A 52738-nucleotide genomic window follows, 5' to 3' on the forward strand; every position below is an offset into this window, starting at 1 on the left:
CCAGACCCAGGCTGACAACTGTGGCGACGCTGACGCCGGCCCACGCCACCGCGACGAAGTAGAGCGCCTGGTAGAGGCCGAGGCCGACGCCGGTGAGCAGCAGCGGTACGGGTGCCGCCCGCAGCGCGGACCGCAGCGTGCCGAGCCGGCCGGCGGTGCACGCCAGCAGTACGAGAGCGGCGATCGCGACGCGATGGAAGCCGATGCTCACCGGGCTGAGCCCGGTGCCGTCGCGCAAAAGTTGCACCGCCACGCCGGTGGTGCCCCACAGCACGCCGGTGACGGTGATCTGGATCAGGCCGGTGCGGGCCGGACCGGCGGCCGTGGCCGGGGCGGCCGGCGGCACGGTACGGGAGAGGGACACGGAGGCCGACCGTACCGGAGGATCGTGGTGGGATCTGGCGGTTTTTCAGCCGGCCGGCACGACCGTGGGCGTGCGGTCAGGCCGGGCGGGCGCCGACCGCGTCGCGGATCTCTGCGCCCTCGGCGCCCTCGACCGCGCGGGCGCAGTGTCCGCAGCAGAAGAAGCGGCCGTTGACCTCGACGCCATGCCCGACGATCTTGATTTGGCAGTGCTCGCAGATCGGTGCCATCCGGTGGATCGCGCACTCGAACGAGTCGAAGGTGTGCACGTCGCCGCTGACGGTGTGCACCTCGAACGCCATCCAGTAGTCGTTGCCGCAGACCTCGCACGTGGCCATCGCCAACCCCCCTCATCACGACATTTCGCCCAGAATGCCGCAACCTCGGATGGGCGCGGACGGAAATGCCGCTCTCCGGCGGCCGGGGCGGCGTGTCGGCTCCGGCGTGTTGTCCGTTGTTTCAGGTGAACCGCCGCAACCCCCGGAGGGTCACAGTGATCAAGCGCAACAAGCTCTTCGGCAACCAGACCCGGGTGACCTTCTGCCTGCCCCGGGATTCCCCGCCCGGCCCGGTGAGCGTCGTCGGCTCCTTCAACGGCTGGGAGCCGGGTCGACACGAGTTGGTGACCCGCCGCGACGGCATGCGGACCGTCACCGTGAAACTCCCGCCGGGGGAGTACGTCTTCCGTTACCTCGCCGCCGGCGGCGTCTGGCTGGACGACGAGTCGGCCGACCAGGTCGACGACCGGGGCAGCCTGCTCCGGATCTGACAGGGAAACTCGCCACCATCGATGGATTTATTGATGGGAGTCTTTACTGTTAACAAAGTTTAAATTATGTTGAGGGGCACCTACCGGACCCTGGAGAAGGAGCCGCCCCGATGCGTCGAAGAATCACCATCCCGCTGGTGGCGGCCGGTGCCGTCGCCGCCACCCTCACCGTCGCCGCTCCCGCGCAGGCGCACGGCTACGTCTCCGCCCCGCCCAGCCGGCAGGCGCTCTGCGCGCAGGGCCGGGTGCCCGACTGCGGGCAGATCAAGTACGAGCCGCAGAGCGTCGAAGGGCCCAAGGGCCTGCGCAGCTGCAACGCCGGCATCGCCCAGTTCGCCGTCCTCAACGACGACAACCGGGGCTGGCCGGCCACCTCGGTCGGCAGCTCGCTGACCTTCACCTGGGTCAACACCGCCCGCCACGCCACCAGCAACTGGGAGTACTGGATCGGCAACACCCGGGTCGGCGTGGTCAACGGCAACGGCCAGCAACCGGGCGCGACGGTCTCACACACCGTCAACCTGGGCGGCTTCTCCGGTCGGCAGAAGATCCTCGCGGTGTGGAACATCTCCGACACCGCGAACGCCTTCTACTCCTGCATCGACGTGCAGATCGGCGGCGGTGGCGGGCCGGCCCCCACCCCCACCCCGAGCGCCTCACCCACCCCACGGCCCACCCCGACCGCCACGCCGAGCACGACGCCCGCCCCGGGCGGCAGTTGGACGACCGGCCGGGCGTACCAGGTCGGTGACCAGGTCACCTACGGCGGACGGACGTACCGCTGCCGGCAGGCGCACACGGCGATCCCCGGCTGGGAGCCGCCGAACGTACCGGCGCTCTGGCAACAGGTCTGACCCCACGGGTGCGGCCACCGGCCGCACTCGTGCCGCCGTCCCCGCGTGAACGGAGCACCCCGGCATGCCCCGTCGTACCCGTCTGGTGTCCCTTGTCGCCGCGCTGCTGCTCACCGGCGCCTGCGGCGGGTCGCCCACGTCGAGCCCGCCGGCCGTGCCGCAACCGGCCCCCGCGTCCCCGGTCGGGGCGGCGTCGCCCGGACCCGGGGGCGCGGGGTCCGCGGTCGCCGGGGACGCGATGAGCGGGATCGACGTGGTCTTCCTGACCACGATGGTCGCGCACAGCGAACGCACCCTGCAGATCGTCGCGCTGGCTCGCGACCGGGTGCGCGACGACGCGCTGCGCACCCTGGCCGCCGCCATCGAGGCGACCGAGGCCGACGAGCTGTCCGCGATGCGCGGCTGGTTACCCACGACCGGGCCGGGTGCCAGCGCGGGCGCACACAAGCACGAAGGGCACGGCGACGACGCCGCGCTCGACCGACTGCGGACCGCGCCGGACGCGGACGTCGACCGGGCACTGCGCGAGGTGCTCGCCGACCACCAGCGTGCGGCGGCCGACCTGGCCCGAGCCCAGGTCGGCGTCGGCCGCAACGAGCAGGTCCGCGACCTGGCCCGGCGGATCGAGCAGTCCCGGACCGCCGAGGTCGAGCTGCTCCGGGGTACGCGGTGAGCGCTCGCCGCCGTGCCCGGACAGCTCAGGTCAGCGGGGTTCCAGCCGGACCGAGATCGAGTTGACGCAGTGCCTGGTGTCCTTCGGGGTGAAGCCCTCACCGTGGAAGACGTGCCCGAGGTGACTGTCGCAGCGGGCGCAGCGGATCTCGGTGCGCGCCATGCCGAGACTGCGGTCCTCGATTTCCTTCACCCGGCCCGGGATGGCGTCGTCGAAGCTCGGCCACCCGCAGTGCGAGTCGAACTTCGTGTCGCTGGAGAAGAGCTCCAACCCGCAGGCGCGGCAGTGGTAGACCCCCTGGGTCTTCGTGTCCACGTACTCGCCGACCCACGGGCGTTCGGTGCCGGCCTCCCGCAGGACGTGGAACTCCTCGGGGGTCAACCGGACCCGCCACTCGTCGTCGGTGCGGGGCAGCTCGTTGTCGTCAAGACTCACCCGTCAACGGTACGTCGAACGTCGGGGGCGTGGCATAAGGTCGCGAGATGGCGGGCACCAAGGCAGCGGTCACCGAGGTCGAGGTGGCCGGGCACACCGTACGGCTGAGCAGTCCGGACCGGGTGATCTTCCCCCAGCGGGGCTTCACCAAGGCGGACGTCTTCCACTACTACGTCGCGGTCGGCGACGGGATCATGCGCGCCCTGCGGGAGCGTCCCACCACGCTGCAACGCTTCCCCGAGGGCGTCGAGGGCGAGGCGTTCTTCCAGAAGCGGGTGCCCACCCGAGGGGTGCCGCCCTGGGTGACGACCGCGCAGATCACCTTCCCCAGCGGTCGCAGTGCGGCGGAGCTGTGCCCGGCCGATCTGGCGCACGTGGCCTGGGCGGCGCAGATGGGCACCATCGTCTTCCACCCGTGGCCGGTGCGCGCCGCCGACGTCGACCGACCCGACGAGCTGCGCATCGACCTGGATCCGCAGCCCGGCACCGACTTCGCCGACGCGGCGCGGGCCGCCGGGGAGGTCCGCGCGCTCCTCGACGAGCTGGGCGTGACCGGTTGGCCGAAGACCTCCGGTGGCCGGGGTGTGCACGTCTACCTGCGCATCCAGCCCCGTTGGACGTTCACCGAGGTGCGCCGGGCCACCATCGCGCTCGCCCGGGAGGTGGAGCGACGCCACCCCGACCTGGTCACCACCGCCTGGTGGAAGGAGGAGCGCGGCCGGCGGGTCTTCGTCGACTTCAATCAGATGGCCCGGGACCGGACGATCGCCTGCGCGTACTCCCTGCGGGCCAACGCGCGGGCCACCGTCTCCACCCCGGTCACCTGGGACGAGCTGCCCGACGTCGACCCGGACGACTTCGACCTGCGTACCGTCCCGGCCCGGCTCGCCGAGCGCGGCGATCCGCACGCCGGCATCGACGACGCTCCGTGGGACATCACGCCCCTGCTGGAGTGGGCCGACCGGGACGCCGCCGCCGGCCAGGGCGACCTGCCGTACCCGCCGGACCACCCGAAGATGCCCGGCGAGCCCAAGCGCGTGCAGCCCAGCCGCGCCAAGCGCGCGCCCGACGACGAGAGCGCCTGAGCGGCCTCGCCTCAGGCGGGTGAGCGGGCGGTCCAGCCTCGGTGGTCAATCTGCGCGGTCGAGCGGTTCCTCCGGTGTTCGTCCGGGTGGTGTGATCACCTCCGGGAGAAGCTGGTGGTAGTCCTGGTAGTCGTCGGTCACTGTGAGTGCTTGCCACCTCGCCTGCCAATCTTCACCTGGTTGGACGAAATCATCCTCGGTAAGCCGAGTTGCGCGGAGCCTCGCTGCCCGCGCAGCGGCTTGTTCGCGAGTCATGCCGAAGCTGTCGACAGCCAGCCGGGCGACGGCATCCGGTCGAGCGCTGGCTGGTAGGTCCTGGACTCGCTGACCTGTATCAAGGGCGATGGTGATGAGCAAGGCGAGGTGTTCGACCGCCAGCTCCGTTGGGAAACCGTGTTCTGATGCCAGGTCGATCAGGAAGACTGCTAGTGGCATGTCGGCACGGGGCCGAGGGCTGGGCCATCCGCGGTGCCTGGCGCGGCCGGAGTTGTCGTACACCTGTTCTAGAGTTTGGGTGTGATCGATGAGTTGGCGCGGGCGGAGAGTGCGGTGGCGATCTGCACCGACGCGGCCGCCTGGCCCCTCGCCGAGCATGAGCTGATCGCTGCTCTCGACGCCGCGCACCGCGTCGAGCAACGTCTCGCCGCTGTCAAGCTGGCATTGGTGCGCGAGTTGGACGGTCGCGGCACCGCACTGACGCAGGGCGCCTCCAGCACGGTGGTCTGGCTGCGCGAGCGACTGCGGTTGACAGTTCCCGCCGCGCACCGGCTGGTCGACCTCGCGGCCTGCGTCGACGCGGCCCCGACAGCGGTGCGGGGTGCTCTGGCGACCGGCGCGGTAACCGTGGAGCAGGCCCGGGTCATCGCCGACGCCGTCAGCACCGTGCAGACGGCCGCCGGGCCGGAGGTCGCCGACAAGGCCGTGGGTGTGCTTGTCGAGTGGGCCGGGCAGTTCGACCCCACCCTGCTGCGCAAGCTCAGCACCCGCATCCTCGACCACGTCGCCCCCCGACATCGCCGACGCCGCCGCCCGCGCCGCACTGGACGCCGAGGCCGCCCGGGCAACCCGAGACCGGCACGTCACCGTCTCCGAGCAGGCCGGCGGACGGCTACGGCTCAGCGGCACCCTCGACGCGGAGACCGCCGCGCTCGTGCGCGCCGCCATCGACCCGCTCAGCGCACCCAGCGGGCCCGACGACACGCGTAGCGCCGGCCAGCGCCGGCACGACGCCCTCGCCGAGGTGTGCCGGCTGGCGCTGCGCACCGGTGAGCTGCCGGAGAACGGCGGCGACCCCGCCCAGCTCGTCGTCACCACCAGCTTCGACGAACTGACGCGGCAGTTGCACGCCGGTGCGCTCGACGTCGGCCTGCGCCTCACTCCCGAGACGGTGCGTCGGCTCGCCTGCGACGCCGCCATCCTGCCGGCCGTGCTGGGCGGTGCCGGTCAGGTCCTCGACGTGGGCCGGCAACGGCGCCTCGTCAGCGGTCCGCTGCGGCGGGCGCTGGTGCTGCGCGACGGTGGCTGCGCCTTTCCCGGGTGCGACCGGCCACCCCGGTGGTGCGCCGCCCACCACATTCGACACTGGGCCGATGGCGGCCCGACCAGCCTGGACAACGCGGTGCTGCTCTGCGGCCACCACCATCGGCACCTGCACCAGAGCGAGTGGACGGTCCGGCTGGGCGGCGACGGCAAACCGGAGTTCGTACCGCCGGCCCGGCTCGACCCCGACCAGCTCCCGCGCCGCAACCACTATCACCGGCGGACGTAGCCCAACCGCGGATGGCGGGGGTTCGGGTCAGCCGGGGGCGAGGAGGCAGAACTCGTTGCCTTCCGGGTCGGCGAGGACGGTCCACGGGACCTCGTTCGGGCCCAGGTCGACGGCGGTGGCGCCGAGGGCCCGCAGTCTGGCCGCCTCGGCCGCCAGGTCGTCGCCCGGGTATGGGCGGACGTCGAGATGGACGCGGTTCCACCCGGTCTTCACATCTGGTGTGCGGACGAACCGCAGATATGGGCCGACGCCCTTGGCGGAGCGCAACACCGCGCTGTGGTCGGTCACCTCGTGCAGGGTCCAGTCCATCGCCCTGTCCCAGAAGCTGGCCATGGCTCGCGGGTCCGCGCAGTCGACCACCACCGCGGCGATCGGCCCGGTGTCCCGGTAGAGCGGCCGGGGGTCCAGCACGCAGAACTCGTTGCCCTCCGGGTCGGCCATGACCGTCCATGGCACGTCGCCCTGGCCGACGTCGGCGAGTGTCGCGCCGAGGTCCCGCAGGCGCGTGACCACCTGCGCCTGATGGGCCGCCGAGGTGGTGGCGAGGTCGACGTGCACGCGGTTCTTCACCGTCTTGGGTTCCGTGGAGACGACGAGGTCGACGCAGACGGCGACGGGATCGGGGTAGACGAAGCCCTCGGGTTCGAGGTTGGTCACGCCCGGTCCCTCGCTGGAGATCCCCCAGCCGAGCGCCTCCGCCCAGAAACCGCCGAGTGCGGCGTCGTCCCCAGCCTTCATGTTGATCTGTACGAGCCGCGTTGCCATGGCGACGATGCTAGGGCCTGCCAGCCGACGGCGTCGGCCGTGATGTCGGCGGGGTGGTGGTGTCGGCGGGGCGGTGGTGTCGGCCGTGGCGGTTAGCCTGCCGGCATGGTGAGCCCAGAGCTGGATGAGTTGATCGTCGCGGACGCCGCCGCCCTGCGCGCGTGGTTGTCGGCCAACCACGCCACGTCGCCCGGTGTCTGGCTCGCCCTGACCAGGAAGGGCGGCACGGTCACGACCCTGACCTGGCAGCAGGCGGTCGACGAGGCGCTGTGCTTCGGCTGGATCGACGGGCAGGCCCGTAAGCGGGATCAGGAGAGCTCCTGGATCCGGTTCACGCCGCGCCGGTCCCGCAGTTCCTGGTCACAACGCAACGTCGCCAATGTGGCCCGGCTGGAGGAGCAGGGGCTGATGCAGCCCTCGGGTCGCGCCGCCGTGGAGGCCGCGAAGGCCGACGGGCGCTGGTCGGCCGCCTACGCCCCGCCGTCGGAAGCTGAGGTGCCGGACGACCTCCTCGCCGCCATCGCCGCCGACCCCGCCGCGCAGGCCATGTTCGACGTCCTCACCAAGGCCAACCGGTTCGCTCTCATCCACCGCCTCAACGCCGTCAAACGGGCGCAGACCCGCGAGCGGAAGATCGCGGAGTTCGTCGCCATGCTGGCTCGCCACGAGACGATCTACCCCCAGAAGGCGCGACCGGTCCCCGGGCCGACGCCTCCGCAAGCGGACGTCGAGGCTCGACAAACCGATTGACTTTCGATAGGTAACGAGCGAAACTCGATGCATGGTTACAGAGCATCGAGCGGTAGCCGCTCTCAGAGTTTTTCTCGGCGTGCTGTTCGTGGTCCTGATCGGGTTCCAGACGTTCTCGCTGCCCGGGCAGTTCGCGCACCTGGCCCAGGAGTCGCCGGAGCACGCCTACCTCCGGTGGCCTCTCACCGCCATCACGGTGTTCTGGGTGCTGTGCGTCCAGGTGGTCATCGTGTCGACGTGGAAGTTGCTGAGCCTGGTCAAGAACGACCGCATCTTCACCGAAGCGTCCCTGAGGTGGGTCGACCTGATCGTGTGGACGATCGGTGCCGCGTGGGTGGTGCTCGTGGGTGTCTTCCTCTACGTCGGCTTCAACGCGGACGACCCGGGCGGCCCGATCCTGCTGTTTCTGTTGACGATGGGTGTCACGGTGCTCGGGCTCCTCATGGTGGTGATGCGCGCGCTGCTGCGGCAGGCGACCACGCTGCGGACCGACATGGAGGCGGTGATCTGATGCCCATCGTCGTCCGCATCGACGTCGAGTTGGCCAAACGCAAGATGAGTGTCGGCGAGTTCGCCGAGCGGGTCGGGCTCACGCCGGCGAACGTGGCGGTGCTCAAGAACGGCCGGGCCAAGGCCGTCCGCTTCAGCACGCTGGAAGCGATGTGCCGGGTCCTCGACTGCCAGCCCGGAGATCTGCTCGAGTGGGTCGAGGAGGAAACCCCATGAGGTACGTCCTGACCGTCGGCGTCATCCTCGCGATCGCCATCGGCGTCGCCGGCATCGTGCTCGGGGAGGCCGACGACTCGCCTGGTCTCCAGCTCCTGGGCGTCGTGCTCGTCATCGGAGCGGTGGCGTTCGGCATCCGCAACGTCCGGGGCGGCAGCTAGCCGTCCGAGGCGCGGGCCGGCGGCCGTCCGGGGCGCCAGGCGAGTCTGAGCCGACTCCTCTCGTAATAACGATCAAGTAACGGGCGCGAACCTTTCCCGGTGGGTGGCCTGTCTTGATGGTCGTCGGCCCGTCAGGGCCAGGGGAGGCGTCGGATGAAGCTGGTGTGGAGGCGCGCTCGGGAGGCGCGAGGGTTGCTGGTCGCCGCGGTGATCGCGGCCCTGGTCGCCGTCGCGTTGGTCACCGGGCTGTCCGACTACAACCGTCGGGCCGTGGATGCCGGGCAGCGGGCGCTGGTGGCCGCCTCGCCGGCCGAGGAACGTGGTCTCCTCGTCAGCGGGTCGAGCGGGCGCGACGCGGCCGAGTTCGCCACCCACGACCGGGCGGTCCGCGCCGAGTTCACCGACGGGCTCGCCGGCGTGCCGGTCAGCGTCTTCGTCGCCCGGTACGGCACCGGGCGGGAGCTGACCGGCTCGCTCGGATCCGTGCCCCGCACCGACGACGAGCCCGTCTTCGCCAACCTGGCCACCCTCGACGACCTCGCCGGACACGCGGAGCTGACCAGCGGAGCCTGGCCCCGCCCGGGAGCGAACCCGACCCAGGTGAGCCTCCCGGAGCGGGCCGCGGGTGCGCTGGGCCTCACCGTCGGCCAACGCATCCCGGTCCGCGACCGGGCCACCGAACGGCGCAGCGAACTGGTGCTCGCCGGCACCTGGCGGCCCCGCGACCCGGCGGACGCGTACTGGCTGTTGGCCCCCGGGGTGGGGACGGGCAGCGCCGCCTCCGGCACGTCGTACGGGCCGTTCGCACTCGACCCGGCTGATTTCGCGGCCACCTTCCCCGGCTCGGTGTCGGCGTCCTGGCTCGTCGAACCGGATCTCGGCGGCGTCGACGTGGCAGACCTTCCCGCCGTGCGGAAAGCCCTCACCGAGGCGTCCACGGCGGTGCCCGAAGCCGCCCAACTGGGCAGCTCCGGCCAGGCGGTGACCAAGATGCCGCAGTTGCTGGACCGGATTGGCCGCGCCGACCTGGTCGGCCGTTCCGCGCTGGCCACCCCGCTGCTGCTCATCCTGGTGCTCGGCGGGTACGCGCTGGTGCTGGTCGCCGCGCTCCTGCACGAGGACCGTCGCGCGCAGACCGCGCTGCTGCGCGCCCGCGGCGCCGCCCGCCGACAGTTGGCCGGCCTGGCCGCCCGCGAGGCGACCCTGGTGGTCGCCCCCGCGGTTCTGCTCGCGCCGGTGATCGCCAGCGTGGCGCTGCGGTTCGTCCGACCCGGCGGCGCCGAGCAACTGTCCGCCGCCGGCGGCAACACCACCCTCGTCTGGGCGGCAGCCGCGGCCACGGCCGCCGGCTGTCTGGTGGCCATGGTCGCCCCGACGCTGCGCGGCGCCGGCACGTACGTCGCCGACATGGCCGCGCGGTCGCGCCCGAACCGGGCGGCGAGCGTGCAGCGGGCCAGCGTCGACCTGATGCTCGTGGCGCTCGCCGTGCTCGCCTGGGTGCAGCTTCGCCGGTACGCCTCACCGCTGGCCGGCTCGGGCGGCCGGCTAGGGCTCGACCCGCTGCTGATCGCCGCCCCGACACTCGGGGTGCTGGCGGGCGCCGTGCTGGCGTTGCGGGTGCTGCCACCGGTCACCCGGTTCGCCGAGCGGTTCGTCGACCGGCGGCCCTGGACGGCCACCATGTTCGGCATGTGGCAGGCCGGACGCCGTCCGCACGCCGGCCCGGTGCTGCTGCTCGCCCTCGCCGTCGGTGGCAGCACCCTGGCCTGGTCCCTGATCAGCACGGGGGAGCGGTCCCAGGTCGAGCAGGCCGGGCACACGGTCGGTGCCGACCTGCGGGTCACCGAACGGGACGGGAACGCCCCGCTCACCCGGGCCGCCGAACTCGCCAAGCTGCCGGGCGTGCACCGGGCGCTGCCGGCATGGCGCGACGACATCCGGGTCGGCCGAGACGACCTGCCGGTGACCGTGATCGCTGTCGACCCGGCCAGCGCCCCCGGGGTCGTCCGACTCGCCGACCGGCTCAGCGACGACCCGGTGTCGGAGCAGTACCGGCGGATGATCCAGGCGCGCGGTGCGACCGGGGGAGTCGAGCTGCCGGCGGGCACCCAAGCGGTCACCGGCACCGTCCGTACGCCGGTCGAGCAACCCGCCGAGCCGCACCGGGTCGCGGTCTCGTTGCTGTTCACCACCCCCGACGGGCTCGCTCTCCGGCTGCCGGCGACCGAGGCACCGAGCACCGGGCAGGCCAGCCGGTTCACGGTCAGGTTGCCGGACGTGGGCGGCGCGCCGCTGCGGCTGGCCGGCTTCGAAGCCGACACCAGGTTCGCGGGCGGCACCGCGTACGGGTTCGCGGTGCAGGGGCTGGCGCTCGTCGATGCCGGCGGGACGGCCCGGCCCGCCGAGCTGCCCGGTGACTGGACGGCGACGTGGCTCGGTGGGCCGCGCACGCTTGTGGAGTCGAGCGGTGCCGGGCTCGCCACCAACCGCCCCGTCACGCTGATCACCGAGGGGGGTCGGATGGATCGACCGGCGAGCCGGTTCGTCGTCGTACCCGGAGTGGCGGGCGGACCGGTCGCCGCCGTCCCGGTCCTGATGACCCCCGGGGTACGCGATGCGCTGAGCCTGCGCATGGGCGACACCGTCGAGCTGACGCTCTCCGGGGTGACGCTGCAAGTCCACCTGGTCGGTGAACTGGACTCCGTGCCCACCACCACCGGCGAGGGCGTACTGCTCGACCTGCCGGCCGCTGTCGACGCGCTGCTCGGTACCGGCGGGACGATCCGCCCGGTACCGGAGTGGTGGATCGGCGCCACCGACGCGACGGCCGCCGCCGGGGCGGCCGACGAGCTACCGGGAGTCACCGTCCTCAACCGGGCAGCGGAGATCACCGCCGCGGCGGAGGACCCGTACTGGCAGGGTTCGCGTACCGGCATGCTCGCCGCGGCGCTCGGCGCGGTGCTGCTCGCCGTCGTCGGCCTGATGGTGGACGTGTGGGCAACCGCCCGACGCCGGCTCAGCGAGTTCGCGGTCCTGAACACCCTCGGCGCCACGCCCCGGTTGCTGGCCCGGGCGCTCCTGGCCGAACAGGCCTTCCTCGCCGGCATCGGCGTGGGGGTGGGTCTGCTCCTCGGTGCCGCGGTCGGAGCCACCATGGCCCCACTTGTCATCCTCACCCCGGCCGCTGGTCGGCCGATCCCCCCGGCGACGTTCGAGCTGCCCTGGGTGCCGATCGGTCTGACCGCAGTCGGTCTGCTGCTGGCGGCGCTCGCCTTCAGCGCGTTCATCGCCTCCGGCATCCGGCAGCGGGTGGCGGCGGTGCAACTGCGAATCGGGGGAGAACGATGAGCGTCGGCGCGGTGGCCCGGCGGGTCCGGGTGTACGGCGGGCAGTTCCTGCTGCTGGCGGTGCTGACCCTGGTGGTCACGCTGCTGATCAGCGGCGTGCCCCGGCTGGTCAACCAGCTCGCCGAAGAAGGGCTTCGGACACAGCTCAACAGTGAGCTGCCGGTGCGCCGGGACCTCTCGTACACCACCGGCGTGATGACCGCCCCAGCCCTGAAGCCGGCCATGACCTACGCCCGCGAGCGGTTCGACGCGCTGGCCGCGGACATGTCGCCGCAGGTGCGGTCGGTGGTGACCGAGCGGTGGTACAACGTGGACGCGCAACCGGCCCGCGTGGTCGGCCCGGACCTCGCCGCCCGCAACCTGCTTGTCGACCTGGGGCTGCGGGGCATGCCCGGCGTCCAGGACGCCAGCACCCTCGTGGAGGGGGCGTGGCCGAGTGAGACGTACCTTCCCGACCGGCCGATCGAGGTGGCGCTCGACGCCGACGTGGCCGGGAAACTCAACCTGCGCACCGGCAGCCACCTGCGCATCGGCAAGGTCGACGACCAGAAGCGGCTCTACGACGACGTCCCGCTGACGGTGGTGGGGCTGTTCCGCCCCGTCGACCGTACGGGCGGCATCTGGGACGGGCTGCCGTCAATGCTGGAGATCATCCCACCGCAGGGGGACGGTCAGCCGTTCATCGCCTCCGGCGTGATCGGCCAGTCGACCCTCGACAAGCGGGCTGCGGCGGGGTGGCCGATCCGCGCGAACTGGCGGTACCGGCTGGACGCCGACAAGATCGATGCGCGGAAGCTGGATGAGCTGATCGATGGTCTCCAGCAGTCGCAGCGACGCAAGCCGGCCGAGCTCTCGCTGGCCCAGGGCGTCGATATCCCGTTACGCGCGTTCGCCGCCCAGGTGAACGCCGCCCGGACCCTGCTGGCGGTGATCGCCGCCGGCGTACTGGCCACGCTGGCCGGGCTGATCGTGCTCGCCGCCACGCTCGCCACCCGGCGGCGCCGGGCGGAGTTCGTGCTGATCCGGGCCCGCGGCGGCGGGACCACTGCCGGCGCCCGACGAAGCCTCGCCGAGTCGCTGCTGGTGGTGCCGGTGGCCGCCGCGCTCGGCTGGTGGCTGGGCACCCTGTTCCCGGGTGCCCCGGACCCGAGCACGCCGTACGTGATCGCCGCGGCCGTCCTGGTGACCCTGGCACTGCCGCTTGCCACGCTGGCCGTGCCCACCGGCGGGGCGTCCCGCGGCGACCTGGTCCGGATGCGCCCGTCGACCCGCCGGCTCACCGTCGAGGTCTCCGTGTTGCTGGTCGCCGTGCTCGCCGCGGTGCTGCTGCGTCGACGCGGCCTCACCCTCGGTGAGGTGGACCCGCTGCTGGTGTCGGTGCCGGTGCTGCTCGCGGTCGCCGCGGCGGTGCTCGCGCTGCGGGCGTACCCCTGGCCGTTGCTGCTGGTCAGCCGGCTGGCCGCGCGGACCCGGGGCAGTGTCGCCTTCCTCGGCACGGCGCGGGCCGGCCGGTCGGCGGTCGCCGCCCCGCTTGTCGTCGTGGTGCTCGCGATCGGCACCGCGGCGTTCTGCGCGGTCGTCGCCGCCGGCGTCGACGCGAGCCGGGACCGGGCCGCCGAGCGGATCGTGCCCGCCGACGCAGTGATCCGAGGTGAGCGCTTCGCTCCCGACACCGTCGACGAGTTGGGTCGCCTGCCGGGGGTCCGGGCTGTGACCAGTGTGCTGTTCGGATCCGACGAGCGGCTGGCAGCCGACGAACTCGGCACCGACCCGCGGCTCGAGGAGACGGCGGTGCTGCTTGTCGACGGCTCAGGGTTGGCGACGGTGGCCCGGGAATCGGACGTGGAGCTGCCGCTTCCGGCCGCGCTGCGCACCGCCCGACCCGAACCGGGTCCGGTGCCGGCGATCGTCTCGCCGGCGATCGCCGCCGATCTCGCCAAGGCCGGCCTGGACCGCTCCGCCTTCATCTCGGTGCAGGGCCAGCGGTACGAGTTCCGGGTGGCCGGCAGCGAGGAGAGTTTCCCCCTGCTGACAGCGGACACCGACCGGTTCGTCATCCTGCCCTGGCAGGCGCTGCCGGCGCGCACCACCACACCCGTGGCGACCAGCCTGCTGGTCGCCGGCGATCGACTGGACGCCGAGGCGCTGCGCCGCGCCGGCGACCAGGGGCAACTGCGGTACCAGCAGGCCGGGGCGGTCACCGGGCAGGAACGCCCGCTCGGAGTCGTCGTCGACACCCGGGCCGACATCCGGCGGGATCTCGGTGCGGGCGGCGCGAACGGCGTACTGGCCTTCGGGTTCGTCGCGGGTGCCGTCGGTGGCTCGGTACTCGGGCTGCTGGCCATCGCGTTCACCGTGCTGGCCGGCGCGCGGGCCCGCGGCCAGGTGCTGTCCCGGCTGCGTACCCTCGGCCTGTCCCGCCGGCAGTGGCGCGGGCTGCTGCTTGTCGAGCTGGCCCCGCTGGTCGGGGTGTCGGTGCTGACCGGCGCGCTTGTCGGTGCGGTGCTGCCCCTGCTGCTCAACCCGGTGCTCGGCCTGTCCGCGTTCACCAGTGGCATGCCGGTCCGGGTGGCCTTCGAACCCGGCCTGGTGGCGGCGGTGCTCGCGCTCGGGGTGGTCGCCCTCGGCTTCGCGGTCGCCGTCGAGGCCCTGAACAACCGCCGGTTGCGCCTCGGTGAGGTGCTTCGGCTCGGAGAGGAGAGCTGAGATGACCGCTACCGCCCAGACTTCACTGGTGCCCGACCTGGCCTCCCTGCAACAGCGGGCAGCGCAACGTGCCGCCGAGCGGGCCGGCGGGCAGGACCGACTGCGCGGACACATCGTCTGCGACGGTCTGGTGCGCATCTTCAAGACCGAGGGGGTCGAGGTGGTCGCCCTCCAGGGGCTCGACCTGGTCATCGACCGGGGGGAGCTGGTGGCGATCGTCGGCGCGTCCGGCTCGGGCAAGTCGACCCTGCTCAACATCCTCTCCGGCCTGGACACGCCCACCGCCGGCATCGCCCGGGTGGCCGACTACGACCTGCTCTCCCTGTCCACCAAGCGGCGGCTGAGCTACCGGCGGGAACTGGTCGGCTTCGTCTGGCAGCAGACGGGGCGCAACCTGCTGCCGTACCTCACCGCCCTGGAGAACGTCGAGCTGCCGATGCAGTTGGCCGGCAAACGCGGCGGCAAGGCCCGCCGGGAGCGGGCCCGGGAACTGCTCGACATGGTCGGTGTGGGTTACTGCGCGGACCGCCGGCCGGGGCAGCTCAGCGGCGGCGAGCAGCAGCGGTGCGCGGTGGCGGTGGCCGTGGCGAACGACCCGGAGGTGCTCTTCGCCGACGAGCCGACCGGTGAACTGGACGAGGCGACCGGCGCGGAGGTCTTCGCGGCGCTGCGCACCATCAACGCCGAGCTGGGCGTGACCATCGTGGTCGTGACCCACGACCACGCCGTGTCCACGCAGGTCCGCCGGACCGTCGCGATCCGCGACGGCCGGACCGCCTCCGAGGTACGCCGGACCGCCCGGATCGACGCGGACGGCAACACCGAGCTGGTCAGCGAGGAGTACGCGGTGCTGGACCGCAACGGCCGGATGCAGCTACCGGCCGCATTCGTCGACGCGCTCGCGCTGAGGGAGCGGGTCCGGCTCGATCTGGAACCGGATCACGTGCAGGTACGGCCCGGCGACCGGGCCTCGGACGAGCGGGGAGCACAGGCATGAGTCGTCGGGACATGGTGGTGACCGATCCGGCCGGGTTCGGCGGTGGACCCGCCGGGCGACCGGCCGAGGTGGTCCGGGTCAGCGGTGTGAGCCGTACCTTCGGCCGGGGCGAACACGCCGTGCACGCGGTGCGCGACGTCTCGTTCAGCGCCAACCAGGGTGAGCTGGTCGCCATCCGGGGCCGGTCCGGTGCCGGCAAGACCACGCTGCTGAACCTGATCGGCGGTCTCGACCGCCCGGACAGCGGTCAGGTGGTGGTGGCCGGGCACGAGGTGACCGCGGCCGGCGAGGCGGAACTGCTGCAACTGCGCCGGGGCACCGTCGGGTTCGTGTTCCAGACCTTCGGGTTGGTGCCGATCCTCTCCGCCGCCGAGAACGTGGGTGTGCCGCTTCGGCTGGCGCAGGTGCCGGCCGCCGAGCGGGAGCAGCGGGTCGCGGTGCTGCTGGAACTGGTCGGCCTGGGCGGACACGCGGCCCAGCGCCCGTACGAGCTCTCCGGTGGGCAGCAACAGCGGGTCGCGGTCGCCCGAGCCCTGGCCAACGAGCCGGATCTGCTCATCGCCGACGAGCCCACGGGTCAGCTCGACTCGGAGACCGGTCGGTCCATCATGGACCTGCTGCGCGCGGTGGTGCACGCGCGCGGCATGACGGCGCTGGTGGCCACGCACGACCCGGCCCTGATCGACCTCGCCGACCGGGTGCTCATGCTGCGCGACGGCCGCCTGGTCGACGGCTGAAGGGTGTGCTCGCTCCCTGTAGAGCTGCCCCAGATCTGGACCGCGCGGTGGGCCGGGCGGTGGTCTTCGCCGGCCTGGCGTCGGCGCGACTCGCTGCCCCAGATCCGGGGCAGCTCTACAGGTGCCGAGGTGCAACCCCGGCACCCGAGGTGCGACTCCGTGAGTGGCGTCGTCCGCGTGGCGCTTCGGCGGTCGTTGCGATTTCCTACGTCGCCCGGTCGGCCCGGTCGGCGCCCTTGCGGCCGTTGGGGAGGGACCCGGCTAACGGGATCAGCAGGCAGCCCAGCAGGGCCAGCAGTATCCCGACGCCCGGCCCGCTGCCGAGCAGTTCCTCCTCGACGTAGGGGTCATTGACCTCGAAGTACCAGAACGCACCGGTGAGGCTGCCGCAGGCGAGCACGTTGGAAACGAGCATCCCCAGGCTGGCCTGCCGCCACACCCAGCGGGACGGACCGGCGTTGGCAAGCGACAGCACCGCGAACACGGCGGCGACCACCGCGAACGGCAGCGCCCCGACGATCACCTCCTTGCCCGGCGTGACATCCGTCCGGCCGGGGTACACGCTCCGCCAGGCGGGCAGCCAGAACGCGACGACGACCAGCAGGACACCGACGATCAGGAGCGTGCGACCCGCCCAGCTCCACGACGCGCGCGGCTGCCCACCGCCGGTCGTCGCCGGCCCACTCATGGCAGTGAATGTAGTCCGGCCCCGGTCAGAGCGCGAGCTTCATGCCCTCGTGGCTGGCCACGAAGCCGAGGCCCAGATAGAAGCGGTGCGCGTCCACGCGGGTCTTGTCGGTGGTGAGCTGCACCAGGGCGCAGCCGCGCTGCCGGGCCTGGTCGACGGCCCAGCTCATCAGGTCCCGGCCCAGCCCCTGGCCGCGCCGGTCCGAGCGGACCCGAACCGACTCGATCAGCGATCGCTCACCGCCGTGCCGACCCAGGCCGGGGATGTAGGTGATCTGCAGGCAGCCGACCAGGTCGCCGGCCTGCTCCGCCACGATCAGTTGGTTGCGCGGGTCCGCGTCGATGGCCGCGAACGCCCTCTCGTAGGCCTCGTCGACCTCGGTGAAGTCGCGGGCCTTGCCCAGAACGTCGTCGGCGAGCAGGGCGATGACGGCGGGCAGGTCAGCCCGGACCGCCTCCCGGTAGGTCACGTCGGTCATGCCGGTGAGCCTGGCACAACGAACCCGACCGATGGTTCGTGCGGTTCGCCAAACTCGCCCCGCACGCTGATCACCTCGTACCTGCTGATGATCGTGGTGGCCGGTTTCATCTACGGCGAGGTCGAGGAGCGCAGCCCGGCCGACGCCGTCTGGTGGGCTGTGGTGACCGCCTCCACCGTCGGGTACGGCGACATCTCACCATCGAGGTGTCTCCGCTGCCGCCCGCCCAACCAGTCAGCGGGCGGGGCAGCGCTTCCCTTCCGCTGGCACCGTCAGGTCGAGCAGGTAGGCGTCGACCGCGTCGGTGATGCAGGACGTCTGCGGGTACGCGGTGTGGCCCTCGCCCTCCCAGGTCAGCACCCGACCGACACCCAGCATCGACGCGAGCCGTGGGGTCTGCTCGTAGGGCGTCGCCGGGTCGCCGGTGGTGCCGACCACCACGATCGGCGGTGCGCCGTTCGCCTTCCCGGTCGGGTACGGGTCACGCCCACCGGGCCACTCGACGCAGCTCAGCATGCCGACCGCCAGCGCCGGCCCGAACAGTGGGTATTTGCCGCGCCACTCCGCCTGCAACTGCCGGATCTGCTCCCGGCTCGGCTTCTCCGTCTCGTCGGCGCAGTTGATGGCCAGGTTGGCGTCGAACAGGTTCGAGTAGTGCCCGTCGTCCTCCCGGCCGGCGTACGCGTCGGCGAGCCGGAACACGTCCTTCGGGTCGCCCTCGGCCAGCTTGTCGATCGCCTGGGCCAGCTCCTGCCAGCCGGATTCGGTGTAGAGCGAGGAGATGACCGCGTAGAACACCCAGCCGGCGGTGGCTTCCCGCCCGCCGGCACCGCGTACCGGGGAGACCTTGGCCTTGTCGATGGCCGAGGTGACCGCGGCCCGCGCGTCCGGGGCGATCGGGCAGCGGCCGGCGTTCGCGGCGCACCAGCGGGTGAAGTTGGTGAACGCCCGCTCGAAGCCGCGGGCCTGGCTCTCCGAACCCTCCACCAGCCGCTGCTGCGGGTCGACGGCCCCGTCGAGCACCAGCGCCCGCACCCGCTGCGGGTAGAGCTGGGCGTACGTGGCACCGAGCAGCGTGCCGTAGGAGTAGCCCAGGTAGGTGAGCTTGTCGTCACCGACCGCGGCGCGCACCGCGTCCATGTCGCGGGCGGCCTGCTCGGTGCCGTACAACGGCAACTGGTCTCCGTACCGGTCGCCGCAGCCGCGCCCGATCCGCTGGCTCAGACCGACGAAGCCGTCGAACTCCGACTGGCTCGCCGGGTCCGGGTCGAAGCCGAAGCTGGCGTCCAGGTCGGCGTCCGAGATGCACTTCACCGGGCTGGACCGGGAGACCCCGCGCGGGTCGAACCCGACGATGTCGAAGCGCTCGGTGATCGAGGTGGGCAGGCCGCCGAACTGGGGGCCGAACGACAGGTAGACGGCGGTGTCGACGCCGGAACCGCCGGGGCCGCCCGGGTTGACCACAAGTGAGCCGACCCGGTCACGCTGCTTGGTGGAGCGGGCCCGCAGCAGGGCGATCTCGAAGGTCTCCCCGGCGCCCGGCCCGGCGCTCGCCCCGCCGCCGGTGCCCCAGTCGCGGGGCACCGCGATCCGGGCACACTCGTAGCGCATGCCCGGTGCGCCGCGCCCGACCAGGTCGTCGGGTACCTCCGGGCAGGGCCGCCAGGTGGGCGCGCTGCCGGTCGGCGCGGCCGCGCCCTCCACCTCGGTGCGGGGCGCGAACGCGGGCAGCGTGCAACCGGCGGTGAGCAGCGCCGCGACGGTGAAGGCGGCAAGCGTGCGGCGGACCCGTCGACTGGTCGCCAGCCGAGGCTGATGGGCGGTGCGGATCACGTGCTCCTCCGGGGTCGAGTCGACGGCCAGGCTACGCCGAGCCACTGGCGGCCCGGTCCACGGTGGCCGCCGGGTCACCGCGCAGCACCTGGTCCACATCGAAGCGGATCGGCCGGTCGAGCTGGTCGTAACGGCACGACCGGGGATCGCGGTCAGGACGCCAGCGGACGAACCGTGCGGTGTGCCGGAACCGGTCGCCCTCCATCGCGTCGTAGCCCACCTCGACCACCAGCTCCGGGCGGACCGGCTCCCACTCCAGGTTCTTGGTGCCGGTCCACCGGCTCACCCCACCCGGGATGCGTTGGCCGCGCTCGTGGTCGCCGTGCACCCACGGATGCTCGCCGCCGGTGTCCCGGTAGGGGGCCAGTTCGTCGAGCAGCTCGGCGCGACGGGCCATGGTGAACGACGCGCTCACCCCCACGTGGTGCAGGACCCCGGCGTCGTCGTACAGGCCGAGCAGCAGCGAGCCCACCACCGGGCCGGACTTGTGCCAGCGGAAGCCGGCCACCACCGCGTCCGCGGTGCGGGTGTGCTTGACCTTGAACATCAGCCGCTTGCCCGGCTCGTACGGCAGGTCGGCCGGCTTGACGATCAACCCGTCCAGCCCGGCGCCCTCGAAGACGTCGAACCAACGGCGGGCGGTGTCGGGATCGGTGGTGACCTGGGTGACGTGCACCGGCGGGCGCACCCCGGCCAGCGCCTCGACCAACCGCTCCCGGCGACGTGGGTAGGGCTTGTCGAGCAACGCCTCGTCACCGATGGCCAGCAGGTCGAACGCGACGAAATCGGCAGGTGTGGTCTCGGCCAGCATCTGCACCCGGGACGCGGCCGGGTGGATGCGCTGGGCCAGCAACTCGAAATCCAACCGGGGCTGGCCGCTCGGCCCGTCGCGCCGGATGACGATCAACTCACCGTCGACCGCGCACCGCTCGGGCAACTGCCGGCGGGCCTGATCGACCACCTCCGGGAAGTAGCGGGTCATCGACTTGCCACCCCGGCTGGACAGCTCGACCTCGTCACCGTCGCGGAAGACGATGCACCGGAACCCGTCCCACTTGGGCTCGTAGGTCACGCCGGACGCGGTGGGGAGCTTGGCGACGCTCTTGGCAAGCATCGGCTCGACCGGAGGATTGATCGGCAGGTCCACGGCGACCAGTCAATCAGACGGCACCGACAGCCGTGAGGCAGATCACCGTGGGTGCCGGGGCGGCGTGTCCGCCCACGTGCCGCTCGTCCCGACCGGGCGAATCGAATAACCCCAGGTCAGAGCTACTTTCGCGAGGTGTCCTAGTGGGTCTGTGACTGCTGCGGGCGGTGGCGGGTGAGCGTCGAGCTGATCCGGGGCCGCTACCGCTACCGGCTGACCCGCCGCTACCCGCAGCGGTTCGGTGGCGGGCGCAACGTGCTCGGCGAGGTCGGTTCGGTGCCGGAGCTGGAGGAACTGCTGCGGCTGCGTACCCCGCTGAGCCTGGCCGACCTCCGCGAGGCCGCCTGATCCCGCCGGGGTTGCGCGCGGGTGTCACGATCCACCCGGCGGCCTCGTCCGCACCCGTGGCGGTGCGCGACGGCACCCGCCAGGGAGGGGACGAGATGCGGTTCGAAGCCACGGCGGAGATCGCCGCCGACGTCGAGCAGGTCTGGGCGGTGCTTGTCGACGTGCAGCGCTGGCCGGAGTGGACGGCCTCGGTGTCCCGGGTCGAGCGGGGGGAGTCGGGGCCCCTCGCCGTCGGCGCGACGGCCCGGTTGACCCAGCCGAAGCTACGGCCGGCCGTGTGGCGGGTCACCGAGCTGACCGAGGGACGCGGGTTCACCTGGGTCTCCGACACCCCCGGGGTGCGTACCGCTGGGGAGCACCGGCTGCTGCCGCTGCCCGACGGGCGCACGCGGGTCGAGCTGGCCATCGCCCAGTCCGGGCCGCTGGCCGGCCTGATCGGCCGGCTGTACGGCGGCCTGCTCCGGCGCTACCTGCGCCTGGAGGCGGACGGTCTCCAGCACCGGTGCGAGCGGCGGCCGAGCTGACGTACCCGGGCTTCGGCTACGGCACCCCGGCCGGGCGGTGACCGTTCAGTACCTGGCGAACGAGCGGATCGGGGCGCGCGGACCATACTTCGGCGCTCGGAGGCCGGCGGCGCCCAGCAGCAGGCAGACCCGACCCCGGTGCCCCCGGAACGGCTCCAACAGGGCAAGCATCCGGGCGTCGTCGCCTCTCGCCTCGCCGGCGAGCGCCCAGGCGACAGTGTTCGGGACGTGGTAGTCGCCGACGCTCACCGCGTCCGGGTCGCCGTACGCGACCCGGACCACCTCGGCGGCCGTCCACGGCCCGATGCCCGCGATGGCGGTCAGGCGACGGGTGGCGTCGGCGGCGTCGGCGCTGCGCTCCAACCCCTCGGCGAGCGCGGCGGCGCGGCGCAGCGTGTCGGCCCGACGTTGCTCCACGCCGAACGGGTGGAACACCCAGTACGGGGTGGCGGCCACCGCGGCCGCCTCGGGTGGCAGCAGCAGCGACGGCAATGGGCCGGGCGCCGGCTCCCGGAAGTGCCGCACGGTCGCCGCGTACGCCCGGTACGCCTCCTTGACGGTGACCTTCTGCTCGAAGACCACCCGCAGCAGCCGGGGGAAGACCTGCCCGGTGCGGGGCATCCGCAGCCCTCGGTGCTCCCGAGCCAGCCGGGCCACCAGCGGGTGCGCCCCGGCCAACTCGGCGAAGCCGGTCAGGTCGTCGTGCAGCCCGGCGATCGCGTCGGCCCGCGCCACCACGTGCGCGGCGCCCGGCCCGTAGCCCTCGGCCAGCAGGTCACCGGCGGACGGCCGCAGCGCCAGGGTGGCCGGCCCGTCCGGGGTGCGGGTGGCCCACCAGAAGGTGTCGCCGACAAACCGTGCGCACGGGTCGTACGGGGTGAAGGTCAGCGCACGGACCGAGGCCGCCAGCCGGTAGCCGACCGGCGGGCGCAGCACCCGGGTCGCGGCGGGTTCGGTGTCGGTCACCCCGCCACTCTGCCAGGTCACGGCGGGGCCACGGCCACCGCCGGCCCCACGGGCACGACGGTGGCCGGTCGCGCCCTCCCCGGCTGCGACCGGCCACCGTGCCCTCGTGGCGTCTGCGATCAGTACGAGTAGCCCGAGCCCCCGGCGTCGTTGGCGCCGCTGTTCGCGGGCGGCGCGACCGCCTTCGGCGTGGAGGTGGGCAGGCAGCTCAGGTTCTTCTTGCCGTCCGGCTGGACCACGAACCAGGTGCCACCGACCGCCTGGCCCTTCCACTGACCGGGCTTCTTGTCACCGATGTAGCGGTAGACCGGCCAGCCGCCGACGGTGAGCTGACGGGTGCCGTCCTGGCGGGTCACGCTGCTGACCTTGTCGTCGGAGACGCCGGTGAGCTGCGGGTTGCCGTCGGTCAGCGCCGGCGGCCACACCTCGGCGCACTTGTCGACACAGTTCGACGACGGCGGGTCGGCGGTGTCCTTGTCGAAGCGGTACAGGATCCAGCCGTCCTGGTCGGTGACCACCTTGCCCATCCGGGCGACGGTCTTGCCGACCAGCTTCTCGGTCAGGTCGACGTTCGCGGGCGGCGCGTCGGCGGCTGGCGCCTCCGCGGACGCCGAGGCCTCGGCTTCAACCGACGCGCTGGGCTCGGCCGCGGCGACGGCGACCGGCTCGGCCGCGCTCGAGTTCGCCCCGTCGTAACCTGCGGGAGCGCAGGCCGTTAGTGCGACCATCGCGCTCGCGACGATGACGGTCCGCTTCATCTGTGCCACGTGCCCTCCTCATTCTTGGCAGTTCACCCATAGGTACGGGAGGCAGGCTGTCAAGGTTGAAGTAACAACAGTGGTCAATTTCACGTGAATCTGTTGAACCGATTCGAGTCGGAATGCGTACGCCCCCGATGCGGGACTTCTCCAGCAACGACAGATCGGCGCCGGCCATTGTCGCCATGGCCGGCGCCGATCCGTACGCGAAACTACATCGGTAGCGTGACCAGTGGACTCGCCACACCATTGGCGTCCACCGACTGCACCTGGAGTTGCTTGATGTCCTCCACCGGCGCCGCCGTCGACGCACTCAACTCCAGACCCTGCGGTCGGGTGTTGGTCCCGTAACCGCCATCCGGCACCGACCAACTCGAAATGACCTCGGTGCTGCCGTTCTTGCGCACCACCACCAACCGGCAAATACGCGGGCCGGGCAGCTTCCGCAGGCTGAAATTGATCCGCGTCCCGTACTCCCGTTTCACAAGGAACATGGTGGTCTGCACACCGGTCGTCGGGTCGGTGGCCTCGACCTGGTCGCCCTCCTCCTCGGTGCCGCCGACACCCGGGCCACTCGGCGGGGCCGTCGGCCCGCTCGTCGTCGGCTCGACCGGCGCGCTCGGCGTCGCACCGGCGAGCGGCGCCGGTCCGCTGTCGGTCACGCTGACGAAGCCATAACCGCTCAGCCCGCCGAAGACCACCACCGCGGCGGCCGTCGCGAGCAGCTGACGAAACCGGGTACGCCGCCGGTCGGCCCGGACCGCGCCAAGCGTCCGGTTCAGCAACGCCGGATCGGTCGCCGTCTGCTCCAACGCCATCATCGTCTCGCCGTCGATGTCGGAGAGCAGCCCGACCACCGGCACCATCGTCTCCAACTCGGCCGCACACGCCCAGCAGGTGGCGAGATGCTCCTCGAACCGCTCAGTGTCCTGCTCGTCGAGCACACCGAGCGCGTACGCCGCGACGTCCATGTGGTCCGGCCGGCTCATTCTGTCACCCCCCGCTCCTGCAGAGCCGTGCGCAGCGCGCGCAGCGCGTAGTAGACCCTCGACTTGGCCGTGCCGAGCGGCAGCCCCAACTCCTCGGCGGCCTCCGGCACCGTCCGCCCCCGAAAGTACGTCGAGATCAGGATCTCCCGGTGCGACTGACTGAGCGTACGCAGCGCGTCCGCCACCGTCATCGTCCGCAGCACCCGGTCGGTGCTGTCCGCCTCGGCGAACGCGGTGAGATCCCGGTCGTACGTCTCCGGCGGCCGCGCCTCCTGGCTGCGGTGCTCGTCGATGGCGATCCGACGGGCCACCGTGACCAGCCACGGCCGCAGCGACCCCTGCCCCTGCGTGCCCAGGCGGTGCGCGTTCCGCCAGGCCCGCAGCAGCGTCTCCTGGACGATGTCCTCCGCGCGCTGCCGGTCCCCCCCGGTGAGGCGCATGACGAACATCAGCAACGGGCCGGCGTGCTCGGCGTAGAGCTGACGGATCAACTGGTCGGAGTGGCTGGCCTCGGTTGTCGTCGCCTGATGGCGTCCGGGCGCCGGTCGCGGCGTCACCGGACCATTCTGGCGAGACGTCGCGTGCGCGTCGACCCCCCGGGCAGACGACGTCGGCCGTGACGAGGACCGCGCCGACAACCAGTCCGCGCCTACCACGTCGCCATGCCAACCGGCCGCCACCGCATGCATGCAGACCTCCGGGTGTCCGTAACCATCGCCGGCCCACGAAGCGGGCCGCCCGGTGGTACGCAGCACCGACCCGAGCGGATCAACAAACGGCGAAAAAGTTCTGCGGAACCGTCGGACGGACGGTCAGCGGCGGACGGAGAACAGGCCCGGCGGCGGCGGGTCGGAACCGGTGGCGTCCGCGTCGCGGACCACCTGCGCGCCGCTGGCGAAGCGGTCCAACTCGTCGCCGGCCACCACCCGGCCAGGGAACCAGTCACCGGCGGCGCGCCGGGTCAGCTCCGGCACCGGCGGCGTGGACCGCCCGGCGACAAGCACCAGATTTCCGTACCGGCGACCCCGCAACACGGCCGCGTCGCCGACCAGACAGGCCTGCGGCAACACCGAGCGGACCGTGGCGACCTGCCCCCGCGCGTGCCGCAGCGGCGGGCCGTCGGCCAGGTTCGCCAGGTACCAGCCCGCGGGGCGGAGCACCCGGGCCACCTCGGCCGTGTACTCCACCGAGGTGAGATGAGCCGGGGTACGGGCACCGGCGAACACGTCGGCGACCACCACGTCGTAACTGGCGTCCCGGGTGGCGGTCAACACGGCCCGCGCATCCTCCACGCGGACCCGCAGCCGGGCGTCGGACGGCCACGGCAGCACCCTGCGGACCAGCTCCACAAGCGCGCCGTCGACCTCGGCCACCCGCTGGGTGGAGCCGGGCCGGGTGACCGACACGTAGCGGGGCAGGGTCAGCGCACCGCCACCCAGATGCAGCACCCGCAGCGGCGCACCGGCCGGCGCGACCAGGTCCACCGCGGCGGCCAACCGCCGCACGTACTCGAATTCCAGGTGCGTCGGGTCGGTCAGGTCGACGTGCGACTGCGGCGCGCCGTCCAGCAGCAACGTCCACGAGCCGGCCCGGTCCGGGTCCGGCACCAGCTCGGCCCGCCCCGTGTCGACCTGCTCGACCACCCGGTCAGCCGCCCGCCTACGTCCCATCCCGACAAGTATCCGCGGTCAACGGGCCGCACGGGCCGCGGTGGTCAACGCGCGGTGCAGCAGCCGGGAATCGCCGAGCAGGGCACGCAGCCGGCGTTCCAGCCCGGCGATCGGGATCAGATTCTGTGGGGCCCGCGGGTCCTTGTACGGGGTGGAGGCGAAGCGGGGCAGGGTGACGAGCGACAGGTCCGCCAGCTCGATCGCCGCCTCGACGGGCAGGTCGGCCGAACACTCCACCCGGACGATGCCCGCCCACGGGGCGCCGACCGCCACCGGCAGCCGCAGATACCACGACCAACCACCCCAGGCGGTGCCCAGCCGGAACACCGGGGAACGCTCACCCGACGCCAGGCCGGTCACCACAGCGGTCAGCCGGGCATCCAGATACTGGCTGTGCTGGGTCTTGATGTAGCCGAGCGTGCGCGGCAACTGCCGGCGACTCCGCAACGGGCCGTCCACCACCAGCAGGTCGCCGTCGACCCGGGCGGCGTCGGACACCGCCACCTCAAGCGCGGTCAGCGGACCCTGCACGGCGGCCGGCAGCTTCGCCAGCTCACCGGTGCCACCCACCCGGTGCACGGGATAGCGGATCGCGCCGGCCACCACGTCCTGCGCCGACGGGCTCGCCGTGAACAGACCCCGACCGACCCGGGTGCCGGCCAACTGCGCGGCGCCCCGGCCCAGGTCGCACCGGACCACCCCGGCCGCGTACGAGGCGGCCAGACCGGGAAACGACAGGCCGTCGGTCTCCGCCGTCCAGATGCTCGCGTCGATCCGGCGGACCCCGTCGACCATCAGCACCACGTCGGGCGCCCGCACCCCGGGGCGTACCCCGATCGCCCGCCAGTCCACGGCGGGCAGCTCCACGTCCGCGTCGACCTGCGCGCTGCTCGGCGCGGCCGGCCCGGCGGCCGACGCCTCGAACGACGCCCCGTACGCCGGATCCCACGAGTCGACGAAGAACGCGGCGTCGCTCACCGGCCCGTCCGCTCCACGCGCGCCGAACGCGCGTCCTTGCGCACCTCGAAACGGACCGGGATCCGCTCGGCGAGCGCCGGCACGTGGGTGACCACGCCGACCATCCGGTCGCCCCGGGCGGCCAGGTTTTCCAACGTGGCGGCGACCGTGTCCAGGGTCGCCGCGTCGAGCGTGCCGAAGCCCTCGTCCAGGACGATCGACTCCAGGCTCGCCGCCGTGGTCGACATCCCGGCCAACTGCTCGGAGAGCGCCAACGCCAACGCCAGCGACGCCTGGAACGTCTCACCGCCGGAGAGGGTGCGCACACCCCGACGCAGACCCGCGTCGTGGTGGTCGACCACCACGAACTCGCCCTTGTCGTGCACCAGCTCGTACTGGCCGGAGGACAGCTCCCGCAGGATCCCCGACGCGCCGTCGACAAGCAGGTCCAACGCCTCGGCCAGCAACCACCGCTCGAAGTTGTTGGCCCGCAGGTGCCCGGCGAGCGCGCGCGCCACCTGCGCGTCGCGCTCGTGCCCGGCCCGCTGCTCGCGCAACGTGGCGGCCTGCTCCCGGCGCTCGGCCAGCCGGCGTCGGTCGGCGTCGGCCCGCTCCACCGCCACTGTCGCCGCGTGCACCGGATCGTCGCCGACCGGCACGTCGGCGTCGGCGAAGATGCCGGCGATGCGCCGCCGCACCGCGTCGGCCACCGACTCGGCCTCGGCGACGGCAACGGCCCGGTTCGCCCGATCGGCACGGCGGCGGTCCGCCTCGGTGGTCGCCCAACCGGTGAGCGCGGCCCACGCCACCGCCACATCGTCCCGGTCGGTCACCGGCGGGCCGAACCGCGCCAAACCGTCCCGGGACGTGTCGAAGGCCCGCCACGCGGCCCGCAGCCGCTCCTCGGCGACATCCACCCCGGCGCGGGCCTGGCGCGCGGCCTCCCGGCCGGCGCGCACCGCGGTCGCCGCCTCCTCCAGTGCGCGCCGCAACCGGGCGTGCTCGGCCAACTCCCGGCGCAACACGGCCGGCTCCGCCGCGCCGGCGAGCTGTCCGTCCAACTCGGCCAGTCGGGCGTCCACCTGCTCCTGCCGGGCCCGCGCCTGGACCAGCACCCGTTCCAGGTCACGCGCCGCCGCGTCCCGTTGCTGCAGGGTGGCCTGCGCGGCCTTGGTCGCGGCCCGCGCCGCCTTGCCCGCCGCCGTCGCCGCCGCCACCGCCGAATCGGCAGGCACCGCCGGCACCTCGGCCACCGGCTGCTCGCACACCGGGCAGGCCGCGCCGGCGTGCAGGTGCACCCGCAGGCTGACCGCCAGGTCGGTGGCCTTCGCCTCCTCGTGCGCCCGGAAGGCCGCCTCCAGCTCGGCCTCGGCCCGCTCGGCGACCGCGCGGGCGTCGGCCAGCGCCGCCACCGCCGCGGCGTGCTCGTCGTTCGCCGCGCGCACCGCGGCGCGGACCGTGTCGGCCTCGCCGGACAACCGGTCCCGATCGTCGTACGCCCGCAGTTGCAGCCGCAGTGCGCTCTCGTCGCCGGCGGCGGCCAGCTCGCCGCGCAGCTTCTCCTCCCGCTCCTCGGCCAACGACACAGCGGTCGCCGCCGCCTCGGCGTCGGCCCGTGCCGCGGTGACCGCGCGGGCCACCTCGGCCACCCCGGCGGGCGCGCGCACCCCGGTCAGGACGGTCAGCTCGTCGTCGAGGGCGGTGAGCGCCGCCGCCGCCTCGCGCGCGGTGGTCCGGGCCGCCGCCAGCTCCGGCACCGCGGCCGTCACCTTGCCGGCCAGCTCGGCCATCCGGTCGACCCGCGCCTCGGCGTCGGCCAACGCCTCGTCGTCCACACCGGTCAGCCCGGCGAGCACCTGGTCGACCGCCTCCAGTCGGGCCTCCGCCTGCGCGGCGCGCGCCGTCGCCTTCTTCTGCACATCCTCGTAGACCCCGAGGCCGAGCAGGTTGACCAGGATCTGCTGCCGGGTCGCCGGCTTGGCGTGCAGGAAGTCCGCGAACTGCCCCTGCGGCAGCACCACGCAGCTCGTGAACTGCTCGTACGGCAGCCCGACCGCCTCCAGCACCGCCTGCTCCATCTCGGCGGGGGTGCCGGCCACCACCTCACCGAGGTCCTCCGGGCTCAACCCGGTGTCCAGTTTGGTCACGTCGAAGCCGGCCGGCATGAGCTGCAACCCGGCGTTCGCGGTCTTCACGTTGCCCCGGCCGTCCCGGCGGACCACCCGGGTCGCCACGTACCGAGCGCCGCCGGACTCGAAGACCAACCGCACCCGCGCCTCCGTCGCCGACGGCGCGAGCGCGTTCGCCAACCCCCGGGCGCCACCCCAGCGGGGCACCATGCCGTAGAGCGCGAAACAGATGGCGTCCAGCACCGTCGACTTGCCCGAACCGGTCGGGCCGATCAGCGCGAAGAAGTCGGCGTCGGTGAAGTCGACTGTGGTCTCGTCCCGGAAGACCGTGAACCCGGCCATGTCCAACCGCATCGGACGCATCAGTGCTCCACCTCCTCGAAAAGCTCGTCGAAGAGCTCCCGGACACCCTCGTCGGCGTGGCCCCGGCTGTCCAGGTAGTCGGCGAACAACTCCCGCGGCGAACGCCCCGAGCGCTGCGCGATGCGGGCACCGCTGCCCGGGGCGGTCAGCAGCTCCGGATCGATCCGGATCTCCAGCGCCCGGGGGAGCAGCTCCTGCACCTCCTCGCGCAGGCCGGCGCGGGGTTGCTCCCGCACGTACACCCGCAGCCAGGCGTCCGGTGCCTCGATCTCGGCGAGCTGGGCCAGGGTGCCCCGCACCGTGCGCAGGGCGCTCGCCGCGGTCACCGGCACCTCCCGCACCCGGGCGGCGGTGCTGGCCGTCACCTCGACGATCGTCACCGACGGGACGTTTTCCTGCTCACCGAAGTCGACAGCGAGCGGGCTGCCGCTGTACCGCACCGGGCAGGGGCCGATGACCCGCTGCGCCCGGTGCAGGTGGCCCAGCGCCACGTAGTGCGCGGTGGCCGGGAAGACGGTCGCCGGGACGGCGTAGCCCAGCACGGTGTGCGCGTCGCGCTCGCCGCCACCGGTGGTCGCGCCGGTGACCGTGAGGTGCGCGGTGACCAGGTGCACCCGGTCCGGTTCGGTGAAACTCTCGGTGAGTCGCCCCAGCACCCGGCCCAGGTGGTCGGCGTACGTCTGGTTGGTCTCCGCGGCGGTCAGCTCGTACATCTCCAACGCGCGCACCGCGTACCGCTGGGACAGGAACGGCAGCGCGGCCAGCCGCCACCGCTCACCGCCGGCGGTGGTGCCGTCGATCACGTGCTCGTCGGGATCTTCCCGCACCCCGCCGCGCAAGGTGATGCCGGCGGCGTCGGCCCACGGGCGCAGCGCGTCGAGCGCGGGGCCGTTGTCGTGGTTGCCGCCGATCGCGACCACGTCCGCGCCGGTACGCCGCAGCGCGGTCAACGCCCGGGTGACCAGCCGGGTCGCCTCCGAGCTGGGCGCGGCGGTGTCGTAGAGGTCACCGGCGACGATCACCAGATCCGGCTGCTCGGCACGGGCGATGTCGATCACCCCGGCCAGCACGGCCTTGTGCTCGTCGGCCCGGGACTGCCCCTTGAGCACCTTTCCCACGTGCCAGTCGGAGGTGTGCAGGATCTTCATGGCTGTGCCGGTCCCTACCTAGAACGGGATGTCGTCGTCGGTGCTGCCGCCGCCGGAGCCCACCACGGCGAACGGGTCGGCGGACTGGGTGATCGAGCGCAGCGTCTCCGATGGTGCCCGGCCCGCCTCGGAGACCCGGGTGGCCCAGGCCGGGAACGGGAATTCCAGGCACAGCGGCACCGGAATGTCCGGCTGGTTGACGAACATCGTGCCCGGCTTGGCCAGCAGCGCCCGCTGCCGCTGCGCGGGCGGGAGGAAACCGTACTCCGGGCGGGAGGCCTCGGCCGGGTCGAGCCGGCCGACCACCCGGATCGCCGAGTTGGTGACGATGCGCCGCTCCACCTCACTCGCCGTCTGCTGCGCGCCGATCAGGATCACCCCGAGCGAGCGGCCCCGCTCGGCGATGTCGAGCAGGACCTCCTTGATCGGGGAGGAGCCCTCCCGGGGGGCGTACTTGTTGAGCTCGTCGAGCACGACGAAGAGCAGCGGCTTGGCGGTGCCCGACTTCTCCTTGCGCTCGAACTCGCTCTTCAGCGTCACACCCACCACGAAGCGCTGCGCGCGGTCCGGAAGGTTGTGCAGGTCGACCACTGTCACCTGCGCCGACTCGCTCGTGTTGATCGAGTGCGGGCGGCGGGTGGCCAGGTCGCCACGGATCAGCCGGGCGAGGTCCTTCTTGCTGCCGATCAACCGCCGGGCGAACGCGTTGACGGTGCCCAGACCGACAGCGCTGCCCGCCCAGTCGGAGCGGGTCTCGTCGTCGTTGAGCTGGTCGACGATGTGGTCGACCAGGTCGCCGTAGGAGCCGAGTCGCACCCCGTCGATGCTCACCCCGCCGTCGGCCGGCTGGGCGTAACGCGCCAGGTGCGCGGCCACCGAGTGGACCACCATCGTGTACTGCTGGCGCTCGTCGTCGGCGTCGGCGAAGACGTACGGCAGGAGGCGGTCGGCGCAGAACTCGTCAAGCGTCCAGTAGAACGAGTCGACCCCGGTGAGCCGGCTGCTCACATCCGGTGTGCCGGCCGCGTCACCGACCCGGGGCGGGGCGTACACCCGCACGTCGGGGAAGGCGCCGGCACTCAGCCCGAGCTTCGCGTACGCCGCGCGGGTCGGCTCGTCGAGGCGGGTGTTGGGGTGGTCGAGGAAGAGCAGATCCTCGCCCTTGACGTTGAAGATCAGCGCCTTGGCGTTCACCGCGTCGCCGCCCAGCACGCCGGAGCGGAAGACCGAGTAGAGCAGGAAGGTCGCGAAGCTGGTCTTGGTGGCCACACCGGAGATGCCGGAGATGGAGACGTGCGCGCCCCGGCTGCCGTCGAGGAAGTCGGCGTTGAGGTAGACCGGGACGCCGTCGCGACCCATCCCCATCGGGATGCGCCGCTCCATCCGGTCGAAGTGCAGCGCACGCGCCCGCGCGTCGCCCTCGGCCCGGTGCACCACCGCGCCCGGGGTCGGCGGCACGTACAGCTCCGGATCGACACGTGTCGTGGTGACCTCGGCCGCCTCCTGCACCTGCGCGGGCAGCGTGCCGTCGGCGATGGCGAACACGTCGGAGTCGAACTGGGCGCCCTCGTGGCGAGCGCGGACCTGGGTGACGACGCCGGCGATCGTCACCGGCTCCCGGTCGGGCAGCTCGCGCCGGGTCACCACCACGTCGTCGAGCTGGAGGTAACTGCCGGGCGCCACGGCCGTCCAGAACTGCAACGGGGTGGCGTCGGCGGTGCCCAGCACCCGCCCGACCGCCTCGCCAGGGCTGTCGAGGTCGGCGTCGGTCATCGGGCGACTCGGGTCGGTCGGGCAGCACGGTCGGGAACCATGAGGTGCATCCTGCCCGAGGAGTACGACAGGTCGCCACGCGACGCGTCGGACGACACCATGCGCCGTCCCGCCCACGACTGTGGGTGTGTGGCCGGACGACGGCCCGTTACGGGCGGGCGTGGCGGAGCAGGAGCACGCCGTCCTCGGCGGCCAGCACGTGCCGCAGTGGCAGGTGCCGGGGCGGCGCGGCGTCGCCGGCGGTGATCCGGCCCGGTCCGGGCCCCGCCAGCAGCGGCGAGACGGTGAGGCACAGCTCGTCCACCAGGTCGGCGGCGGTGAGCGCGCCGAACAGGTGCGGGCCACCCTCGCAGAGCAGTTGGGTGAGCCCGCGCCGGTGCAGGTCGGCGAGACCGGCTGCCAGGTCGACCCGCTCGGTGCCGCAGCGCAGCAGGTCGGCAACGTCGGTCAGACCGGGCGGCGGCTCGGCGTCGGCGTGGGTGAGCACGATCGGTCGGGTCGGCGCGTCGGCGAAGGCGGCCTGCGCCGGATCCAGGTCCAGCGAGCCGGAGACGACCACGAGCGTGGGGTACTCGGCCAGCCCGTGATCCCGACGCCAGGCGCGGCGGCGCTCGTCGAGGCGGACCGCCCGGTATCGCTCGTGGCGCAGCGTGCCGGCGGCCACCACGAGCGCGTCACAGAGCATCCGCAGCAGCCCGAACACCCGCTTGTCCGGCTGGCCGGAGAGCCCGGCGGAGTAGTCGTCCACGGTGACCGCGCCGTCCAGGCTGGTGACGAAGTTGACCCGTAGTCGGGGCTCGTCCGCGCGGTGGTAGAGGGCGGTGAGCGCGGTGTCGTCGAGTGGCTGCGTCGACGGCTCGGGCCAGAGCCGTCGGATCGGAATTCCGACGGTCATTCGCCGGCCGGACCGGTGACCGGAGGAGTCGGTTCGGCGGTACGGTGCTGACAGTCGCACCAGTTCCGGCCCGGGCAGTCGTCGTGTCGCCGGGCCCGGCACGCTCGGCAGATCATGCTGGCAGCCTAAGCCGCGGGAGGACAGGACAGCATGCCGCGTCAGATCTTCCAGCTCAAGATGACCCTCGCCGGCGTCCGCCCGCCGGTGTGGCGACGGGTGCTCGTGCCGGCCGGCTACACGCTGGACCGGCTGCACCGGGTGGTGCAGCACGCGATGGGGTGGCGCGACTGCCACCTGCACTCGTTCGAGATCGACGCCATGCAGTACGGCGAGCCCGACCCGGACGGGGAGTTGGCGCTGCACGACGAGCTGGACGCGCGGTTGGACGCGGTGCTCGGCAAGGGCAGCCGCTTCTCCTACACCTACGACTTCGGCGACTGGTGGGAGCACGACCTGGTCGTGGAGGACGCGCTGACCGCGGACCCCGACGAGCGGTATCCGGTCTGTCTGGACGGCGAGCGGGCCTGCCCGCCGGAGGGTGTCGGCGGGCCGCCGGGCTACCAGGCGCTGCTGGCCGCGTTGGCAGACGAGGACGACCCGGTCGGGCCGATCGATCCGCGGCACGCGACGTTGCGCGACTGGGCGGGGTCTGCCTTCGACCCGTCCCGGTTCGACCCGGACCGGGCCACCACCCTGCTCCGCCGCTTCTGCTGAAACCCCCGCAGCCTGGGCGGAGTTGCGGGCCTGGTGAGCGGTAACGATCTGGGAACGCTCCCAACGTCCTATTGACACCCCCGTTACCTGTCGGCAATCTCATGGGAGCGCTCCCGGAGGTGGCATGGGTCACTCGCACACCCTGGCGTGGCGCGATGAGCACACCCCCACCACACACATCAGCCTCACCACCGGAAAGAGGGGTCAGCGAATGAGTGTCACCACGCGGCGTACCCGCCTGGCGGCCGCTGCCCTGGCCGCGATCACCGCGGTCAGCGGTCTCGCAGCCTGTGGCAACGACGACGACAAGCCAGCAGCCGGCGAGAAGCCGGCCAAACTGGTCGTCGACACCTTCGGCGAGATGGGCTACGACGAGCTCGTCAAGCAGTACGAGAAGGACACCGGCATCAAGGTCGAGCTGCGCAAGACCGCGCAGCTCGCCGAGTACCGGCCGAAGCTGGTCCGCTACCTGGCCACCGGCAAGGGCGCGGCGGACGTCACCGCCCTGGAAGAGGGCATCCTCAACGAGTTCAAGCCCAACGCGCGCAACTGGTCCGACCTCGCGCCGCTGACCTCGGACCACTCCAAGGAGTACCTGCCCTGGAAGTGGGAGCTGGGCAAGGCGCAGGACGGTCGGCTGATCGGCCTCCCGACCGACGTCGGCAGCCTCGCCGTCTGCTACCGCAAGGACCTGTTCCAGGCTGCCGGTCTGCCCACCGAGCGCGACCAGGTGTCGGCGCTCTGGCCGGACTGGAAGGGCTTCCACGACGCCGGTCTGAAGTACAAGCAGGGCAGCGGCGGCAAGGCGTTCATCGACTCGATCACCGCGGTCTCCAACGGCGTGATGTTCCAGGGCAACGGTGACCTGTTCTACGACAAGGAAGACAACATCATCGCGGACACCAGCCCCGCGGTGAAGAACGCCTGGGACACCGCCACGTCGATGGCCGACATCTCCGCCAAGGCGCAGACCTGGTCGCCGGAGTGGTCGGGTGGCTTCAAGCAGGGCACCTTCGCGGCGACCTTCTGCCCGTCCTGGATGCTCGGCATCGTGTCGGACAACTCCGGTCCGGCCAACAAGGGCAAGTGGGATGTCGCGTCCGTGCCGGGCGGCGGCGGTAACTGGGGCGGCTCGTGGCTCGCGGTTCCGGCGCAGAGCAAGTACCCGAAGGAGGCGGCGAAGCTCGCCGAGTACCTGACCAACGCGAAGAGCCAGGTCGAGGCCTTCAAGCTCAAGGGCCCGCTGCCCACGAACCTGGAGGCGCTGAAGAACGACGCGTTCACCAGCTACACCAACGAGTACTTCAGCAACGCGCCGACCGGCAAGATCTTCGGGGAGAGCGTCGCCAAGATCCAGCCGACCTACCTGGGCCCGAAGCACCAGGCGATCAAGGAGAACGCACTCGAGCCGGCCCTGCGGGCGTTCGAGAACGGGCGGGCCGACAAGGCGAAGGCCTGGGAGCAGTTCACGAAGGACGCAAAGACTCAGGGTGCTTTCTGAGTGATTCCCTGCCGGTGGCGTTCGGGGCTTCCCGGACGCCACCGGCCGGTCCCCTCCGCGTAGCGCCCTGCGCGAGGGCCCCCGGGCCTCGCCGGAAAAGGAAATTCGCATGAGCCTGTCGGCCACGACGGCACCGCCGTCGCCAGCAGCACCGCCTTCTCCCGACGTCGATGCGCGACGTCGGCGGGGGAGGTTACTCAACCGCCTCGATGTCAAGTACTCGCCGTACCTCTACATCGCCCCGTTCTTCCTGATCTTCGGCGCCTTCGGGCTGTACCCGATGGTGCGTACCGCCTGGATGTCGCTGCACGACTGGGACATGATCGGCGACCACACGTTCATCGGGTTCGACAACTACACCCGGCTGTTCTCCGACGAGTACTTCTGGAACGCGCTGGTCAACACGTTCGGCATCTTCGCCCTGTCGACCATCCCGCAGCTGTTGCTCGCCCTCTTCCTGGCGAACCTGCTCAACCGGACCTTCCTGCGAGCCAAGACCTTCTTCCGGATGGCCATCTTCATGCCGAACGTGGTGTCGGTGGCCGCGGTCGCGATCGTCTTCGGGATGCTGTTCCAGCGGGAGTTCGGCCTGTTCAACTGGCTGCTGAGCCTCGTCGGTGTCGACCCGGTCGACTGGGACGGGCAGCGGTGGAGCTCCTGGTTCGCCATCTCCACGATGGTCAACTGGCGGTGGACGGGGTACAACACCCTGATCCTGCTCGCCGGCATGCAGGCGATCCCGAAGGACCTCTACGAGGCCGCGGAGATCGACGGCGCGAGCCCGTGGCGGCAGTTCTGGCAGATCACCCTGCCCATGCTCAAGCCCACCTTCATCTTCGTGGTCATCCTGTCCACGATCGGCGGCATGCAGCTCTTCACCGAGCCCCTGCTCTTCGCCAACGGCAACATCCTCGGCGGCAGCCAGCGGGAGTTCCAGACGCTGGCCATGTACATGTACGAGATGGGCATCGCGAACCTGAACACCGCCGGCTACGGGGCCGCGGTCGCCTGGGCGATCTTCATGATCATCGTCGTGGTGTCGCTGTTCAACTTCCTACTAGTCCGCCGCTCGGCGAAGTGAGGAGAGATCGATGATCTCGGCTTCCCAGCGCCTGTGGCGCACCAGCCCACTGACCTACGTGGCGCTCGTCCTGGCGGCACTGCTGTCGATCTACCCGTTCTACTACATGCTGGTGATCGGTAGTCGCAGCCTGGACAACATCAACGACGTGCCGCCGCCGCTGACCCCCGGCGGAGCGTTCGGTGACAACTTCGGGCGGGTGCTCGACAACGACGCCGCCAACTTCCTCACCGGCATGATGAACTCGATCATCGTCTCCTCGGTGGTCACCCTGTCGGTGGTGCTCACCGGTTCGCTGGCCGGGTTCGCCTTCGCCAAGCTGAAGTTCCGGGGCAGCAACGCCCTCCTGCTGGCGATCATCGTCACCATGATGATCCCGACCCAGATGGGGCTCATCCCGCTCTGGGGCATGATGCAGGACCTGGGGTGGTACGACACCCTCTACGCGGTCACCGTGCCGTTCCTGGTCAGCGCCTTCGGCGTGTTCATGATGCGGCAGTACGCCAGCCAGGCGATCTCCGACGAGCTGATCGAGGCCGGCCGGGTCGACGGGGCGAGCACGTTCCGGATCTACTGGAGCATCGTGCTGCCCGCGCTGCGCCCCGCCGCCGGCGTCCTCGGTCTGCTGACCTTCATGGAGACCTGGAACTCGTTCATCTGGCCGTACGCCATCCTCACCCCGGAGAACCCGACCCTGCAGGTCTCGCTCTCCTTCCTCTCCTACGCCTACTACACCGACTACTCCCAGGTGTTCGCCGCCACCGCGATCGGGACCATCCCGCTCGTGCTCGTCTTTCTCGTGTTCGGCCGCCAGATCATCGGCGGGATCATGGAAGGTGCCGTCAAGTCGTGAGCAACCCCGCCAGCCCACCCGCCGTTGGTGTCCTCGACGAGCGTCCCGGGCTGACCTTCCCACCCGGATTCCTGTGGGGGGCCGCGACAGCGGCGTACCAGATCGAGGGGGCGGCGGCCGAGGACGGCCGCACCCCGTCGATCTGGGACACCTTCAGCCACACCGACGGTCGGGTCGTCGCCGGGCACACCGGCGACGTCGCGTGCGACCACTACCACCGGCTCGGTGGCGACGTCGCACTGATGGCCGAGCTGGGCCTCAAGTCGTACCGCTTCTCGGTCTCCTGGTCCCGGGTGCAGCCCGGCGGCACCGGCGCGGCCAACCCGCAGGGTCTGGACTTCTACCGCCGGCTGGTCGACGAGCTGCTCGCCAACGGCATCGAGCCGTGGCTCACCCTCTACCACTGGGATCTGCCACAGCCCCTGGAGGACGCCGGCGGCTGGCCGGCCCGGGACACCGCGGCCCGCTTCGCCGACTACACGACGCTGCTGGCCGACGCGCTCGGTGACCGGGTGCGCTACTGGACCACGCTCAACGAGCCGTGGTGCTCGGCGTTCCTCGGCTACGGCTCCGGCGTGCACGCCCCCGGCCGCACCGACGGCGCGGACGCGGTTCGCGCCGGGCACCACCTGATGCTCGGTCACGGGCTGTCCGTGCAGGCGCTGCGGGCCGCCCGGCCGAGCGCCGAGGTGGGCGTGACGGTGAACCTCTACCCGGTCGACCCGGCCAGCGACGCCCCGGCGGACGTCGACGCCGCCCGGCGGATCGACGGGTTGGCGAACCGGTTCTTCCTCGACCCGCTGCTGCGGGGGTCGTACCCGGAGGACCTGGTGGCCGACCTGAGCACGGTGACCGACTTCGGCCACGTGCGCGACGGTGACCTGGCGACCATCGCCACGCCGCTGGACCTGGTCGGGGTCAACTACTACAGCCGGCACGTGGTCGCCGCGGCGACCGAGGGCGCCACGACCGATCCGGCTCCCTCGTGCTGGCCGGGCAGCGAGGACGTCCGGTTCGTCACCCGCGGCGTCCCGGTGACCGACATGGGCTGGGAGATCGACGCCCCGGGCCTGACCGAGACGCTGCGTCGGGTGCACGAGTACACCGACCTGCCGCTGTACGTCACCGAGAACGGTTCCGCGTTCGTCGACTCGGTGGTCGACGGGGAGGTCGACGACGTCGATCGGCTCGCCTACTTCGACGCCCACCTGCGCGCCGCGCACGAGGCGATCGACGCCGGAGTGCCCCTGCGGGGATACTTCGCCTGGTCGTTGATGGATAATTTCGAATGGGCCTGGGGCTACACGAAGCGGTTCGGCATGATCCACGTCGACTACGACAGCCAGGTCCGCACCCCCAAGTCCAGCGCCAAGTGGTACGCCTCGGTGATCCGGCGCAACGGTCTGGCCGCACAATAGGCTCGGGCCAGCCATCAGGACGGTCCTGGCGTCCACCTCTCGCAGGTGGCGCCGGGTCCGCCCGCCGTCGGAGGAGCAGACGATGACAACGCAGCGCACCCGGTCGCTCGGGCGCCCGACCCTCGATGCGGTCGCGGCGCGCGCCGGTGTCGGTCGGGGCACGGTCTCCCGCGTGGTCAACGGCTCGCCGCAGGTCAGCCCGGAGGCCCGGGCCGCGGTCCAACAGGCCATCGCCGAGCTGGGGTACGTGCCGAACCGCGCCGCCCGCGCGCTCGTCACCCAGCGGACCGACTCCGTGGCGCTCGTGGTGTCCGAGTCCGGCGAGCGGGTCTTCACCGAGCCGTTCTTCGCCGCGATCGTCCGGGGGATCAGCTCCGGCCTGCTGGAGACGCCGATGCAGCTCTGGCTGGCGATGGCGCAGTCGCCGGTGGAGCGGGAGCGGGTCGAGCACCACCTGACCAACCAGCACGTCGACGGCGTACTGCTGCTGTCGTTGCACGACTCCGACCCGCTGCCGACGCTGCTGGAGGAGCGTGGCCTGCCCGCGGTGCTCGGCGGTCGGCCCGCCCGGATGCTGCAACCCGGCGCCCAGCCCGCCTGGTTCGTCGACGTGGACAACGTTGGCGGGGCCCGGCAGGCGGTCGAGTACCTGGCGAGGCAGGGGCGACGTCGCATCGCCACCATCGCCGGTACCCAGGACATGGGTGTGGGCCTGGCCCGCCTGGCCGGCTACACCGAGGCGGTGAAGGCCACCGGGGCGGGCGTCAACCCCGACCTGATCGCGTACGGCGACTTCAGCGAGGGCAGCGGCGCGAGCGCCATGCGTCGACTGTTGGACGTCTGCCCGGACCTGGACGCGGTCTTCGTCGCGTCCGACCTGATGGCGTTCGGCGCGCTGCGTACGCTGCGTGAGGCCGGCCGGCGGGTGCCGGAGGACGTCGCGGTGATCGGCTTCGACGACGCGACCATCGCCCTGCGGGCGGACCCGCCGCTGACCACTGTCTTCCAACCCGTGGAGGAGATGGGCCGGCAGATGGCCCGCCTGCTGGTGGCCCGGATCCGCGGCGAGGACCTCCCGGCCACGCACCTCCTCCTGGACACCCAGCTGGTCCACCGCGCCTCCGCCTGACCCCGCCCCCGGGGCGCGGGGGTTACCGGGCCCAGCGGCGCAGTTCGCGCTTGGCCAGGGAGTTGCGGTGGACCTCGTCGGGGCCGTCGGCCAGGCGTAGGGTGCGGGTCTGCGCCCAGAGGGCGGCAAGCGGAGTGTCCTGGCTGACGCCGGCGCCGCCGTAGGACTGGATGGCCTTGTCGATCACCCACTCCGCCATCGCCGGGGTGCCGATCTTGATGGCCTGGATCTCGGTGTGTGCGCCCTTGTTGCCGACGGTGTCCATCAGCCAGGCCGTCTTCAGCACCAGCAGTCGGGCCTGCTCGATACGCACCCGCGACTCGGCGATCCACTCGCGGACCACGCCCTGCTCCGCGAGGGGCCGGCCGAACGCGACCCGCCCGAGCGCCCGCTTGCAGAGCAGCTCCAATGCCCGCTCAGCCATTCCGATCAATCGCATGCAGTGGTGGATCCGGCCCGGACCCAGCCGGGCCTGGGCGATGGCGAAGCCTGTGCCCTCGGCGCCGATCAGATTCTCCGCCGGCACCCGCACGTCGGTGAAGTCGATCTCGGCGTGCCCGCCGTGTGAGCCGTCGGTGTAGCCGAAGACGGTCATGCCCCGGCGGACGTGCACGCCGGGAGTGTCCCGGGGGACCAGCACCATGCTCTGCTGGCGGTGCCGGTCGGCGCCGGGGTCGGTCTTGCCCATCACGATGAAGATCTCGCAGCGCGGGTCCATCGCACCGGACGACCACCACTTGCGTCCGTTGATCACGTACTCGTCGCCGTCCCGGGTGATCCGGGTGGCGATGTTCGTGGCGTCGGAGGACGCCACGTCCGGTTCGGTCATGCAGAACGCGGAGCGGATCTCACCCTCCAGCAGCGGCATCAGCCAGCGCTTCTGCTGCGCTTCCGAGCCGAACTCGGCAAGCAGCTCCATGTTGCCGGTGTCCGGTGCCGCGCAGTTGACCGCCTCCGGCGCCAGGTGCGGGCTGCGCCCGGTCAACTCGGCAAGCGGCGCGTACTGGAGGTTGGTCAGGCCGGCGCCGTAGCGCGGGTCGGGCAGGAACAGGTTCCACAGGCCGCGCTTGCGGGCCTCGGCCTTCAGCTCGGCCAGCACCGGGGTACGCGACCACGGGTCGCCGGCGGCCACCTGCTCGGCGTGCACCGCCTCGGCCGGGTAGACGTGCTCGGTCAGGAAGGCGGTCAGCAGGCCGCGCAGCTCCTCGGTCCGGGTGTCGTACGAGAAGTCCATCACCGCTCCCTGGCAGCGGTCAGCCCGTGCGCGACCAGCGGTGCCACCATCTCGCCGATCCGGTCGAAGCCCTCGCCGAGCGTCTGCCCGAGCGTGTGGCGGTAGTGGATGCCCTCGCAGATGACCGCGAGCTTGAAACAGCCGAGCGCCACGTGCCAGTGCAGCGGCCCGACGTCCACGTCGCTGCGCCCGGCGTACCTGTCGATCAGCTCGCCGCCGGTGGGGAAGCCGGCGCGCGGGCCGAGCCCGTCGGCGACCGGGTTGCCCTCGGCCGTGTCGCCGCCGCCGAGCACATCCCAGTACGTCAGGAGCAGCCCCAGGTCGGCGAGGGGGTCACCGAGGGTGGCCATCTCCCAGTCGAGGACGGCGTGCACGGCCACCGGGTCGGCCGAGGCGAGGAGGTTGTCCAGCCGGTAGTCGCCGTGCACGATCCGGCCGGCGTTCGCGCCCTCGGGGGCGGTCGCGGCGAGCAGGTCACGTAGCTCGTCGATGCCGGGCAGCTCCCGGCTGCGCGAGCGGTCGAGTTGCCCACCCCAGCGGCGGACCTGCCGGGCCAGGTAGCCCTCCGGGCGGCCGAAGTCGCCGAGCCCGACGGTGGCGGGCTCGACGCTGTGCAGCGTGGCGAGCGTGTCCATCATCGCCATGGCGAGGGCCCGGCGTCGCTCGTCGCCGAGCGGGTCGGTCTGCGCACGGGTGCGGAACACCTGGCCGGGCATCCGCTCCATCAGGTAGAAGGGAGCGCCGATCACCTCGGGGTCGGTGCAGAGCAGCAGCGCGCCCGGGACCGGCACCTCGGTCGACGCCAGCGCCGAGATGACCCGGAACTCGCGGGCCATGTCGTGCGCGGTCGCCAGCACGTGCCCGAGTGGAGGGCGGCGCAGCACGACCTCCCGCTCGCCGAGGCGCAGCAGGTAGGTCAGGTTGGACTTGCCGCCCGCGATCAGGTCGGCCCGCAGTGGCCCGACCGCCAGCTCGGGTCGGTGCTCGGCCAGGTAGCCGGCGAGCCGGTCCAGGGAGAGCCCGGCGGGAGAGGCGGCAACGGTGCCCGGTCGCAACGCATTGCCGGCCGGATCACTCATCCGACTAGTTGATGGCAGCTCGCTCACGTTGTCAAGGTCAGAATTTCCCCTCGGGACATGCCTCTGCAACAGGGACGAAATGGTCAACCTGCAGGCTGTACCGCAGCCTGCCGGCCGCTTATCGCCGGCCCGCCCAGCGGAGGGACAGACATGTTGCTGCGAGTTCGGGTCACCCTGCCGGACCGTCCGGGCACCCTCGGCCAGGTCGCCCGCACGTTGGGCGTCTCCGGCGCGGACATCGTCCAGGTGGTGGTCCTCGAACGACTCGGCGGGCGCGCGGTGGACGACTTCACTGTCGTCTGGCCGGGTGCCGCCCGGGTGGAGCGGCTGCTGGCTGGCCTCGCGGCGATTCCGGGCGTGCGGGTCGACGGCGTGTGGCGGGCGATCGGCGCGCCCACCACCACCGGCCAGGACGCGGAGTTGTTGGCCCAGGTCGCGGCCAACCCGGCCGACGGGCTCGCCACCCTTGTCGACGCGGTGCCCGGGCTGCTGGCGGCCGACTGGGCCGTCGCCGCCGTGGTGCCTGTCGACTGGGCCTCCCGGACCGGGGGTGGTGGCGCGACGGTGGGGCACGCGAGCTGGCGTGCTCCGGTGCCGCTGCGGTTGCCGGAGGTGACCCCGCTGCGCGGTCGGTCGATGACCACGCCCGACGGCACCCACCACGCGATCGCGCCGTTCGGCCGGGCGGGCCTGGTGCTGGTGGCGGCCCGGGAGTACAGCGACACCCTCTGCGCCGCCAACTTCCACAGCACCGAGGTCGACCGGCTCACCCAGTTGGTCCGGGCCAGTGCGGTGATCCTCGGTGACCGGCTGGACCTGGTCGGCGCGCCGCCGGTGGTCGCCGGCCCCTGACCGGCGGCGAGTTTCCCGGGCACGACACCGCCGGGCAATCGGGCGGCAACAGCCGGGGGCGAGGCTCTGCGGTGGGGAAGGGAGCCAACCATGACGTTGTGGCGGATTCGAGCCACCGTGGACGACCGACCGGGCTACCTGTCGGTGCTCACGGCGAGCCTCGCGCTGCGCGGGGTCAACATCCTCACCGTGCAGGTGCAACCCACCGAGCAGGGCGCGGTGGACGACTTCCTGGTCGACGCGCCTGACACGCTCGACGAGGCGGGCCTGATCGCCGCCGTCGAGCGCGGTCGGGGCCGGGACTGCTGGGTGGCGCGCAGCGAGGCGCGCGGCTTGGCCGACCAGCCCACCCGGGTGCTCGGCCTGGCCAACCGGCTGGTGCGCGATCCGGACGCGACGGGCGAGGCGTTACGGACCCTGCTCGGCGCCGACTCGGTCACCTGGCGGCCCGCGTCGACGGGCATCGACCGGGGGATCACCGACGCCGCCATGACGCTTGCCGACCCGGCGGGCGGCTCGTTCGCGCTGCGCCGGGCCGCGCCCGCCTTCACCCCGGCGGAGTACGCCCGGGCGCAGGCCCTGGTCGAGCTGGCCGCCACCGTGGCGCGTCGGGCCGCGGAACAGGTCACCCTGGTGCTGCCCGACGGGGTCGAGGTGGCCGTCCGGCCGGGCTGCGCCGACGACCTGTCCGGCGTGCTGGAACTGCACGAGGCGTGCTCACCCCGCAGCCGGCAGCGGCGTTATCCGGGTGGCGCGGTGCCGCCGCAGGCCCGGCTGCGCCGGCTGCTGGAGCCCGGCCGGGGGTTGACGCTTGTCGCCACGACCACCGGTGCCGACGGCACGGCGGAGTCGGTGGTCGCCATGGCGAACCTGCTCGGCGAGGGCGACGAGGCGGAGGTGGCGCTGCTGGTGCGCGACGACTGGCAGCGGCGGGGGCTCGGTTCGGCGTTGCTGCGCCGGTTGCTCCGGCACGCCGACGCCGCCGGGTACGCGGCGTTGGTGCTGCACGTCCAGGCCACCAACGACCCGATGCTGCGCACGCTGCACCGGCTGGGCCGGCCCGGCTCGGTGGAGCGCGACGGCGGGCTGCTCACCCTCACCGTTCCTCTCGCTCTGGCCGTCACGTCGGACCGGCGGGGCGTGGCGTCCACGCCTGGCTTCTAGGGCCTCGCCCAGGGTCGGGACGGCTCGCGGCGGCCCGAGACGCAGAACCGGTTGCCCTCCGGGTCGGCGAGCGAGGGGCACGCCCGGCACCCCGGCGGCGGCTCCAGCACGATCCACGCGCCGGCGAGGGCCCCTTGTGCCGTCGAGCGTCCACAAGGGGGCCTCTCGCGTTCTCGGTGTCAGGTGGCGGGGTAGCTGGTGTAGTCGGGGAAGTTGCCGTAGAGGCGGCGGTCGCCGCCCACAGTGACCGCCTGCACCAGCAGGTCACCGCCGACGAACGCGCCCTTCCAGGAGGCGCCCCGGCCGCCGAACGGCTCGTCGCGGTCACCCCGCGAGCGCGGCTTGTTGATGCCCACCTTGAACGCCTGGAGGTCCACCGCGAGCTTGCCGGCCTCGTCGGTGTCGTCGCAGGCCAGGGACGCGACGAGCGCGCCGTTCGAGGCGTTCATGGCGGCCAGCAGTTCGTCTGTGGTGTCGACCACGACGATCGTGTCGACCGGGCCGAACGGCTCGGCGTGCATCAGCCGGGACCGGCCGGGCGGGGCGAGCAGCACCGACGGCGCCACGTACGCCGAGGTGTCCTGCCCGGGCAGGAACGGCGCCCCGGTCAGCTTGCCCCGGTGCAGCGGCACCGCGCCGCCGCGTACCGCCTCGTCGACCTTGCGGCGCAGCTCGTCGGCCTTGGCCGCGCTGATCAGCGGCCCGAAGTCCAGCTCGGACAGCGGGTCACCGGCCGTCCAGTCGTCCCCGACAGCCAGCGGGTGACCGAACCGGACCGAGCGCACCACCGGCAGGTACATGTCGAGGAACTCGTCGACCAGGTCACGCTGCACCACGAACCGGGGGTACGCGGTGCAGCGCTGCTTGCCGTACTCGAAGCCCTTCTTCAGGTGGGCGGCGAGCAGGTCCCACTGGGAGAAGTTCCAGATGCCCCAGGCGTTGAGGCCCTCCTGCTCGATGAAGTGCCGCTTGTCGCTGTCGAGCAGCGCGGCGGCGACCTTGCCACCGTTGGAGCGGCCGCCGACGAACGCCACCGCGCCGACCTCGGGCGCCCGGACCAGCACTTCGGACAACTCCTCGCCGCTGCCGGAGAGGAGGGTGGCGGGCAGGCCGGCGCGGCGCATCAGCGCGTGCGCGACGCTCAGGCAGACCGCGCCGCCCTGGGACGGGGTCTTGGCGATGACCGCGTTGCCGGCCAGGAGCTGGACCAGTTCGGCGTGCACCAGGACGCTCATCGGGTAGTTCCACGACGCGATGTTGCTGACCGGGCCGGGCAGCGGCTCGCGTCCGTCGGCGAGCATCCGGTCGATCTCGCCGGCGTACCAGCGGACGCCGTCCAGCGCCCGGTCCACGTCGGCGCAGGCCAGCCGCCACGGTTTGCCGATCTCCCAGACCAGCAGCAGCGCGAGCAGGTCGCGGTGGGCGGTGAGCGAGTCGAGCGCGTCGGAGACGCGGGCCTTGCGGTCGGCGAGCGGGGTCTGGGCCCAGACCCGGTGTGCGGCGGCGGCGTGGGTGACCGCGGCGCGGGCGGCGTCGGCGTCGAGCCGGGGCAGGTTGATGAGGACGGTGTTGTCCACCGGGGTGCGGACCGGGGCGGGCTGGCCGGTCGCCCGCCAGTCACCCTCGATGAGGTTGTGCAGGGTGGTGACGCCGTCGACCTCGGCGCCGAACGCCTCGGGCGTGGCGGCCACCGCGCGGGCGAGGACGTCGGACCAGGCGGTGCCGTCGGCGAGTCGTAGTGCCATCGCGTTCTCCTCAGGGTTGACCGGGAGCGGTGGCGTCGACGGCACCACTGGTGACCTGCACTGTCTCGCGCTGCGTAGCAGGTCGGCAACCGTACGTCTGTCTGGCTGGGATGCCGGCCGACCGATGCCGCGGTGGCCGGCTCCGAGACGGGGCCCGTGGCCAGCGAGCGTGGCAGTCAATTCATCGATAAACATGAATCATGTGAGGTTGTCGACTGGTTACCCATGAGTACGGGGGTGTCCGGTGTAGAGGGACGCCGGGCGCGCGAAACGCCCACGACCGGCCGCCGGAGTGATCTCCGGGGCCGGTCGCGGGCGTTCGTCGGTCAGCTGGTGAAGGTGATCCGGTCGCGACGGCGACGCATCATCAGCAGGGCGCCGCCGCCGATCAGGGCGACACCGCCGAGGGCGAGGCTGGTGACGGCCACGCCGGTGAGCGGGAGGCTGCCCCCGTTGTCGCCGCCGCCCGCGCCTGCCGGGGTCGTGGCCGGGCCGCCGGCTGCGCCCGACTCCGACGGTGAAACCGACTCCGACGGCGTGACCGACTGCGACGGCGTGGCCGACTCCGACGGCGGGACCGAGCCCGTGGGCGTCGACGTGGCCGAGGCGGTCGGCGTCGGCGAGCCCGTGGTGGGCGTCGGCGTCGGGGACCCCGTGGTCGGCGTCGGGGTCGGCGACGCGGTGGCGCCGGTGCCGGCGCAGGTGTGGCTGAGGTTGAACCTCTCGCCCTCGCCGCTGACGAGCGCCTTGCCGCCGGTCAACGTCCATCCCGCCGGGGTGAAGAGGTAGGCGTGCTTCACCTGCTTGTCGCCGCCGCCGTTCGCGGACAGGAAGTCGGTGTAGGGATCCGCGGGGTTCGGCACGGTCACCGTCACCGAGGCGCCCGCTGCGTCCTTGAAGGTCAGAGTCAGGCTCTGGAAGTCACCGGCCCGGTTGGTGGGCAGCACGAAGTGCCAGCCGTCCTGGTCGGTGGGTCGCGTGCCGAACTTGGGGTCCTTGCACTCCTGTTGGAACTTCCCCGCTGTCGCGCCGGCGTGAGCGGGGTTGAGGGGAACGACGCTCGATGCCCAGGCCGGGGAGGCGATGGCGAGCACGGCCGTGGCGGCGGCGGTGGAGACGGCCGCGCGCGTCAGGCGCCGACGCAGTGGCATGAGGATTCCTCCGGTATTGGTCGAGGGGGCCGCTCATGATCCCATTCGTGGGCTCTGTCAGCGGCATCGGCCGACCGGCCTGAGCTGGGCGACGTCTCGGTCGGGAAGTGCCTCCCGGGTCGACGTTCCCTGCTGCGGTGGGCGTGTCGCCGTAACGCCCACGAGCGCGGTGGCGCTGGCGGCGCAACACGGGCTTCCCAATCGGCGACGTGCACATTACATTGTCGTTTATCCATGGGAGCGCTTCCACGACTCTCCGTGGTCACACCGCCACCTCGCTGTCGCCGGTGGCCGTGCCGCCCGCACGCCGTCCCGCGTGGGTGCGACCGCCGGCGGCACCTCCGACAGGAGCCCGCATGCGCCACCTGACCCGGCCGTCCAGCGGCCACCCCGGTCGGTCACCGGTCGCCGACCAGCCTTGGCCCCGGCGCTTGTTGGCCGTCGGCGTCGCGCTGCTCACCGGCGCGTCCCTCGCGGTGACCGCACCGCCGTCCGGGCCCGCCTCCGCCGCGCCGGCGGCGACCTACAACTACGCCGAGGCGTTGCAGAAGTCGCTGCTCTTCTACGAGGCGCAGCAGTCCGGCAAGTTGCCTGACTGGAACCGGGTCTCCTGGCGCGGCGACAGCGCGCTCACCGACGGCGCCGACGTCGGGCTGGACCTCACCGGCGGCTGGTACGACGCCGGCGACCACGTCAAGTTCGGCTTCCCGATGGCGTTCAGCGCCACGATGCTGGCCTGGGGTGCGGTGGAGTACCGCAGCGGTTACACGGCGTCGGGGCAACTGCCGCACCTGCTCAACAACCTGCGCTTCGTCAACGACTACTTCATCAAGGCACACCCGTCGGCAAACGTCCTCTACGGACAGATCGGCAAGGGCGACGACGACCACAAGTGGTGGGGTCCCGCCGAGGTGATGCCGATGGCGCGGCCCGCGTACAAGATCGATGCGAGCTGTGGTGGCGCGGACCTGGCCGGGGAGACGGCCGCCGCGATGGCCGCCTCCTCGATGGTGTTCCGGCCCACCGACGCGACCTACGCCGACAAGCTGCTCACCCACGCCCGGCAGCTCTACACCTTCGCCGACACGGTGCGGAAGTCCTACCACGAGTGCATCACCGACGCGACGAGCTTCTACCGCTCGTGGAGCGGCTGGCAGGACGAACTGGTCTGGGCCGCCATCTGGCTGCACCGGGCCACCGGCGAGGCGAGTTACCTCACCAAGGCCGAGAGCGAGTACGACAAGCTCGGCACCGAGAACCAGTCCACCACCCGCTCCTACAAGTGGACCATCGCCTGGGACAACAAGCAGTTCGGCGCGTACGTGCTGCTCGCCAACCTGACCGGCAAGCAGAAGTACGTCGACGACGCCAACCGCTGGCTGGACTACTGGACCGTCGGCGTGAACGGGCAGCGGGTGCCGTACTCGCCCGGCGGGATGGCGGTGCTCGACTCCTGGGGCGCGCTGCGCTACGCCGCGAACACCTCCTTCGCCGCGCTCGTCTACAGCGACAAGACCACCGACACGACCCGTAAGGCGCGCTACCACGACTTCGCCGTCCGGCAGATCAACTACGCGCTCGGCGACAACCCGCGCAGCTCCAGCTACGTCATCGGGTTCGGCGCCAACTCGCCGAAGAACCCGCACCACCGCACCGCGCACGGCTCCTGGTGGGACAGCCAGACCGTGCCGGTGGAAACGCGACACACCCTCTACGGCGCGCTGGTCGGTGGCCCGTCCGCGGCCAACGACGCGTACAGCGACAGCCGGTCGGACTACGTGATGAACGAGGTGGCCACCGACTACAACGCCGGCTTCACGTCCGCGCTGGTCCGGCTGACCTCCGAGTACGGCGGCACCCCGCTCGCCAACTTCCCGGTCGCCGAGACACCGGACATCGACCAGCTGACCGTGGAGACCACTGTGACGCAGGCCGAGCCGCGGGCCACCGGTCTGAAGACAATGATCTACAACAAGTCGGCGTTCCCGGCCCGCGCGCTGACCGACGGAAAGTTCCGGTACTACTTCCGGCCCGACGGCACCGGGCCGGTGCAGGTCACCGCCGGCTACACCCAGGGCTGCCCGTCCCCGACGACCGCCAAGCAGTACAGCGGCGACATCTGGTACGTGGAGGTCGACTGCACCGGCCACACCATCGCCCCGGCCGGCCAGTCGGCGCACCGGATGGAGGTCCAGTTCAAGATCGGCGTGCCGGAGGGCGGCACCTGGGACCCGACCAACGACCCGTCGTACCAGGCCACCGCCGGGCCGAACCGGAAGGTGCCGCTCTACTCCGGCAGCACCCGTGTCTGGGGCGAGGAGCCCGGACCCGCCACCCCGGACACCACCGCGCCCACAGTGCCCGGCACGCCCGTCGCGTCCGCCGTCACGTCCAACGGGCTCACGCTGACCTGGGCCGCGTCCACCGACACCGGGGGCAGCGGGTTGGCCGGCTACGAGGTGACCCGTACCTCGGCCGGCGCCGACCCGGTCGTCACCGCCTCGACGGGGGCCACCCTGGCCGTGACCGGGCTGGCGCCCGAGCGGACGTACCAGTTCACCGTGCGGGCGCTCGACGGCACCGGCAACCGCTCGGCGGCATCGGCCGCGCTCAGCGTCACCACCCCGGCCGGCCCGGCGCCGGACACCACAGCGCCGACCGCACCCGGTACGCCCACCGCCTCCGCGATCGGCCCGACCGGCCTGACCCTGACCTGGGGCCCGTCCACCGACGCGGTGGGCGTCACCGCCTACCGCGTCTACCGGGGCGGGAACGTACTGGTCGGCTCGGCCACCGGCACCACGCTCGCGGTGACCGGGCTGACCGCCTCCACCACGTACACGTTCACTGTGGTGGCGGTGGACGCGGCCGGAAACGTTTCAGCCGCGTCGCCGGGCGTCACGGTCACCACCACGGCCCCGCCTGTCGGCGGCGGCTGCGCGCTGACCTGGACGGCGAACAACTGGGACACCGGGTTCACCGCGACCATCACGATCGCCAACACCGGCACCACGGCGATCAACGGCTGGACGCTCGCGTTCACATTCCCGAGCAGCGGGCAGAAGATCGGGCAGGCCTGGTCGGCGAACGTGACCCAGACCGGCGCCGCGGTGACCGCGTCGAACCTGTCCTACAACGGGACACTGGCGCCGGGTGCGTCGACGAGCTTCGGTTTCAACGGCACCCACACCGGCAGCACCACCAGGCCGACCGCCTTCACCCTGAACGGCGCCGCCTGCACCGTCTCCTGACTCATCGACGCGGCGTGGCGTGGCCGGTACCGACCGGCACCGCCACGCCGCGCAAGGCCAAAACACTTCCGAAACTTTTCCGTAAAACTCATTGCCCGGACCGCCGGATGGTTAGCATCGACCGAGCTAGATATCCCAACCATGACGTCCGGTCGTCCCGCCTCGACGGCCCGGGTGCAGGCCAGTAAGGAGGCCGAGATGGCAATGAGCCCATCCGTTCATCGCGGCGGGACCCGGCGACGGCGATCAGCCGCCGTCCGAGCGCTGCTCGCCGGCGCGTTCAGCGTCGTGACTGTGGCCGCCGTCGCGGTGATGATGCCCTCGGCGAACGCCGCCGCGACCACGCTCGGCGCGGCCGCCGCGCAGTCGGGCCGGTACTTCGGCACCGCCATCGCGGCGGGCCGGCTGGGCGATTCCACGTACAGCACCATCGCGGCGCGTGAGTTCAACATGATCACGGCCGAGAACGAGATGAAGCCGGACGCGACGGAGCCCCAGCGGGGCCAGTTCAACTTCAACTCCGGTGACCAGATCTACAACTGGGCGACCCAGCGCGGCCTGAAGGTCCGTGGGCACACCCTGGCCTGGCACGGGCAACAGCCGGGGTGGATGCAGAGCCTGAGCGGCAGCACCCTGCGTCAGGCGATGATCGACCACATCAACGGCGTGATGGGCCACTACCGGGGCAAGCTCGCCGCCTGGGACGTGGTCAACGAGGCGTTCAACGAGGACGGCAGCCGCCGCTCGTCCAACCTCCAGGGCACCGGCAACGACTGGATCGAGGTGGCGTTCCGCACCGCGCGGGCGGCCGACCCGTCGGTCAAGCTCTGCTACAACGACTACAACATCGAGAACTGGTCGTACGGCAAGACGCAGGGCGTCTACCGCATGATCCAGGACTTCAAGTCCCGTGGCGTGCCGATCGACTGCGTCGGGTTGCAGACCCACTTCACCGGCGGCAGCTCGCTGCCGAGCAACTTCCAGACCACGCTGTCCAGCTTCGCCGCGCTCGGCGTGGACGTGGCGCTGACCGAGGTCGACGTCACCAACTCCTCCACCACCCAGTACGCCGGGCTGACCCAGGCGTGCCTGAACGTGCCGCGCTGCATCGGCATCACCGTCTGGGGCGTACGCGACAGCGACTCCTGGCGCTCCAACGAGAGCCCGCTGCTCTTCGACGGCGGCGGCAACAAGAAGGCCGCCTACAACTCCGTCCTCAACGCGCTCAACGCGGCCCCCCCGACCTCGAGCCCGACCACGAGCCCGACGGTGAGCCCGACGGTGAGCCCGACCACGAGTCCGCCGCCGAGCGGCGGCGCCGGCCGGATCGTCGGCGTGCAGTCGGGCCGGTGCATCGACGTGCCCAACGCCACGCAGACCAACGGCACCCGGGTCCAGCTCTACGACTGCAACGGTCAGTCGAACCAGCAGTGGACATACACCGCCAGCAAGCAGTTGAGGGTCTACGGCAGCAAGTGCCTCGACGCGAACGGTGGGGGCTCCGCGAACGGCACCGGAATCATCATCTGGGACTGCAACGGCCAGTCGAACCAGCAGTGGAACATCAACTCCAACGGCACCATCAGCGGCGCGCAGTCCGGCCGGTGCCTGGACGTCTGGGGCAGCGGCAACGGCCAGCAGGTCCAGCTGTACGACTGCCACGGGCAGACCAACCAGCAGTGGCGGACCGACTTCGGTGGCGGCACCACGCCGCCGACCACGACCCCGCCGACCACGACGCCGCCGACGTCGACCCCGCCGACCACGTCGCCGCCGGGCGGCTGCGCGCTCCCGTCGACCTACCGGTGGTCGTCGACCGGCGCGCTGACGAGCCCGCAGAACGGCTGGCTCTCGCTCAAGGACTTCACCAACGTGGTCTACAACGGCAAGCACCTGGTCTACGCGTCGAACGTCAACAGCAGCGGCTCGTACGGCTCGATGAACTTCAGCCTGTTCACCAACTGGTCCGACATGGCCTCGGCCGGCCAGACCGGAATGAGTCAGGGCACAGTGGCGCCCACGCTCCTGTACTTCGCCCCGAAGAACATCTGGGTGCTGGCGTACCAGTGGGGACCGACCTCGTTCAGCTACAAAACGTCGAGCGACCCGACGAACGCCAACGGCTGGTCCTCGGCACAGACGCTGTCCACCGCCACCCTCCCCGACGCCCCGTACGGGGTGATCGACCAGACCCTCATCGGCGACGACCAGAACATGTACCTGTTCTTCGCCGGGGACAACGGCAAGATCTACCGGTCGAGCATGCCGCTGGGGAACTTCCCGGGCAGCTTCGGCTCGAACTACACGACGATCATGACCGACTCGACGAACAACCTGTTCGAGGGCGTCGAGGTCTACAAGGTGCAGGGCCAGAACCAGTACCTCATGATCGTCGAGGCGATCGGGAGCCAGGGGCAACGCTACTTCCGGTCGTTCACGTCCAGCAGCCTGGGCGGCTCGTGGACCCCGCAGGCCGCCAGCGAGAGCAACCCGTTCGCCGGCAAGGCCAACAGCGGCGCGACGTGGACCAACGACATCAGCCACGGTGACCTGGTCCGCACCAACCCCGACCAGACCAAGACCGTCGACGCCTGCAACCTCCAGTTGCTGTACCAGGGCAAGGACCCCAACGCGAGCGGCGACTACAACCGGCTGCCGTGGCGGCCGGGTGTACTGACCCTCCAGCGCTAGGCGTCACTCCGTTCGCGGAGAACCGGGGCGGGGGGCGGCCCCCCACGGGGGGCGGCGCCCCCCCCCGCACCAG

At 72.0% G+C, this 52738-nt stretch carries 47 protein-coding genes and 2 pseudogenes (1 of these 49 only partly in view); 26 read left to right on the forward strand and 23 right to left on the reverse strand.

Annotation, left to right across the window (positions count from 1 at the left end):
* Both AB0F61_RS01270 and AB0F61_RS01275 read right to left on the reverse strand, forming a co-directional pair.
* A protein-coding gene (locus tag AB0F61_RS01270) for a DMT family transporter (RefSeq protein ID WP_357801965.1) crosses the window boundary here: on the reverse strand, window positions 1–364 show its 5' end (the start). 578 nt of this gene lie to the left of the window's left edge; the window shows 364 of its 942 coding nt (coding positions 1–364); it begins with the start codon at window positions 362–364; its stop codon lies beyond the left edge, outside the window.
* Between the two features lie 76 nt (window positions 365–440).
* Window positions 441–701, reverse strand: a complete 261-nt coding sequence (locus AB0F61_RS01275) for a hypothetical protein (RefSeq protein ID WP_007456992.1) — start codon at window positions 699–701, stop codon at window positions 441–443.
* Window positions 702–856: 155 nt separating this feature from the next.
* Between AB0F61_RS01275 and AB0F61_RS01280 the strand changes: the two genes are divergently transcribed.
* The 3 genes from AB0F61_RS01280 (at window position 857) to AB0F61_RS01290 (ending at window position 2659) form a co-directional block, all read left to right on the forward strand.
* Window positions 857–1132, forward strand: coding sequence for an isoamylase early set domain-containing protein (locus AB0F61_RS01280; RefSeq protein ID WP_357801967.1), 276 nt, complete (start codon window positions 857–859; stop codon window positions 1130–1132).
* Window positions 1133–1242: 110 nt separating this feature from the next.
* The gene (locus AB0F61_RS01285; RefSeq protein ID WP_357801970.1) at window positions 1243–1986 is read left to right on the forward strand and encodes a lytic polysaccharide monooxygenase; all 744 of its coding nucleotides are present in this window, start codon (window positions 1243–1245) and stop codon (window positions 1984–1986) included.
* A 64-nt stretch (window positions 1987–2050) separates the two neighbouring features.
* Window positions 2051–2659: a DUF305 domain-containing protein gene (locus AB0F61_RS01290; RefSeq protein WP_357801972.1), complete on the forward strand. Its 609-nt coding sequence runs from the start codon at window positions 2051–2053 to the stop codon at window positions 2657–2659.
* A gap of 30 nt (window positions 2660–2689) precedes the next feature.
* Here AB0F61_RS01290 and msrB read toward each other — a convergent pair whose 3' ends face one another.
* Window positions 2690–3094, reverse strand: coding sequence for a peptide-methionine (R)-S-oxide reductase MsrB (msrB, locus tag AB0F61_RS01295; RefSeq protein WP_357247712.1), 405 nt, complete (start codon window positions 3092–3094; stop codon window positions 2690–2692).
* Between the two features lie 47 nt (window positions 3095–3141).
* Between msrB and ligD the strand changes: the two genes are divergently transcribed.
* Window positions 3142–4179: a non-homologous end-joining DNA ligase gene (ligD, locus tag AB0F61_RS01300; protein ID WP_357801976.1), complete on the forward strand. Its 1038-nt coding sequence runs from the start codon at window positions 3142–3144 to the stop codon at window positions 4177–4179.
* Between the two features lie 45 nt (window positions 4180–4224).
* Here ligD and AB0F61_RS01305 read toward each other — a convergent pair whose 3' ends face one another.
* Window positions 4225–4614: a hypothetical protein gene (locus AB0F61_RS01305; protein WP_357801979.1), complete on the reverse strand. Its 390-nt coding sequence runs from the start codon at window positions 4612–4614 to the stop codon at window positions 4225–4227.
* Window positions 4615–4695: 81 nt separating this feature from the next.
* Between AB0F61_RS01305 and AB0F61_RS01310 the strand changes: the two are divergent.
* Window positions 4696–5947: pseudogene (locus tag AB0F61_RS01310) on the forward strand (DUF222 domain-containing protein).
* Window positions 5948–5974: 27 nt separating this feature from the next.
* Here AB0F61_RS01310 and AB0F61_RS01315 read toward each other — a convergent pair.
* Window positions 5975–6712, reverse strand: coding sequence for a VOC family protein (locus AB0F61_RS01315; protein WP_357801982.1), 738 nt, complete (start codon window positions 6710–6712; stop codon window positions 5975–5977).
* 105 nt (window positions 6713–6817) lie between these two features.
* Here AB0F61_RS01315 and AB0F61_RS01320 point away from each other — a divergent pair, with 105 nt between their 5' ends.
* From AB0F61_RS01320 to AB0F61_RS01355, 8 genes are all read left to right on the forward strand, one after another.
* A complete protein-coding gene (locus tag AB0F61_RS01320) occupies window positions 6818–7462 on the forward strand; it encodes a YdeI/OmpD-associated family protein (RefSeq protein WP_357801985.1) in 645 nt (214 codons plus the stop codon).
* Window positions 7463–7493: 31 nt separating this feature from the next.
* Window positions 7494–7973 (forward strand): DUF2975 domain-containing protein, encoded by a 480-nt coding sequence (locus AB0F61_RS01325; RefSeq protein WP_357801987.1) that lies wholly within the window; start codon window positions 7494–7496, stop codon window positions 7971–7973.
* Window positions 7973–8188 (forward strand): helix-turn-helix transcriptional regulator, encoded by a 216-nt coding sequence (locus AB0F61_RS01330; protein ID WP_030336216.1) that lies wholly within the window; start codon window positions 7973–7975, stop codon window positions 8186–8188. Before AB0F61_RS01325 ends, AB0F61_RS01330 begins: the two co-directional genes overlap by 1 nt.
* Complete coding sequence (locus AB0F61_RS01335; RefSeq protein ID WP_357801990.1) at window positions 8185–8349, forward strand: hypothetical protein; 165 nt, start codon at window positions 8185–8187, stop codon at window positions 8347–8349. Before AB0F61_RS01330 ends, AB0F61_RS01335 begins: the two co-directional genes overlap by 4 nt.
* A 153-nt stretch (window positions 8350–8502) precedes the next feature.
* Window positions 8503–11697 (forward strand): ABC transporter permease, encoded by a 3195-nt coding sequence (locus AB0F61_RS01340; RefSeq protein ID WP_357801993.1) that lies wholly within the window; start codon window positions 8503–8505, stop codon window positions 11695–11697.
* Entirely contained in the window at window positions 11694–14402 is a 2709-nt protein-coding gene (locus tag AB0F61_RS01345; RefSeq protein ID WP_357801995.1) for an FtsX-like permease family protein, read from the forward strand. The genes AB0F61_RS01340 and AB0F61_RS01345 overlap by 4 nt, the downstream gene beginning before the upstream one ends.
* Before the next feature lies 1 nt (window position 14403).
* Complete coding sequence (locus tag AB0F61_RS01350; protein WP_357801996.1) at window positions 14404–15399, forward strand: ABC transporter ATP-binding protein; 996 nt, start codon at window positions 14404–14406, stop codon at window positions 15397–15399.
* Between the two features lie 11 nt (window positions 15400–15410).
* Window positions 15411–16136, forward strand: a complete 726-nt coding sequence (locus AB0F61_RS01355) for an ABC transporter ATP-binding protein (RefSeq protein WP_357802107.1) — start codon at window positions 15411–15413, stop codon at window positions 16134–16136.
* A gap of 205 nt (window positions 16137–16341) precedes the next feature.
* Here the strand turns inward: AB0F61_RS01355 and AB0F61_RS01360 are convergent, their stop codons facing one another.
* Window positions 16342–16824: a hypothetical protein gene (locus AB0F61_RS01360; protein ID WP_357801999.1), complete on the reverse strand. Its 483-nt coding sequence runs from the start codon at window positions 16822–16824 to the stop codon at window positions 16342–16344.
* Between the two features lie 25 nt (window positions 16825–16849).
* Window positions 16850–17302, reverse strand: a complete 453-nt coding sequence (locus AB0F61_RS01365) for a GNAT family N-acetyltransferase (protein ID WP_357802002.1) — start codon at window positions 17300–17302, stop codon at window positions 16850–16852.
* Window positions 17303–17389: 87 nt separating this feature from the next.
* Between AB0F61_RS01365 and AB0F61_RS01370 the strand changes: the two are divergent.
* Window positions 17390–17446: pseudogene (locus AB0F61_RS01370) on the forward strand (hypothetical protein); the annotation flags it as partial.
* A gap of 90 nt (window positions 17447–17536) precedes the next feature.
* On the opposite strand, the gene AB0F61_RS01375 reads toward AB0F61_RS01370, so the two are convergent.
* The gene (locus AB0F61_RS01375; RefSeq protein ID WP_357802109.1) at window positions 17537–19108 is read right to left on the reverse strand and encodes an alpha/beta hydrolase; all 1572 of its coding nucleotides are present in this window, start codon (window positions 19106–19108) and stop codon (window positions 17537–17539) included.
* A gap of 58 nt (window positions 19109–19166) precedes the next feature.
* Window positions 19167–20282: an ATP-dependent DNA ligase gene (locus tag AB0F61_RS01380; protein WP_357802005.1), complete on the reverse strand. Its 1116-nt coding sequence runs from the start codon at window positions 20280–20282 to the stop codon at window positions 19167–19169.
* 174 nt (window positions 20283–20456) lie between these two features.
* Here AB0F61_RS01380 and AB0F61_RS01385 point away from each other — a divergent pair, with 174 nt between their 5' ends.
* Window positions 20457–20630: a hypothetical protein gene (locus AB0F61_RS01385; RefSeq protein WP_357802008.1), complete on the forward strand. Its 174-nt coding sequence runs from the start codon at window positions 20457–20459 to the stop codon at window positions 20628–20630.
* A gap of 95 nt (window positions 20631–20725) precedes the next feature.
* Window positions 20726–21154: an SRPBCC family protein gene (locus AB0F61_RS01390; RefSeq protein ID WP_357802011.1), complete on the forward strand. Its 429-nt coding sequence runs from the start codon at window positions 20726–20728 to the stop codon at window positions 21152–21154.
* A 45-nt stretch (window positions 21155–21199) separates the two neighbouring features.
* Here the strand turns inward: AB0F61_RS01390 and AB0F61_RS01395 are convergent, their stop codons facing one another.
* The 10 genes from AB0F61_RS01395 to AB0F61_RS01440 all read right to left on the reverse strand — a co-directional run bounded on the left by AB0F61_RS01395 (window position 21200) and on the right by AB0F61_RS01440 (window position 32802).
* Entirely contained in the window at window positions 21200–22120 is a 921-nt protein-coding gene (locus AB0F61_RS01395) for a DNA-3-methyladenine glycosylase 2 family protein (RefSeq protein WP_357802014.1), read from the reverse strand.
* Between the two features lie 119 nt (window positions 22121–22239).
* The gene (locus tag AB0F61_RS01400) at window positions 22240–22887 is read right to left on the reverse strand and encodes a hypothetical protein (protein WP_357802015.1); all 648 of its coding nucleotides are present in this window, start codon (window positions 22885–22887) and stop codon (window positions 22240–22242) included.
* 203 nt (window positions 22888–23090) lie between these two features.
* The gene (locus tag AB0F61_RS01405; protein ID WP_357802018.1) at window positions 23091–23867 is read right to left on the reverse strand and encodes a zf-HC2 domain-containing protein; all 777 of its coding nucleotides are present in this window, start codon (window positions 23865–23867) and stop codon (window positions 23091–23093) included.
* Window positions 23864–24556 carry a sigma-70 family RNA polymerase sigma factor gene (locus AB0F61_RS01410; protein ID WP_357802019.1) on the reverse strand — a complete coding sequence of 231 codons (693 nt, stop codon included), beginning with the start codon at window positions 24554–24556 and terminating at the stop codon, window positions 23864–23866. The genes AB0F61_RS01405 and AB0F61_RS01410 overlap by 4 nt, the downstream gene beginning before the upstream one ends.
* Window positions 24557–24679: 123 nt before the next feature.
* Window positions 24680–25537 (reverse strand): fused MFS/spermidine synthase, encoded by an 858-nt coding sequence (locus tag AB0F61_RS01415; protein WP_357802021.1) that lies wholly within the window; start codon window positions 25535–25537, stop codon window positions 24680–24682.
* Window positions 25538–25555: 18 nt separating this feature from the next.
* Complete coding sequence (locus tag AB0F61_RS01420; protein WP_357802024.1) at window positions 25556–26515, reverse strand: hypothetical protein; 960 nt, start codon at window positions 26513–26515, stop codon at window positions 25556–25558.
* Entirely contained in the window at window positions 26512–28986 is a 2475-nt protein-coding gene (locus AB0F61_RS01425) for an SMC family ATPase (RefSeq protein WP_357802027.1), read from the reverse strand. Before AB0F61_RS01425 ends, AB0F61_RS01420 begins: the two co-directional genes overlap by 4 nt.
* Window positions 28986–30134, reverse strand: coding sequence for an exonuclease SbcCD subunit D (locus tag AB0F61_RS01430; RefSeq protein WP_357802028.1), 1149 nt, complete (start codon window positions 30132–30134; stop codon window positions 28986–28988). The genes AB0F61_RS01425 and AB0F61_RS01430 overlap by 1 nt, the downstream gene beginning before the upstream one ends.
* An 18-nt stretch (window positions 30135–30152) precedes the next feature.
* The gene (locus AB0F61_RS01435; protein ID WP_196921762.1) at window positions 30153–31907 is read right to left on the reverse strand and encodes an ATP-binding protein; all 1755 of its coding nucleotides are present in this window, start codon (window positions 31905–31907) and stop codon (window positions 30153–30155) included.
* A 148-nt stretch (window positions 31908–32055) separates the two neighbouring features.
* Window positions 32056–32802 carry a pyrimidine reductase family protein gene (locus tag AB0F61_RS01440; protein WP_357802031.1) on the reverse strand — a complete coding sequence of 249 codons (747 nt, stop codon included), beginning with the start codon at window positions 32800–32802 and terminating at the stop codon, window positions 32056–32058.
* Between the two features lie 150 nt (window positions 32803–32952).
* Here AB0F61_RS01440 and AB0F61_RS01445 point away from each other — a divergent pair, with 150 nt between their 5' ends.
* The 6 genes from AB0F61_RS01445 (at window position 32953) to AB0F61_RS01470 (ending at window position 39498) form a co-directional block, all read left to right on the forward strand.
* Window positions 32953–33516 (forward strand): plasmid pRiA4b ORF-3 family protein, encoded by a 564-nt coding sequence (locus AB0F61_RS01445; protein WP_357802033.1) that lies wholly within the window; start codon window positions 32953–32955, stop codon window positions 33514–33516.
* A 211-nt stretch (window positions 33517–33727) separates the two neighbouring features.
* The gene (locus AB0F61_RS01450) at window positions 33728–35017 is read left to right on the forward strand and encodes an extracellular solute-binding protein (RefSeq protein WP_357802036.1); all 1290 of its coding nucleotides are present in this window, start codon (window positions 33728–33730) and stop codon (window positions 35015–35017) included.
* A 109-nt stretch (window positions 35018–35126) separates the two neighbouring features.
* Complete coding sequence (locus AB0F61_RS01455; RefSeq protein ID WP_357802039.1) at window positions 35127–36098, forward strand: sugar ABC transporter permease; 972 nt, start codon at window positions 35127–35129, stop codon at window positions 36096–36098.
* A 10-nt stretch (window positions 36099–36108) separates the two neighbouring features.
* Window positions 36109–36951, forward strand: coding sequence for a carbohydrate ABC transporter permease (locus tag AB0F61_RS01460; protein WP_327032252.1), 843 nt, complete (start codon window positions 36109–36111; stop codon window positions 36949–36951).
* Window positions 36948–38369, forward strand: coding sequence for a GH1 family beta-glucosidase (locus tag AB0F61_RS01465; protein ID WP_357802041.1), 1422 nt, complete (start codon window positions 36948–36950; stop codon window positions 38367–38369). Before AB0F61_RS01460 ends, AB0F61_RS01465 begins: the two co-directional genes overlap by 4 nt.
* 82 nt (window positions 38370–38451) lie before the next feature.
* Window positions 38452–39498, forward strand: a complete 1047-nt coding sequence (locus AB0F61_RS01470; protein ID WP_357802044.1) for a LacI family DNA-binding transcriptional regulator — start codon at window positions 38452–38454, stop codon at window positions 39496–39498.
* Window positions 39499–39520: 22 nt separating this feature from the next.
* On the opposite strand, the gene AB0F61_RS01475 is transcribed toward AB0F61_RS01470, so the two are convergent.
* Window positions 39521–40732, reverse strand: a complete 1212-nt coding sequence (locus AB0F61_RS01475; protein ID WP_357802046.1) for an acyl-CoA dehydrogenase family protein — start codon at window positions 40730–40732, stop codon at window positions 39521–39523.
* On the reverse strand, window positions 40732–41811 hold the full coding sequence (locus tag AB0F61_RS01480) for a phosphotransferase family protein (protein ID WP_357802049.1): 1080 nt from the start codon (window positions 41809–41811) through the stop codon (window positions 40732–40734). Before AB0F61_RS01480 ends, AB0F61_RS01475 begins: the two co-directional genes overlap by 1 nt.
* A 150-nt stretch (window positions 41812–41961) precedes the next feature.
* On the opposite strand from AB0F61_RS01480, the gene AB0F61_RS01485 reads away from it, so the two are divergent.
* On the forward strand, window positions 41962–42663 hold the full coding sequence (locus AB0F61_RS01485) for an amino acid-binding protein (protein WP_357802052.1): 702 nt from the start codon (window positions 41962–41964) through the stop codon (window positions 42661–42663).
* A 90-nt stretch (window positions 42664–42753) separates the two neighbouring features.
* Window positions 42754–43827 carry a GNAT family N-acetyltransferase gene (locus AB0F61_RS01490; RefSeq protein ID WP_357802053.1) on the forward strand — a complete coding sequence of 358 codons (1074 nt, stop codon included), beginning with the start codon at window positions 42754–42756 and terminating at the stop codon, window positions 43825–43827.
* 179 nt (window positions 43828–44006) lie between these two features.
* On the opposite strand, the gene AB0F61_RS01495 is transcribed toward AB0F61_RS01490, so the two are convergent.
* The gene (locus AB0F61_RS01495; protein WP_357802056.1) at window positions 44007–45572 is read right to left on the reverse strand and encodes an aldehyde dehydrogenase family protein; all 1566 of its coding nucleotides are present in this window, start codon (window positions 45570–45572) and stop codon (window positions 44007–44009) included.
* 326 nt (window positions 45573–45898) lie between these two features.
* Entirely contained in the window at window positions 45899–46723 is an 825-nt protein-coding gene (locus AB0F61_RS01500) for an LPXTG cell wall anchor domain-containing protein (RefSeq protein WP_357802058.1), read from the reverse strand.
* A gap of 356 nt (window positions 46724–47079) precedes the next feature.
* On the opposite strand from AB0F61_RS01500, the gene AB0F61_RS01505 reads away from it, so the two are divergent.
* On the forward strand, window positions 47080–49974 hold the full coding sequence (locus tag AB0F61_RS01505; RefSeq protein ID WP_357802061.1) for a glycoside hydrolase family 9 protein: 2895 nt from the start codon (window positions 47080–47082) through the stop codon (window positions 49972–49974).
* 198 nt (window positions 49975–50172) lie between these two features.
* On the forward strand, window positions 50173–52665 hold the full coding sequence (locus tag AB0F61_RS01510; protein WP_357802064.1) for a non-reducing end alpha-L-arabinofuranosidase family hydrolase: 2493 nt from the start codon (window positions 50173–50175) through the stop codon (window positions 52663–52665).
* Window positions 52666–52738: the final 73 nt, after the last annotated feature.

This window comes from Micromonospora sp. NPDC023888 (genome assembly GCF_040639415.1).
GTDB lineage: Bacteria > Actinomycetota > Actinomycetes > Mycobacteriales > Micromonosporaceae > Micromonospora.

Bases quoted from the DNA above. Each gene is read 5' to 3' on its own strand.
- AB0F61_RS01275 (WP_007456992.1), bottom strand. From the start codon at position 701: ATGGCCACGTGCGAGGTCTGCGGCAACGACTACTGGATGGCGTTCGAG.
- AB0F61_RS01285 (WP_357801970.1), top strand. From the start codon at position 1,243: ATGCGTCGAAGAATCACCATCCCGCTGGTGGCGGCCGGTGCCGTCGCC.
- AB0F61_RS01290 (WP_357801972.1), top strand. From the start codon at position 2,051: ATGCCCCGTCGTACCCGTCTGGTGTCCCTTGTCGCCGCGCTGCTGCTC.
- ligD (WP_357801976.1), top strand. From the start codon at position 3,142: ATGGCGGGCACCAAGGCAGCGGTCACCGAGGTCGAGGTGGCCGGGCAC.
- AB0F61_RS01305 (WP_357801979.1), bottom strand. From the start codon at position 4,614: ATGCCACTAGCAGTCTTCCTGATCGACCTGGCATCAGAACACGGTTTC.
- AB0F61_RS01315 (WP_357801982.1), bottom strand. From the start codon at position 6,712: ATGGCAACGCGGCTCGTACAGATCAACATGAAGGCTGGGGACGACGCC.
- AB0F61_RS01320 (WP_357801985.1), top strand. From the start codon at position 6,818: ATGGTGAGCCCAGAGCTGGATGAGTTGATCGTCGCGGACGCCGCCGCC.
- AB0F61_RS01325 (WP_357801987.1), top strand. From the start codon at position 7,494: ATGGTTACAGAGCATCGAGCGGTAGCCGCTCTCAGAGTTTTTCTCGGC.
- AB0F61_RS01330 (WP_030336216.1), top strand. From the start codon at position 7,973: ATGCCCATCGTCGTCCGCATCGACGTCGAGTTGGCCAAACGCAAGATG.
- AB0F61_RS01335 (WP_357801990.1), top strand. From the start codon at position 8,185: ATGAGGTACGTCCTGACCGTCGGCGTCATCCTCGCGATCGCCATCGGC.
- AB0F61_RS01340 (WP_357801993.1), top strand. From the start codon at position 8,503: ATGAAGCTGGTGTGGAGGCGCGCTCGGGAGGCGCGAGGGTTGCTGGTC.
- AB0F61_RS01345 (WP_357801995.1), top strand. From the start codon at position 11,694: ATGAGCGTCGGCGCGGTGGCCCGGCGGGTCCGGGTGTACGGCGGGCAG.
- AB0F61_RS01350 (WP_357801996.1), top strand. From the start codon at position 14,404: ATGACCGCTACCGCCCAGACTTCACTGGTGCCCGACCTGGCCTCCCTG.
- AB0F61_RS01355 (WP_357802107.1), top strand. From the start codon at position 15,411: ATGGTGGTGACCGATCCGGCCGGGTTCGGCGGTGGACCCGCCGGGCGA.
- AB0F61_RS01360 (WP_357801999.1), bottom strand. From the start codon at position 16,824: ATGAGTGGGCCGGCGACGACCGGCGGTGGGCAGCCGCGCGCGTCGTGG.
- AB0F61_RS01365 (WP_357802002.1), bottom strand. From the start codon at position 17,302: ATGACCGACGTGACCTACCGGGAGGCGGTCCGGGCTGACCTGCCCGCC.
- AB0F61_RS01390 (WP_357802011.1), top strand. From the start codon at position 20,726: ATGCGGTTCGAAGCCACGGCGGAGATCGCCGCCGACGTCGAGCAGGTC.
- AB0F61_RS01405 (WP_357802018.1), bottom strand. From the start codon at position 23,867: ATGAGCCGGCCGGACCACATGGACGTCGCGGCGTACGCGCTCGGTGTG.
- AB0F61_RS01410 (WP_357802019.1), bottom strand. From the start codon at position 24,556: ATGCATGCGGTGGCGGCCGGTTGGCATGGCGACGTGGTAGGCGCGGAC.
- AB0F61_RS01415 (WP_357802021.1), bottom strand. From the start codon at position 25,537: ATGGGACGTAGGCGGGCGGCTGACCGGGTGGTCGAGCAGGTCGACACG.
- AB0F61_RS01425 (WP_357802027.1), bottom strand. From the start codon at position 28,986: ATGCGTCCGATGCGGTTGGACATGGCCGGGTTCACGGTCTTCCGGGAC.
- AB0F61_RS01430 (WP_357802028.1), bottom strand. From the start codon at position 30,134: ATGAAGATCCTGCACACCTCCGACTGGCACGTGGGAAAGGTGCTCAAG.
- AB0F61_RS01435 (WP_196921762.1), bottom strand. From the start codon at position 31,907: ATGACCGACGCCGACCTCGACAGCCCTGGCGAGGCGGTCGGGCGGGTG.
- AB0F61_RS01440 (WP_357802031.1), bottom strand. From the start codon at position 32,802: ATGACCGTCGGAATTCCGATCCGACGGCTCTGGCCCGAGCCGTCGACG.
- AB0F61_RS01445 (WP_357802033.1), top strand. From the start codon at position 32,953: ATGCCGCGTCAGATCTTCCAGCTCAAGATGACCCTCGCCGGCGTCCGC.
- AB0F61_RS01450 (WP_357802036.1), top strand. From the start codon at position 33,728: ATGAGTGTCACCACGCGGCGTACCCGCCTGGCGGCCGCTGCCCTGGCC.
- AB0F61_RS01455 (WP_357802039.1), top strand. From the start codon at position 35,127: ATGAGCCTGTCGGCCACGACGGCACCGCCGTCGCCAGCAGCACCGCCT.
- AB0F61_RS01460 (WP_327032252.1), top strand. From the start codon at position 36,109: ATGATCTCGGCTTCCCAGCGCCTGTGGCGCACCAGCCCACTGACCTAC.
- AB0F61_RS01470 (WP_357802044.1), top strand. From the start codon at position 38,452: ATGACAACGCAGCGCACCCGGTCGCTCGGGCGCCCGACCCTCGATGCG.
- AB0F61_RS01475 (WP_357802046.1), bottom strand. From the start codon at position 40,732: ATGGACTTCTCGTACGACACCCGGACCGAGGAGCTGCGCGGCCTGCTG.
- AB0F61_RS01480 (WP_357802049.1), bottom strand. From the start codon at position 41,811: ATGAGTGATCCGGCCGGCAATGCGTTGCGACCGGGCACCGTTGCCGCC.
- AB0F61_RS01485 (WP_357802052.1), top strand. From the start codon at position 41,962: ATGTTGCTGCGAGTTCGGGTCACCCTGCCGGACCGTCCGGGCACCCTC.
- AB0F61_RS01490 (WP_357802053.1), top strand. From the start codon at position 42,754: ATGACGTTGTGGCGGATTCGAGCCACCGTGGACGACCGACCGGGCTAC.
- AB0F61_RS01495 (WP_357802056.1), bottom strand. From the start codon at position 45,572: ATGGCACTACGACTCGCCGACGGCACCGCCTGGTCCGACGTCCTCGCC.
- AB0F61_RS01500 (WP_357802058.1), bottom strand. From the start codon at position 46,723: ATGCCACTGCGTCGGCGCCTGACGCGCGCGGCCGTCTCCACCGCCGCC.
- AB0F61_RS01505 (WP_357802061.1), top strand. From the start codon at position 47,080: ATGCGCCACCTGACCCGGCCGTCCAGCGGCCACCCCGGTCGGTCACCG.
- AB0F61_RS01510 (WP_357802064.1), top strand. From the start codon at position 50,173: ATGGCAATGAGCCCATCCGTTCATCGCGGCGGGACCCGGCGACGGCGA.